The organism is Pseudomonas sp. B21-031 (assembly GCF_024748985.1).
Taxonomy (GTDB): Bacteria; Pseudomonadota; Gammaproteobacteria; order Pseudomonadales; family Pseudomonadaceae; genus Aquipseudomonas; species Aquipseudomonas kermanshahensis.
In genome coordinates, this window is record NZ_CP087181.1 from 4,807,801 (window position 1) to 4,864,718 (window position 56,918).

The following is a 56,918-nucleotide window of genomic DNA, read 5'->3' on the forward strand; positions in this document are numbered from 1 at the left end:
CGCCTGGACGAGCCAGAGATGAAAGACATCCCTACCGCCAAGGAGCAGGGCTACGACATCGTCTGGCCGGTAGTACGCGGCTTCTACCTGGGGCCTAAGGTGAGCGACGAGGACTACGCCTGGTGGAAGGCCTCGTTCGACAAGATGCTGGCCTCGGAAGACTTCGCCAAGCTGCGCGACCAGCGCGAGCTGTTCCCGTTTGCCATGACCGGCGAAGAGCTGGACGGCTATGTGAAGAAACAGGTGGCTGACTACAAGGCACTGGCCAGGGAATTCGGCCTGATTCAGTAACTCGCCGACTACCTGAACAGATCCCTGTGGGAGCGGGCTTGCCCCGCGAAGCTGGCACCTCGGTGCATGGCGCCGGCTTTGCCGGTGTTCGCGGGGCAAGCCCGCTCCCACAGAGTCCGCGTCCAACGAGGATTCCCCGATGATCCTGCAACGCCTCTTCGCCCTGGTCCTGCTGGCGGTGTGCGCCGCCCTGGCCGTGATGGCCTGGCCGTACCAGGCTGCATTTTCCTACGAACCGGTTGGCCCACGGGCCTATCCGCTGCTGATGCTCGGCCTGATGGGCCTGGGCCTGCTTTACCTGGCCATCCGCCCAACGCCCATCGTGCGCAAGGATGACGAGCCAGAACTGGACCGCGAAACCCTGATCAAAATCGCCGCCTGCGTCGGCCTGCTGATCGTCTTCGCTGCCACCTTCGAACCGCTGGGCTTCATCCTCAGCGCCATCCTGGTCGGCCTGCCCATGGCCCGGCTGTACGGCGGCCGCTGGTTGCACAGCGCCATCGTCGTGGTCGGCATGAGCCTGTTTCTCTACTGGCTGTTCGACCGCGTGATGGACGTGCCCCTGCCCCTTGGCCTGCTGAGCGTACTGGAGAACTGACACATGGATACCTTGAGCTACCTGGGCCAGGGCTTCGGCGTCGCCCTGAGCCCGTACAACCTGGTCACCGCCCTCAGCGGCACCCTGATCGGCACCGTGGTCGGCCTGTTGCCGGGCCTGGGCCCGATCAACGGCGTGGCCTTGCTGATCCCTATCGCCTTTGCCCTGGGCCTGCCGCCTGAGTCGGCGCTGATCCTGCTGGCCGCGGTGTACCTGGGCTGCGAATACGGCGGGCGCATCAGTTCGATCCTGCTGAACATCCCGGGCGAAGCGTCGACCGTGATGACCACCCTCGATGGCTACCCGATGGCCCGCCAGGGCCTGGCAGGCGTTGCCTTGTCGCTGTCGGCCTGGAGTTCGTTCATCGGCGCCTTCATCGCCACCTGCGGCATGGTGCTGTTCGCCCCGCTGCTGGCGAAATGGGCGATCGCCTTCGGCCCGGCGGAATACTTCGTGCTGATGGTGTTCGCCATTGTCGCCTTGGGCGGGATGGCCGGCGACAAACCGTTGAAGACCTTCATCGCTGCGCTGATCGGCCTGTTCCTGTCGGCAGTCGGCATCGACGCCAACAGCGGCGTCTACCGCTTCACCGGTGACAGCGTGCACCTGGCCGACGGCATCCAGTTCGTGGTGCTGGTGCTGGGGCTGTTCTCGATCAGCGAAATCCTCCTGCTGCTGGAAAAGACCCACCATGGCCACCAGGCTGTCAAGGCCACTGGGCGCATGCTGTTCAACATCAAGGAAGCGGCTTCGGTGTTCGCAGTGAACATCCGCTGCGGCCTGCTCGGCTTCATCATGGGCGTGCTGCCAGGTGCCGGCGCGACCCTGGCCAGCGCCGTGGCCTACATGACCGAGAAGCGTATCGCTGGCGAAAGCGGCAAGTTCGGCAAGGGCGATGCCCGTGGCCTGGCCGCGCCAGAAACCGCCATCGGCGCTTCCTGCTGCGGCGCCTTGGTCCCGATGCTGACCCTCGGCGTGCCAGGTTCGGGCACCACCGCGGTGATGATCGGCGCACTGACCCTGTACAACATCACCCCCGGCCCGCTGTTGTTCGAACAGCAGCCAGACATCGTTTGGGGCCTGATCGCCTCGTTGTTCATCGCCAACATCATGCTGGTGATCCTCAACATTCCGATGATCCGCATCTTCACCCGCATCCTCGCTGTGCCGAACTGGGCGCTGGTGCCGGTGATCGCGATCATCACCGGGATCGGCGTGTATGCCGTGCACGCCACCACCTTCGACCTGTTCCTGATGGTCGGCATCGGCATCATGGGCTACATCCTGCGCAAGCTGGACTTCCCGCTGTCGCCGATCCTGCTCGGCTTCATCCTCGGCGGGCTGATGGAGCAGAACCTGCGCCGTGCGCTGTCGATCTCCAACGGTGAGCTGGGCATCCTCTGGTCCAGCCCAATCAGCATGGGCGTGTGGGTCCTGGTGGTGTGCATGCTGTGCCTGCCGCTGCTGCGTATCTGGCGCAAGCGCAGCCTGCAGCGCCGGGCCATGGCTGATGCCTGATCGGTCGTTGCCCCTGTATTGGGCTACCGGGCTGGTCGGCCTTGCTGGCGGGTATCTCGCCAGCAAGGTCGGCTGGCCTTTGCCCTGGATGGTCGGCGCGTTGTTGGCGATCATCCTGGTGCGCTGCCTGACCCCCTGGCAGCTGTCGGAAATCCCCAATGGGCGCAAATGCGGGCAATGCATCATCGGCCTGGGCATCGGCCTGCACTTCACCCCCGCCGTGATCGAACAGGTGGGCAGCCACTTTCTGCTGATCTTCTTTGGCGCGCTGTTCACTACCCTGTCCAGCGTGATCAGTGTGTGGTTGCTGCGACGTACCGGCGAAGACCGCGCAACCGCCTTCTTCGCCAGCATGCCGGGCGGTTCGGGTGAGATGGTCAACCTGGGCGCGCGCAACGGCGCGGTGCTCAGCCAGGTGGCAGCGGCGCAAAGCCTGCGTGTGTTGGCAGTGGTGCTGTGCGTGCCGGCGCTGTTCAAGTTCTTGATGGGTGACGGCGTACCGCTAAATCATGCCGGCAGTGTGAGCTGGGGCTGGCTAGCGTTGATCGCCCCGCTGGGTATAGCCGCGGGCTTCATCTGGCAACGGTTGCGCCAGCCCAACCCTTGGCTGTTCGGGCCGCTGCTGGTGGCGGCGACGGTTAGCCTGGCGGGCAACCTGCAGATCGGCCTGCCTGATGGCGCTAGTCAAATCGGCCAGTGGCTTATTGGCAGCGGCCTGGCCTGCCATTTCAACCGCGCGTTTTTCCGCCGCGCACCTTCGTTTCTGGGCCGTACGTTGCTGGCCACGGCGCTGTGCATGTTGATTGCCGGCAGCGCAGCGTGGGGGTTGAGCGTGATGACTGCGCTAGACCTGCGTTCGCTGACCCTGGGGATGATGCCCGGCGGGATTGCGGAGATGAGCCTGACGGCGGAGACCCTGCAGCTGTCGGTACCGCTGGTAACGGCCTTGCAGGTAATGCGCTTATTGTTCGTGCTGTTTCTGGCGGAGCCGCTGTTCCGGCTCTGGAACGCAGAGAAAGCCTGAAATAACGCGTCGCCTGCCTCGCGGGCAAGCCCACAAGTATTGCACCGCTCCTGTAGGAGCGGGCTTGCCCGCGAAACAGGCGACGCGGTGTTTCATACCATCAAAGCGGCGGCAAGGCCCAGTTGATCGGTGCCAACCCACGCTGTTCGAGGAAGCTGTTGGCGCGGCTGAAGTGCCCGCAGCCGAGGAAGCCCCGATACGCCGACAAGGGCGACGGATGCACCGACTTCAGCACCAGGTGCTTGGTGCCATCGATCAGCTTCTGCTTGCCCTGGGCATGCGCGCCCCACAGCAGGAACACCACGTTCGGGCACTGCTCGCTGACCACCTGGATGACCCGGTCGGTAAAGAACTCCCAGCCCTTCTTGGCATGTGAAGCCGCATTGGCGCGCTCAACGGTCATGGTCGTGTTGAGCAGCAGCACGCCTTGCTCGGCCCAGCTCTGCAGGTAGCCGTGGCTGGCGATTGGAATGTTCAGGTCGCGCTGCAGCTCTTTGTAGATATTGACCAGCGACGGCGGCGTGGCGATGCCCGGCTGCACCGAGAAGCACAGGCCATGGGCCTGGCCTGGGCCGTGATACGGGTCCTGGCCGAGGATCACCACCTTGACCTGCTGCAACGGCGTCGAGTTAAGGGCATTGAAGATCAGCGGGCCCGGTGGGTAGATCTCTTTGCCGGCCGCGTGCTCCTGGCGCAGGAATTCGCGCAGCTGATGCATGTAGGGCTGGTCGAATTCGTCGCGCAATGCGGCTTTCCAGCTGGGTTCGAGTTTGATGCGATCGTCGTCAGTCATGGGGCCATCCGTAAACAATGGCGCGACACTAGGTAAGCCTCCTCCGCTTGTCAAACGATCCGACCGACGACCGGCGTGATCCCGCAGGCAGGCCATACTTGTGCGATGACCTGCGAGAGGTAGTCCATGTCTATTCATTGCGAGGTACTCACCGGTGCCGATGGCGCCTGCATCGGCATCGCCACCCTGGATACACCCAAGGCGCTCAATGCGCTGAACCTGAGAATGATCGAAGTGCTCGGCGAGCAGTTGCACGCCTGGGCCCGCGACCCTGGCGTGGTCTGCGTGCTGCTGCGAGGCAATGGCGCCAAGGCGTTCTGTGCCGGGGGCGACGTGAGGGCGCTGGCCCAGGCTTGCCGCGATCACCCGGGCAGCGTGCCGCCGCTGGCCGCCACCTTCTTCGCTGCCGAGTATCGCCTCGATTACCTGCTGCACACCTACCCCAAGCCGCTGCTGTGCTGGGGGCACGGGCATGTGCTGGGTGGCGGCATGGGGCTGCTGCAGGGCGCCAATGTGCGCATCGTCACGCCCAGCAGCCGGCTGGCGATGCCAGAGATCAGCATCGGCCTCTATCCCGACGTCGGCGCCAGCTGGTTCCTCGCCCGTCTGCCGGGCAAGCTGGGGCTGTTCCTGGGGCTGACCGGTGCCCCGATCAATGCCCGCGATGCCCTCGACCTGGGTCTCGCCGATCGTTTCTTCGGCGAGCACCAGCAGGAGGAGCTGATCGATGAGTTGTTGCAGCTGAACTGGCAGGAGCAAACCGAGTTGCAGCTCAACAGCCTGCTCAAGGCCGAGCAGCATCGTGCCTGCGAGGAGCTACCCGAGGCGCAATGGCTGCCCCGCCGCCAAGTGATCGATGAGCTGCTGGATGTCGCCGACCCCGCCGGCGCGTGGCATGCGCTGCAAGGCCTGAAATATCACAACGACCCTGTGCTGGCCGAAGCGGGTGAACGCCTGCATGAGGGGTGCCCGTTGACCGCGCACTTGGTGTGGGAACAGATCCGCCGGGCCCGGCACCTGTCATTGGCGCAGGTATTCCAGATGGAGTTCGGCATGAGCCTGAATTGCTGCCGTCATCCGGAATTCAGCGAAGGGGTGCGCGCGCGCCTGCTGGACAAAGACAATCAGCCGCGCTGGCACTGGCCGGATGTGGCGCAGGTGCCAGCGGCGGTGGTCGAGGCGCATTTTACGAAGGTCTGGGAGGGGCGCCACCCGCTGGCGGATTTGGATTGATTATCTGCAACCGGGCCGCTGCGCACCCCAATCGCCGGCAAGCCGGCTCCCACAGGTGCGGCGCTAGCCTTGGAGGCTATACAATACGGGTGGGAGTCGGCTTGCCGGCGATTGGGCCGCACAGCGGCCCCAATTCATCACCGCTGCCAGTTGCGGCCCTGCCCCCGGCCGCCATCTGGCCTGCGGTCACGGTCCCCTCGCCCATTGGAATGCCAACGATCATTCTGATACCGCTGGCTGCCATCGCGATAGTCATGGCGGTCACGGTCACGCCCATAGTCATAGCGCTGGCGATTGCCGTAGTCATACCGCGGGTTGCCATGCCACTGGTTCATGCCTGGCTGCGGGTGGGGCCTGTATTGCGGCACCGGCGCCGGGCGGTAATAACGAGGTGCGGGCTGGTAGTAGTAGCGCGGCTGCGGCGTTACATAGTAGCGGTCGTATCGGTAATACCCCGGCGACACATAACGGTCGGTGGAGTAGTAATCCGATCGGTAGTAGCCCCCGCCGCCGTAGTAAGGGGCGCAGGCAGACGTCATCAGACCCAGTAGGGCGATCAACAGCATTCGATAGGACATGGCGGCCTCCTGGACCGCTGGAGTGCCCGAACAGCGGCGCTGGCGAGCGTCGATGCAAAACGCGTTCATCGACACTGAATAAGACCGCCATCCCGAGGTGCAGTGCCATTTTTGCAATAATTTGAAACAGGTGCGATAACCCTGAAAAACTTGCAGTCATTTGCCGGTCATCTCACTAGAATGACCGCCTTGGCACACATCACGGGAAGATCATGCCTGCACGTTCCGCTCTGTTTTCGCAGCGTTCGCTGATCGTCACCCTGCTGATGCTGCTGGCCAGCGGCTTTCTCGCCACTTCCCTGCTCAGCTACTTCGCCTCACGCAGTGCCATTCGCGATGGCATCGTCAATACCGAATTGCCGCTGACCTCCGACACGGTCTATTCGGAAATCCAGAAAGACCTGATCCGCCCTGTGCTGATCGCCTCGATGATGGCCCAGGACACCTTCTTGCGGGACTGGGTACTGTCCGGGGAGCAGGACACCCAGCGCATCACCCGCTACCTGGGCGAGATCATGGGCAAGCAGGACATCTTCACCTCGTTCTTCGTCTCCGACCGCAGCCTCACCTACTACCAGGCCAAGGGCGTACTCAAGCAGATCAAGCCCGGCAGCTGGCGCGATGCCTGGTACTTTCGCCTGCGCGACCTCAAGGCACCCTATGAGATCAACGTCGACCTGGACATGGCCAACCAGGACAGCCTGACGGTGTTCATCAACTACCAGGTGCTGGACTACCAACACCGCTTCATCGGCGCGGCCGGGGTGGGCTTGAGTGTGTCGTCGGTGGTCAAGCTGATCGACGAGTACCAGCGCCGCTACCAACGCTCGGTGCTGTTCACCGATGCCAAGGGCAAGGTCCTGCTGACCGGCTCCGAAGGTGGCCCCCACGGCTTGCGCGTTGGCCAGCCGCTTAGCGACAACCCCGAGCTGAGCGACCTGCTGGCACAGCAACCGGTACCTGGCGAAGGCAGCCACGAATACCGCGACAGCGACAACCACAGCCACTTTCTCAACGTGCGGCACCTGCCCGAGCTGGACTGGTACCTGCTGGTCGACAAGCGCGAAACCGGTACCCTGGACCGCATCCGCCACTCGCTGTACCTGAACCTGGCGATCTGCGCGATGATCACCCTGGTGGTGCTGTTACTGGTGCATGCGATGGTCAAGCGTCACCAGGCCAGCACCGAGGCGCTGGCTACCCTCGACAGCCTCACCGGCCTGCCCAACCGGCGCAGCTTCGACCTGCTGGCCGCCCAGGCGCTGCATGAGGCCCAGCGCGACAGCGGCCCGCTGGTGGCGCTGCTGATCGACCTTGACCACTTCAAGGTGCTCAACGACACCCATGGCCACCTGGCCGGCGACGAAGTGCTGCGCCAGTTCGCCAATGTGCTGCAGGGTAGCCTGCGCCAGTCGGATATACTCTGCCGCTGGGGCGGTGAGGAATTCATCGTGTTGCTGCGAGAGGCAGAAGGCCGGCAAGCGGTCGAAGTGGCGGAAAAAATCCGCCGCCGCACCGAACAGCTGACCTTCAGCTACGACGACCGACCGTTGCGCCTGACCACCAGCATCGGCCTGAGCAGCCTGCAACCGGGCGATACCTTGCATGCCCTGCTGACCCGCGCCGACCGTGCGCTCTATTGTGCCAAGCAGGCCGGCCGCAACCGCGTCTGCAGTGAAGTTTCCGGACCTGACCATGAATGACAGCCAGCACTGCCCCGCCTGTGGCGCCCTGAACCAGTGCAGCCTGGCCGACCCTCGCAGCGCCACGCAGGCCTGTTGGTGCTACAGCGTGACCATCGACCCCGCCGTGCTCCAGGCCCTGCCTGCCGAGCTGCGTGACAAGGCCTGCCTGTGCCCGCGCTGCGCAGTGGTTGAAGCGCAACTGCAGGCAGCGCCGCCCGGCACAAAGCGCTAGACTGCGCGGCCTTCGACTTCAGCCCTGTTCGCCATGCGCCTCGACCGTTTTCTTGCCAATTTGCCCTGCTACAACCGCCAGCACGTTCGCCTGCTGCTGGTGCAGCGTCGCGTGCGGGTCGATGGCCAAGTGGCGGCCGACCCGTTGACGGAGGTGCGTGAGTTCAGCCGCGTCGAGGTGGATGAGCAACTAGTGCAAGCCGGGCGACCGGCGCGCTACCTGATGCTCAACAAGCCGACCGGGTGCGTCAGCGCCACCCAGGACCCACAACACCGCACGGTACTCGAGTTGCTGCCCGCGGAACTACGCGACGACCTGCACATTGCCGGGCGCCTGGACTTCAACACCACCGGCCTGCTGATCCTGACCAACGACGGCCAATGGTCGCGTCGCCTGACCCAGCCAACGACCAAACTGCCGAAGCATTACCTGGTAGAGACCGAGGACGAGATTGGCGAGCATTATGCTGCCAAGTTCCACGAAGGCCTGTATTTCGCCTTCGAAAACCTTACCACCCTGCCCGCCCAACTCGACATCCTTGGCCCCCGCCAGGCCCGGTTGGCAATCGTCGAGGGGCGGTACCACCAGGTCAAACGCATGTTCGGCCACTTCGACAACAAGGTGGTGGGGCTGCACCGCGAAAGCATGGGCGCGATTCGCCTGGATCCGGCGTTGGCACCGGGGGCATTCAGGGCGTTGACGACCGAGGAAATCGCCTCGGTCTAGGTTGTTTGCACTGGCCTCTTCGCGGGCTTGCCCGCGAAGAGGCCAGAAAAGGCAACACGGGCAGTGTCACACGACCGCCCGGCGGCCCAAGTCACATTTTCCCCCGAACGGCACTTGCAGGATCCCCAGCCCACTGCTTGAATCCAAATCGTCAGTCTGCATGTGACTCATGAGTCACGCCCGCAGTCGAAGACACCTTTTTGCCGGCCACCCAACGCCTAGATGCCTTGGGGCACGGCAAATTGCCCGCCAAAAACAATACCGTCGACATGTGTGCCAAGGATCGACACAGGGCCCCCGGTTACTCTTCAAGGCAAATGCCTACCTGTCATAAAGAACGTGCACCCTAGGTGACGCGAATACCCTTTTTGCGCCAGGAGTCGATGACATGAGGCCAGAAATCGCTGTACTTGATATCCAAGGTCAGTATCGGGTTTACACGGAGTTCCATCGCGCGGATGCAGCCGAGAAGACGATCATTTTGATCAACGGTTCGCTGGCCACCACGGCCTCGTTCGCCCAGACAGTGCGGAACCTGCACCCACAATTCAACGTCGTGCTGTTCGACCAGCCGTACGCCGGCAAATCCAAACCGCACAACCGCCAGGAACGGCTGATCACCAAGGAGACCGAGGCGCATATCCTCCTTGAGCTGATCGAGCACTTCCAGGCCGATCACGTGATGTCGTTTTCGTGGGGCGGTGCGAGCACGCTGCTGGCGCTGGCGCACCAGCCGCGGCGAGTGAAGAAGGCTGTGGTCAGCTCGTTCTCGCCGGTGATCAACGAACCGATGCGCGACTACCTGGACCGTGGCTGCCAGTACCTGGCCGCCTGTGATCGCTACCAGGTCGGCAACCTGGTCAACGACACCATCGGCAAGCACCTGCCGTCGCTGTTCAAGCGCTTCAACTATCGCCACGTGAGCAGCCTGGACAGCCACGAGTACGCGCAGATGCACTTCCACATCAACGAAGTGCTGCAGCATGACTTGGAACGGGCATTGAGCGGTGCGCGCAACATCGACATCCCGGTGCTGTTCATCAACGGCGACCGCGATGAGTACACCACGGCTGAAGATGCGCGCGAGTTCGGTCGCCATGTGGGCAAGAGCCACTTCAGCGTGATTCGCGATGCTGGGCACTTCCTCGACATGGAGACCAAGGCGGCCTGCGAAGATACCCGCAGCGCGCTGCTCGGCTTCCTCAAGCCGACCGTGCGTGAGCCACGTCAACGCTACCAGCACGTACAGGGGCAGCATGCACTGGCCATCTGAGCGCCTCGGCGTCCTGTAGCCCATTACCCGCAGGCTATGGGTCGCCGACAAGCTTTTTTATAACCCTTTTTATAACTAGGGCTTCTAATTCGATGAGGGTTCTGGTAAAAAGTCGAACGCAGACGCGGGTATAGTTTAGTGGCAAAACGAAAGCTTCCCAAGCTTTAGTTGAGGGTTCGATTCCCTCTACCCGCTCCACCTCGCATTTCCGCATGGCGTTCCAGCAACGTCATCGCTGTCAAAAGGAGCCTCGGCTCCTTTTTTCGTTTCTGCCTATTCGTTTTCATGCCCCTTTGTTGATCTGGCCCATGGCCACCTCCCGGCCACTGCGCTTGAATGCGTGGCCGGCGAATCCGCTTGCAAGCGAAACGGCTTGAAGCGCATATGCTTGATGGATTCGTGAAACATTTCGAAAGGACCGCGCATGTTTCTGTCCCGCTGGCTACCTGGCCTCGCCAACCTGTTGCACTACCGCCGTGAGTGGTTTCATGCCGACCTGCAGGCTGGGCTTTCGGTGGCGGCTATCCAGATCCCCATCGCCATCGCTTACGCACAAATCGTCGGCCTGCCGCCGCAATATGGCCTGTATGCCTGCGTGCTGCCGATGATGGTGTATGCGCTGATCGGCAGCTCGCGTCAGCTGATGGTCGGCCCGGACGCCGCCACCTGCGCGATGATCGCCGGGGCCGTGGCACCGCTGGCGCTGGGCGACCCGCAGCGTATTGCCGAGCTGTCGGTAATTGTCACCGTGCTGGTGGGCGTGATGCTGATCGGGGCGGGGCTGGCCAGGGCCGGGTTCATCGCCAGCTTCTTCTCACGGCCGATCCTGATCGGCTACCTCAATGGTATTGGTCTGAGCCTGATCGCCGGGCAGTTGTCCAAGGTGGTCGGGTTCAAGATCGAGGGCGACGGGTTCATCCTCAGCTTGGTCAACTTCCTCCAGCGCCTGGGCGAGATTCATGGGGTGACCCTGGCCATCGGCCTGTCCGCGCTGGCGCTGCTGATCTGGCTCCCGCAGCGCTACCCACGGCTACCGGCGGCGCTGGTGGCGGTGGCCCTGTTCACGGTTGTGGTAGGCCTGTTCGGCCTGGACCGCTTCGGTGTCGCCATCCTCGGCCCGGTACCGGCCGGCATGCCGCAACTGGCTTGGCCGCAAAGCAACCTGGCAGAAATGAAAAGCCTGCTGCGCGACGCTCTGGGTATCGCCACCGTCAGTTTCTGCAGCGCCATGCTCACAGCGCGCAGTTTTGCTGCACGCCATGGCTACGCCATCAACGCCAACCATGAGTTCGTGGCGCTCGGGGTGAGCAACCTGGCGGCCGGGATGTCCCAAGGCTTTGCCATCAGTGGCGCCGACTCGCGTACCGCAGTCAACGACATGGTCGGCGGCAAGAGCCAGCTGGTCGGCATCATCGCTGCGCTGGTGATCGCCCTGATCCTGCTGTTCTTCACCGCCCCCATGGCCTGGATCCCCCAGGCGGCGCTGGGGGCCGTGTTGCTGATGGCGGGATGGGGGCTGATCGACATCAAGTCGCTGAAGAGCATCAGGCGCCTCAGCCGCTTCGAGTTCTGGCTCTGCCTGCTGACCACGGTCGGGGTGCTGGGCCTGGGCGTGCTGCCGGGTATCGTGTTTGCCGTGACCCTGGCGATCCTGCGCCTGCTGTACAGCATCTACCAGCCCACCGACGCAGTGCTGGGCTGGCTGCCGGGCACCGAGGGCCAAGTCGACATCCGCAAGTTCAAGGACGCCCGCACCGTGCCGGGGTTGGTGGTGTATCGCTTCGACGACGCGATCCTGTTCTTCAACGCCGACTACTTCAAGATGCGCCTGCTGGAAGCCGTGCAGAGCCAGGCCCAGCCCAAGGTCGTGCTGTTCGATGCCGAAGCGGTGACCAGCATCGACGTCAGCGGCATTGCGGCGCTGCGCGAAGTCCGCGACACCCTGGCCGCCCAAGGCATCTTCTTCGCCATCGCCCGCGCCCGCGGCACCTTCCTGCGCATGCTGGTGCGCTCAGGGATGGCACGGGAGATGGAGGACAAACTGCTGTTCGGCTCGGTACGCGCCGGGATCCGCGCCTATCGGGTGTGGCGGAACAGGAGTCGCCACGTGTCAACGCCGGAGTAAAACGCGTCAAAGTGCTTACGCTGAATCCAGGCCAATCACCCTCTACTGTAGGAGCAGCCTTGTGCTGCGAAGAGGCCAGTGACAACACATACTCTACGCTGTTAGCGCTGGCCTCTTCGCAGCACAAGGCTGCTCCTACAGGGATGCAGGGCATCAACGGTATTCAGCGCATGCCTGGGAACTGGCCTCACCCGGCCTGCCGATCAGGCTCACCAGGCCACACGGCAGTGACCCGCGCCATTGCAGGTAATCATGCCCCGCGGGGTACTCCACCGCTTCCACCGCATAGCCCTTGGCACGCAACACATCGCGCAGGTGGCGGTTGGTATCCAGAATCGTCGGCCCTTCAAACAGCCCCGATTGCAGGTAGAAACGTAGCGGCTTGGGGGTTGCCCGGACGTACTCACGGGTCAGCCAGCCCGGCTCTTCACCGTCCTTGGCCCACCAGTACGACCCCGACAGGCTCAGCACATTGCCGAACAGCTCAGGGTGCATCAGGCCCAGGTAGGACGCGGCCAGCCCCCCGTAGCTGGAGCCGGCGATTACCGTGCTGGCCGCGGGTGCACTCAGGCCTTGTTGTCGCGCCCACGGCATTAGTTGTTCGGCCATGAAACGTGCAAACCGTGGGTTGGGTGGCAGTTCCTGCTGGCGGCTGAGGTCGCTGGGGTTGGCGATGATGATGGCTGCCGTAGGCGGGATCAGGCCATCGGCGATCAGGTTGTCGAGAAGGGTCGGCGTAGGCACTTGGCGGGTATAGGCGTGGGCGTCGAACAGCACCAGCAAGGCCTGGCCTGCAGCACCCGGGCGCCAGCCAGCCGGTCGGTACAGGTAGACATCGCGCGTATTGCCGAGCACGTCGCTGGCCAGGCGCTTGCGTTCGAGCGTGCCACGGGCGATACCCGGCCGTTCGGCTACCCAGGGTTGCGGGGGCGCATCCGGTAATTCCAGGCGTGAACGCGAGAGCCAGGCATCACCGCTGCTGTCGGCGAAGGTGGCAGGGTTGAGCGGGTCGCGGCGCGTGGTGGCAAGAATCACCCGGCGGTCATCCGACAGTGGCACATCAGGCGCCAATTGGTAGCTGAGCCGGGTGCTGGCCGGGACCTCGAAACTGGCGAACCAGACATCGCTGGTGCCAAGCCGTTGCAGCGCTTGGTGACGGCCCGAAGGCGCGCCGAACATCCGCACATTGTGCTGGGCGCCGCGCCACAGAAACGTCACCAGGCGCTGCTGTGGCTGGCCCGGTAGCCGCTCGACCAGCGGCGTGCCCTGGGCCTTTCGCGCGTTCCAGAACGCCTCGGTATCACCGCCCTGGGCAAGCTGCCCGGCCAACTCGGCCAGGGCCGGGCTGGCCAGCCGTGGTGGGCTTCGCTGCTGCTCGGCACGCGCCAGCACCTGCTCCAGGCGCAGGCTGAAAGGGGCGCCTGGGCGCCCGTCCAGTGGCTCTGCACGCAAGCCGTATGCCCCCGGGCTGTCGGCGACAAAGATGAACGCGCGCGGCTGGTCCTGGCCGTCGATCAACAAGCGCAAGGGCCTGCCCTGCGGGTCCAGCAGGCGCAGGCTGACGTCGCCGTCGACCCGGCCGCGCACCAGGTCGCCCGCCTTGAGCACAACGTGCCAGACCGTACTGCCTGCGGACATGGCCTGGCCGTTGACAGCCTGGCCGGGCTGCAGCGTGGCTTCGCTTGCAGCCTGCGCCGCGGCGCTGGTCAACGCCAGCAGCAAGGCGCAACGGATGAGAGAGTTGCGGTTCATGCGCACCTCAGAAGTCGACGCTGGCGGACAGCTTCAAGGTGCGCGGTTCGCTGACGGTGGCATACCCCGGGTTGAACACCCCTGCCCAGTAGGCGCGATTTTCGACGTTCTCCAGGCTGGCGCGCAGGGTCACGTCCTTGTTCAGCACGCGGGTGGCGTAGCGCGCGCCTAGGTCGTAGCGCGTCCATTGTGGGATCTTCAGCGTGTTCTCGTCGTCCAGGTACTGCGAGCTGCTGTGAATGCCCAGTGCCGTCAGGGTCAGGCCATCGACCCAGGGCAGGTCCCACTCGGCGCCGAGGTTGGCCGACCAGGCCGGTACGCCGCGGGCGGTGTTGCCATCCAGGGTGCCGTTGGCCGTCTTGCTCAGTTCGGCCCGGGTGTAGGTCACCCCGCCCAGCAGGCGTACGCCAGGGGCGGCTTCACCGAACATGTTCCATTCCACGCCACGGTTACGCTGCTCGCCATCATCGGTGTACCAGAAGGTGTCGCCGCGGGTGTTCTTGACCATGCTGGGTTTCTCGATCTGGAACACCGCCAGGGTATGACTGAACGTGCCCAGGTCCCACTTCACGCCCGCTTCCATCTGCTTGGCCACGTACGGCGCAAATTGCTCGTCCTTGTTCAGCGCCCCCACCTCGGTCACCGTGCCACCTTGGGTCAGGCCTTCGATGTAGTTGGCGTACAGCGACACCGGCGCATCCCAGGGCTTGACCACGATGCCAAAGGCCGGGGTCAGTTTGCGTTCGTCATAGGCGCTAGGCTTGCTCATCTTCTGCCGAACCCGCTGGGCACGCGCACCCAGGGTCAGCAACACACGCTCGTCGAAGAAACCGAGGGTGTCGGCCAGGGCGAAGCTGGACAAGGTATTGTCGCCGGTCTTGTCGTTCGAGCCGTGATCACCGGCAATCACCCCTTTGACCGGGCGATAGAGGTTGGTGTCGTAGGTGGCGCCGGTGACCGTGGGCGCTCGGCCGATGTCCTGGTGCAGCAGCGACGTCGTCAACACCAGCTGGTGGGTGACCGGCCCCGTCATGAAGTTGCCACGCAGGCCGGCCTCGCTGGACAGGCTGTGGGTGTAGCCGGCCTGGTTGTAAGTCTGCCCCTTGGCGCTGCCATCGGCCGCCTGCACCCGGATGCGGGTGCCGTTCAGGAAGCCGTCGTAGTACGTGCGCGCCCCACCCACACTGGCAAAAGCCGTCCAGTCGTCGTTGAGCTGGTACTCGCCGCGCAGCACCACTGCCTTGCTGACTTGTTTGGCATAAATGCCTTCCAGCACGTTGGTGTCGGGCTTGGGCGCCTTGGTCACGTAGCCCAGCTCGCTGAAGCCCGCCATCATCGGGCTGCCGTTGTCGAGTTTCTCATGGGTCTCGTAGGCATCCAGTTCGAGCTTGAAGTCGTCACCTCGGTAATCCAGCGCCAAGGCGGCCAGCGTGCGGTCCTTGGACTGTTCGTCGACGCCCATGTCGCCACTGCCATACACCCCATTGAAGCGGACACCAAAGCGCCCATCCGCAAAGCGTCGGGCCACGTCGATGTGCTGGGCAAAGTAGCCGTCGGAAACGTAGCTTGTGGTCAGCCGGGTCAGTGGAGCATCGCCGGCACGCTTGGGTACCAAGTTGACATTGCCGCCCACCCCGCCATTAGGCGCCATGCCGCTGAGCAATGCGCTTGGGCCTTTGAGCACTTCGACCCGTTCGAGGAATTCGGTCGGCACATGGCCATCTGGCGCCAGGCCGTACAGGCCATTTACCGCCAGCTCCGAGGACTCCAGGCCATAGCCACGGATCATGAAATTCTCGTAGGCATGGCCTTCGCCCGTGCTGAAGCGGATCGAAGGGTCATTGCGCAACACGGCGCCAACCGTGCCGCTCTGCTGGTCGGCGATGGTCTTGGCAGTGTAGGCGGTGATGTTGAACGGCGTGTCCATGATGTCGCGATTGCCTAGCATGCCAAGCCGTGCACCGCGCGCCACCTGGCCGCCGCTGTAGGCCTCAGGCAGTTCGCTGTTGAAACCGGCGGCGTTGACGTTGGTGGCGCCGAGGGTCAAGGCGCCGTCCTCAGCGGTGCTGCGCAGGGTCACCACACCGTTGTGCTCCTCGGCCACCAGGTCGGTGCCGATCAGCAACTGCTGCAAGGCTTGCAGCACGCTGAAGCGCCCGTGCAGGGCTGGCGCAGTGCGGCCCGCGAGTACCCGGCTGTCGGCGGCAATGGCCACACCGGACTGGCGGGCAAGTGCGTGCACCGTGGTTTCCAGCGATTGGCTCGGAAAATCCAGGGCCAGTGGCTGGCTGTCAGCCAGGGCCATGCCCGGCGACAACAGGCTGCCCAAGGCACAGGCCAGGGCCAGGTGGCGCAGGGGCACGGATAAACGGGTGGAGGCGAACGACATGAAGGGTCCTTGCTCTTGGAGGGGTTCACCGTTGATGACGCCGCTCCAGCGGCTTACCCCTCAAAACTTTTTTCAGCGCGCCAACAGTTCCACCCTGCCCTGCCGTTCGCTCAGGCGCACCGGCAGAATGCGTGGCAACGCTTCCAACAGTTTCTGCGGCTGATCGATCGGGAAGCTACCGGTCAGCTTCAGTTCCGCGACTTCCGGCGCCAGCAGCACGGGCTGCGGCAGATAGGCATTGAGCTCGCCGATCACTTCGCGCAGCGACTGGTCGGTGTAAGACCACCAACCGCGTTGCCAATGGTCGACGTCCGGGCCGAGTTGCCCCTGGGCATGCAGGTTGCTCAGGTGCCCCTGACCATCGATGCAGACACGCTCGCCAGCGCCAAGGGTACGTTCGCCACCGTGCAGGTCACGTACCTGAACCCGGCCGCGGGCCACCGCCACGAACACCCGGTCACCCCGGTCGCTGACCGTGAAGGCCGTGCCCACCACCTGCACACTGCCCACACGGGTGCTGATATGGAAGGGCCGCCAGCGCTCATGGGCGACGTCGAAGAAGGCATTGCCGTGCAGCAGCATCACCTGGCGCTGACCATGGTCGAAGCGGATACGCAGGTTGCTCTCGGCCGCCACCAGCAGTTGGCTGCCATCGGGCAAGGCCAGGCTGCGGGGCTGTTCGCCGTGCGCGGTCTGCAGGTCTTGCTGGAAGGCGCCGGTGCGCTGCCACATCCAGCCCAGCCAGCCACCTGCCGCCAGCAGTACCGCCAACGCGCCGCCCTGGCGCAACAGGCGCCGACGGCTCGGATCATGCGGCTGCGGCTGCAGGGCGCCGCGCAATTGCGGCGCCAGGCGATGCACCAGTTGCCAGCGCTGCTCGGCCTCAAGCCAGGCGCGCTCATGTTCGTCGCTCTTCCGCCGCCAGCGCAGCGCCTGGCCGCTGGCTTCGCGCACGCGCGTGGGGTCGTCGCCATGCATCGCCGCGAGGTAGACCAAGGCCTGTTGCACCTTGCGTGCGGCAACCGGGTCAGCCATGGCGGCTGGCCAGGCGCAGTTCGGAGAGGTCGAACACAGCACGGGCGATGTGCAATTCCACCGACTTGGCCGACAGCGCCAGCGCCTCACACACCTCGCGATGGCTCTGGCCATACAGCCGCACCCGCACGAACACTTCGCGGCGTAGGCGCGGCATGCGCTCAATCAGTGCAATCAGTTGCTGCAGCTGCTCGCGCGCGATCAGGATGTCCTCGACGCTAGGGCTCAAGCCGTCGACGCGCACCAGCCAATCCTCCAGCGCCGCCAACTCGGTGCTGCGCCGCCGGTACTGATCGATGCACAAGTTACGCGCCGCCTGGAACAACAACGCGCGCGCATTGAGCACCGGCGCATGCAGCGCGTGGGCATAGGCCTGGGCAAAGCTGGACTGAGCGATGTCTGCGGCGTCGTCGGGGTTGCGCAGGCGCCCGCTGAGGTAGCGACGCAGGTCACTGTAGTTGGCCAGCAGATCATCGACGACCGCCTGCAAGGCCGGCGCAGGGCCGCTCCAGGGTGTGGAAAAGGATGTCATTGAAGGTGAGTGTCGCTAATAGGAATCCGTATCATTCTCACACATGACTTCTTGTCCTCGCCAGCCTCAATCACCTAGCGCTTGAATGACATGCTACAGTCGCCCGGTTTTCCGCTCCGCCCTACGGACCCCGTATGCCCGCACTTGACGCTTACCTCACCCCCTGGCCAGAACTCGACCAACGCCACCCTTGCGACGCCCTGCTGCTGGGCAACGGCGCCAGCCGTGCACTGTGGAAGCCGTTTGGCTATTTCTCGCTGTTCGAGGAAGCGCAGCGCGCGGGCCGCAAAAAAGGCCTGGCGATCAGCGACCAAGCCTTGTTCAAGTCACTCGCCACCGAATTGTTCGAGCCCGTGCTCAGCGCCCTCAACAGCACGGTGCGGGTCAACGCGGCGCTGGCCATCAACTCCACTGCACCGCTGAACCGCTACTACTCGATCAAGGAAGCGCTGATTCATGCCGTGCGCACAGTGCACCTGCCATGGCCGCTGATGCCAGCCGCCACGCTGGCCATGCTGAACCAAGCCTTGCGCGGCTATCGCAATATCTACACCAGCAATTACGACCTGATCGTGCCTTGGGCCGTGCAGCACGCCCCACAAGGGTTTGCCGAGCTGTTTGATGAGCAAGGCTTTTTCGACGTACGCCGCACCCGCAGTGAAGGCACCCGCGTGCTGCACCTGCATGGCGGCCTGCACCTGCTGAAACTGCCGGACGGCACCACCCGCCAACGCAGCGCAGAGAGCGCCGAATTGCTCGATGGCTTTGCCGTGAACATTCCGGGTGAAGTGCCCTTGTTCATCAATGAAGACCGCAGCGACGAAAAGCTGCGCGCCATTCGTCACTCGGACTACCTCAGCTGGTGCTTGGCGCAATTGGCGCAGGAGAGCCAGGGGCTATGCCTGTTCGGGCAGCATCTGGACAGCAGTGACCAGCACCTGGTCGAGGCGATTCGACAGGCACACCCTCGCCATTTGTCGATTGCCATTCGGCCGTTGGGGGAGGCGTCGGTGATCAATCAGAAGCAGCACTTCATTGATCGGTTCGGGGATTTGCCGGCGACTGCGCTGCACTTTTTCGATGCGAGTACGCACCCGTTGGGGTTGGCTGACTTGGCGATCGAGGTGCCGGCTGCTCGGCGTTGAGTTAGGTATCTGTTCGCCACAACATTTTTGGCGCCTTTGAGGCCGAGCGCCGCCCGCGGCGCTTCGCAGCACAAGGCTGCTCCTACATCTGTTTCGGGCCAGTCACGCCTGTGAAGGCGGCGCGCGAACGCCTTGTTGGTCCGACTCGATATTGAGGCGTGCACGAAGGGGCCGCGCGACCATGCCACAGGAGTAATTGGCCCGAAACAGATGTAGGAGCAGCCTTGTGCTGCGAAGCGCCGCGCGGGCGGCGCTCGGTCTTACAGCCGCTGCAGTACTCACGGCATGCGCACAAAAGCCCACCCCTCAACCCTCAATCAACCCATCCCCCCGCAACAACGTCTCCAGGCAATGCTCCTGCACCCCATAAAACCCCTTGAGTTGCGCAATCTTCTCCAGCAGCGCCGCGTTATCCACCGGCTGTTTGCGCTTCACCGCAAGAATCATCTTGTTCTTGTTGGTGTGTTCCAACGAAATGAACTCGAACACCTTGGTTTCATAACCACAGGCTTCCAGGTACAGCGCTCGCAGGCTGTCGGTGAGCATCTCGGCCTGCTGCCCCAGGTGCAACCCATACTGCAGCATCGGCTGTAACAAGCCTGGGCTGTGAAGTTGCGGGCGGATCTGTTTGTGGCAGCACGGCGAGCACATGATGATCGCGGCGTTGCAGCGGATGCCGGTGTGAATGGCGTAGTCAGTGGCGATGTCGCACGCGTGCAGGGCGATCATTACCTCGATGGCTTCGGGCACCACGCTGCGTACATCGCCGCACTGAAACTCAAGGCCCGGGTGGTCCAGCCGCGAGGCCGCGGCGTTGCACAGGTCGACCATCTCCTGGCGCAGCTCCACGCCGGTCACCTGGGCATCGCGGCCCAACGTGTTACGCAGGTAGTCGTGCATGGCGAAGGTCAGGTAACCCTTGCCCGAGCCAAAGTCGGCTACGCGCAGGGCTTGTTCGGCCGGCAGCGGCGCGCTGGCCAGGGCGTGCTCGAACACCTCGATGAACTTGTTGATCTGCTTCCACTTGCGCGACATCGACGGGATCAGCGCACCTTGCGCATCGGTTACGCCCAGGTCACGCAAAAAGGGCCGTGACAGCTCCAGGTAACGCTTTTTCTCCCGGTCATGGCTACTGCTCGCAGCCGCATCACGCGGCGCCTGGGCGCCGTGGCGCTGGAGCATGGGCTTGCCTTTCTTGCTGAAGGTCAGCTGTACCTCGCCGTCCGCATCGAACAGGTGGGCATTGCGAAAGCTCTCAGGCAGCAGCTCGGCAACCAACACTTCGGCCTGCTCCAGTGGCAGGTTACGGGTGATGTCACGGGTCTGATGGCGATACACCAGCGACAGGCAGGGCTGGCCCTTGACCTGCAGTGGCTTGGCGATGATCCGCTGCAGGGTCTGGTCGGCACCCACATGGCGCGCCAGCACCAATTTGACCAAGGTATTGCCGTGCAGGGCAGCGCTCAGCAGCTCAAGGAACTGGGCGCGCGCATCTGGCGCAGTGGAAGCGGAAGGACTGGCGGACATGAAAAACGGTGCCTCGAGTTGCGGGGAGCGCGTTGCGCAATGCCACGCATTCTACAGGTGTGAGGCTGGCCCCCCAATCCATACGCCTGCTTTTGTCAGTCCAGAATCACCAAACGGTTGGGCAGTTCGTTGCGGGCATGGGTGGGCGGCACGTGCTCGCTGAGCAACTCGCCGCAAGCATCGATGCAATCGACAAAGCCCTGCAAGGTCCGGCCCTGACGCACCTGCTCGGCAAAGCGCCCTACGATGGCCGCGCGGGCGCTGGCATCGAGGTATTGCTCGACCCCTCGGTCGACCAGGATTTCCACGTGCCGCTCCGCTTCGCTGACGAAAATCAGCACCCCCGTGGCACCGTGGGTGCGCTGCAGGTTCTGCTCGCGAAACTGCTGGCGGGCCAGGCTCGACGCCCGCCAGCGGCGCCAGGCACGCGGGATCAGCCAGCCGGCCAGGCGCGGGTGGCGCAGCAGCAGGCACAAGCCGATGAACAGCACGACGTTGGCCACCAGCAGGCCACGGATACCGGGCCAGCCCAGCAGCATCTGCAGCAAGCCCGGCACGGCCAGCGCCAGCACCGCGGCCCAGAACAGTGGCAGGTAGGCGTAATCGTCGGCACGGCGGGCCAGCACCGTTACCAGTTCGGCATCGGTGCGCCGTTCGGCACGGGCAATGGCTTCGGCGATCTGACGTTGATCGTATTCGTTGAGGGGGGTCATGCCAGCGGTCTCTCGATCGTTCTTATTGTTGTTGTCCAGGCATTCAGGGTGCCATCGGCCGCCGACATATTCAGGCATAATCCGCCGCTGGAAGAATCGCCCCCGAACTGTACAACAATAGCCGCCTGAAAACTTCGGCCGCGCGCGTATCACGGTGGATACGGCAGAGGCCCCACAACGGAATTGATGATGAAACTGTCTTTGCTGGGCCTGGCCATGGGCCTTGTCAGTCAGGCGGCCCTCGCCGCCCCTACCGCTCCGCCCCTGCAGGACAAGCAGGCGTTCATCGATCACCTGATCAGCCAGATGACCGAGGCCGAAAAAATCGGCCAACTGCGCCTGATCAGCATCGGCCCGGAGATGACCCACGAGCAAATCCGCGAAGAAATCGCCGCAGGCCGCATAGGTGGCACCTTCAACTCGCGCACCGCGCCCGAGAACCGGCCGATGCAGGACGCCGCCATGCGCAGCCGCCTGAAGATTCCGATGTTCTTCGCCTACGACACCATTCACGGCGAGCGCACCATTTTCCCGATCGGCCTGGGCATGGCCGCGACCTGGGACATGGACGCGATTGCCAAGGTCGGCCGCACTGCCGCCATCGAGGCCGCTGCCGACGCCCTGGACATGACCTTCGCGCCGATGGTCGACATCGCCCGTGACCCGCGCTGGGGCCGCACCAGTGAAGGCTTTGGTGAAGACACCTACCTGACCTCGCGAATCGGCCAGGTGATGGTCCGCTCGTTCCAGGGCAGCAGCCCGGCCAACCCCGACAGCATCATGGCCATCGTCAAGCACTTTGCCCTATATGGCGCGGTGGAAGGCGGCCGCGACTACAACACGGTCGATATGAGCTTGACGAAAATGTACAACGACTACCTGCCGCCCTACCGCGCCGCGCTCGATGCCGGTGCTGGCGGGGTCATGGTGGCGTTGAACTCGATCAACGGCGTGCCGGCCACCTCCAACACCTGGTTGATGAACGACCTGCTGCGCAAGGAGTGGGGCTTCAAAGGTGTGACCATCAGTGACCACGGCGCCATCCAGGAACTGATCCGCCACGGGGTTGCCCGTGATGGCCGTGAAGCGGCCAAACTGGCGATCAAGGCCGGTATCGACATGAGCATGAACGACACCCTGTACGGCGAAGAGCTGCCCGGGCTGCTCAAGGACGGTGAAGTAACCCAGGGCGAACTGGACCAGGCGGTGCGCGAAGTGCTTGGCGCCAAGTACGACATGGGCCTGTTCAAAGACCCGTACGTGCGGATCGGCAAAGCCGAAACTGACCTCAAGGACTACTACGGCAACGACCGCCTGCACCGCGACGCCGCGCGTGACGTGGCCCGCCGCAGCCTGGTCCTGCTGGAAAACCGCAACCAGACCCTGCCACTGAAGAAGGCCGGCACCATTGCCCTGGTCGGCCCATTGGCCGATGCGCCGATCGACATGATGGGCAGCTGGGCGGCCGACGGCAAACCGGTGCATTCGGTGACCGTCCGCGAAGGCCTGCGCCGCGCCGTAGAAGGCAAGGCCAAGCTGGTCTACGCCAAGGGTTCCAACGTCACCGGCGACAAGGCGATGTTCGACTACCTGAACTTCCTCAACTTCGACGCCCCGGAAATCGTCAACGACCTGCGCCCTGCCGCGGTATTGATCGATGAAGCGGTCAAGGCCGCGCAGCAGTCCGACGTGGTGGTCGCGGTGGTCGGCGAGTCGCGTGGCATGTCTCACGAGTCGTCGAGCCGTACCACCCTGGAAATTCCGGCCAGCCAGCGCGAACTGATCAAGGCCCTGAAAGCCACCGGCAAGCCGCTGGTACTGGTGCTGATGAATGGCCGCCCGCTGTCGATTGCCTGGGAACGCGAGCAGGCCGACGCCCTGCTGGAAACCTGGTTCAGCGGCACCGAAGGCGGCAATGCCATCGCTGACGTGCTGTTCGGCGACTACAACCCGTCCGGCAAACTGGCCATCACGTTCCCGCGTTCAGTCGGGCAGATTCCGATGTACTACAACCACACGCGCATTGGCCGGCCGTTCACACCCGGCAAGCCCGGCAACTACACCTCGCAGTACTTCGAAGAGCCCAACGGGCCGCTGTATCCGTTTGGTTATGGCTTGAGCTACAGCAGCTTCGAATTGTCGGGCCTGGCCCTGTCGAGCAAGGACCTCAAGCGTGGCGCTACGCTGGAGGCCAAGGTCACGGTGAAGAACACCGGCAAGCGTGACGGCGAGACCGTGGTGCAACTGTATCTGCAGGATGTCTCGGCCTCCATGAGCCGCCCGGTCAAAGAGCTGAAGAATTTCCAGAAACTGATGCTCAAGGCTGGCGAGTCGCGAACCTTGACCTTCAGCATCAGTGAGGAAGACCTGAAGTTCTACAATGGCCAACTGCAGCGGGTTGCCGAGCCTGGGGAGTTCAATGTCCAGGTAGGGCTGGACTCCGAGGCGGTGCAGCAGAAAAGTTTCGAGTTGTTGTAAGCGGTTGAACGCCGGTACTGGCCCTATCGCCAGCAAGCCGGCTCCCACAGGGGCACTGCAATACCTGTGGGAGCTGGCTTGCCAGCGATAGGGCCGGCACTGAATTCCTCATCTTTCGGATCCGCCCCATGCCGTTTTCCTTTCGCGCCCTGCGTCTGGGGCTGATCGTCCTGTTCATCCTGCTTGGCACCGCGCTCAGCGCCGGCTGGGCCATGCACCAGGCCAAGCGCCAGGCCATGGCAGACGACGCCCAGCGCGCCAGCCAGCAACTGGGCCTGTACGCCAACGCTCTGCATACCCTGATCGAACGCTACCGCGCCCTGCCCGCCGTGCTGGCGCTCGACCCGGAGCTGATCGCAGCCCTGCGCGGCCCGGTCAGCGAGCCGGTACAAGACGCCCTGAACCGCAAGCTTGAACGCATCAACGGTGCCGCCAACTCGTCTACCCTCGAACTGCTCGACCGCACCGGGCTGGCCATCGCGGCCAGTAACTGGCGGCTGCCGAGCAGCTACGTGGGCTCCAATTACGGCTTTCGCCCCTATTTCAAACAGACCCGCAGCCAGGGCAGCGGCCGCTTCTACGCGGTGGGTGTGACCAGTGGCGTGCCAGGCTACTTCCTGGCCAGCGCAGTGAATGATGAGCATGGCCGCTTCCTCGGTGCCATGGTGGTCAAGCTCGAATTCCCCGAGCTGGAACGTGAATGGCGCCAGGGCAACGATATCCTGCTGGTCAGCGATGCGCGTGGCATCACCTTCATCGCCAACCAGGACGGCTGGCGCTACCGCGAGCTGCAGCCGCTGAGCGGCGCTGACCGTGCAGAACTGGCTGAGACCCGCCAGTACGACAAACAGCCCCTGGTGCCCCTGCAGCATCAGGTACTGACCCGTTTTGCCGACAATAGCCACCTGGCCCGCGTGCAAGGCCCGGAGGGCGTCGCCGAATACCTGTGGGAACGCCTGCCGCTGCAAGGTGAAGACTGGACCTTGCACCTGTTGCGCAAACCGCAGGTCGCCGCCGACGGCCGAAACGCCGCCCTTGGCGCTGCGGCCGTGTGGCTGAGCCTGGTCTTCGCGGCGCTGTTCGTCAGCCAGCGCCTGCGCCTGGCACGCTTGCGCCAGCGCAGCCGCGAAGCACTCAAGCGCCAGGTCGAAGAACGCACCCGTGAACTGCGCACCGCGCAGGAAGGCCTGGTGCAATCGGCCAAGCTGGCTGCACTCGGGCAGATGTCGGCGGCCATGGCCCACGAGATCAACCAGCCACTGACCACCCAGCGCATGCAGCTGGAAACCCTGCGCCTGCTGCTCGACCATGGCCGCTACGACGAAGCGCGCAAGGCCCTTGAACCCCTGGAACAGATGCTCACGCGCATGGCCGCGCTTACCAGCCACCTGAAGACCTTTGCCCGCAACAGCCCGGTCGGGCTGCGCGAGCGCCTGGACCTGGCCGGCGTGGTCGACCAGGCCCTGCACCTGCTGGATACCCGTATTCGCAGCGAGGGCGTCGAGGTCGCGCTGTACCTGGCACGCCCGGCCTGGGTGCGCGGGGACGCCATCCGCCTGGAGCAAGTGCTGATCAACCTGCTGCGCAATGCCCTCGACGCCATGGCCGACAAACGCTACAAACGCCTGGAAATTCGCATCGAGCTGGATCACGACCAGTGGCGCCTGAGCGTGCTCGATTCGGGGGGCGGTATTGCCGAAGAACACTTGGCCAAGGTCTTCGACCCCTTCTTCACCACCAAACCCGTGGGCGAAGGGCTCGGCCTTGGCCTGGCCATTTCCTACGGCATCGTCCACGAGGCCGGCGGCCAACTGCAGGCCGAAAACCTGCCGGGCGGCGCCCGCCTGAGCCTCACCCTGCCCCGCGACCTGGAGCCTGTATGTTGAATTCAGTGATCGTCGTCGATGATGAAGCCAGTATCCGCACGGCGGTCGAGCAATGGCTGAGCCTGTCCGGCTTCAGCGTGCAACTGTTCGCCCGCGCTGAGGATTGCCTGGCGCAATTGCCACAGCACTTTGCTGGCGTGATCATCAGCGATGTGCGCATGCCGGGCATGGATGGCCTGCAATTGCTCGAGCGCCTGCAGGCAGAGGACCCCGACCTGCCGGTAATCCTGCTGACTGGCCATGGCGATGTGCCGATGGCGGTGGACGCCATGCGCAAGGGGGCCTACGACTTCCTCGAAAAACCCTTCACCCCGCAGCACCTGCTGGGCAGCCTGCGTCGCGCCCTGGAAAAGCGCCAACTGGTGCTGGAGAACCGCCGGCTGCACGAGCAGGCCGACCTCAAGTCACGCCTCGAAAACACCCTGCTGGGCATGTCCCAGGGCCTGCAACAGCTGCGCCGGCAGGTGCTGGAGCTGGCCGGCCTGCCGGTCAATGTGCTGATCCGCGGCGAAACCGGCAGTGGCAAGGAGCGCGTGGCCCGCTGCCTGCACGACTTCGGCCCGCGTGCGGGCAAACCCTTCGTGGCCCTCAACTGTGCGGCAATCCCTGAGTCACTGTTTGAGGCCGAGCTGTTCGGCCATGAGAGCGGCGCCTTCACCGGCGCCCAGGGCAAGCGGATCGGCAAGCTTGAGTATGCCAACGGGGGCACGGTGTTTCTTGACGAGATCGAGAGCATGCCCCTCGCCCAGCAGGCAAAACTGCTGCGGGTGATCCAGGAACAGAAGCTCGAACGCTTGGGCGCCAACCAGAGCATCAGCGTCGACCTGCGCATCATCGCCGCGACCAAACCGGACCTGCTGGAAGAAGCCCGCGCCGGGCGCTTTCGCGAAGACCTCGCCTATCGCTTGAACGTTGCCGAGCTGCGCTTGGCCCCCTTGCGAGAGCGACGTGAGGACATTCCCTTGCTGTTCGAGCACTTTGCCCGTGCTGGCGCTGAAAAACTGGGCAGAACAGCGCCGCCGCTTAGCGGCAGCCAGTTGGCGCAGCTGCTTTCCCACGACTGGCCGGGCAACGTGCGCGAGTTGGCCAACGCGGCGGAGCGGCATGCGCTGGGGCTGGGTTCGCCGAACATAGAAGTGGCACCGGCCGGGCAGTCGCTGGGCGAGCAGATGGAGGCGTTTGAAGCGCAGTGCTTGCGGGCGGCGTTGCGTCAGAGCAAAGGGGAGATCAAGGGGGTGATGGAAGCTTTGCAACTGCCGCGGCGTACGCTGAACGAGAAAATGCAGCGGCACGGGTTGGTGCGGGAAGACTTCCTGTAATAGGCGAATTTCTGCTTACCGCCAGCGCTATATGAGCGGAAATCCGCTCATCCATGACCCCAACGCTTTACCTTCTAGGGGCTGACTTGCAGCCTTTCGCGGGCAAGCCTGCTCCAACCAAGCCCGCATGCGCAGTGGGCTTGGTGCAGGCGGGCTTGCCTGCGAACGGGGTGCAGCGCCCTCAAATGAATCACCTCGCACCCATTTGGCACACCTTCTGCAATCACCGTGGCAAGCAGCGCTCCGGCGCGCTCCACAAAAACAACGAGAAGGTATCCCTGATGGATAACGCCACCTCCCTGCCAACCGGGGCGGCCGTCGCGCCGGCCGCAGAAAAAACCACCGCCAGCCGCCTGAAGTCGATCTTCAGCGGTTCCATCGGCAACATGGTCGAATGGTACGACTGGTACGTCTACGCCGCATTCTCGCTGTACTTCGCCAAAGCCTTCTTCCCCGCTGGCGACACCACCGCACAACTGCTCAACACCGCCGCGATCTTCGCCGTGGGCTTCCTCATGCGCCCGATCGGTGGCTGGCTGATGGGCCTGTATGCCGACCGCAAAGGCCGCAAGGCCGCGCTGATGGCCTCGGTCCTGCTGATGTGCGGGGGCTCGCTGCTCATCGCCCTGACGCCCGGCTATGAAACCATCGGTGTTGCCGCGCCGATCCTGCTGGTCTTCGCACGCTTGCTGCAGGGCCTGTCGGTGGGCGGTGAATACGGCACCTCGGCCACCTACCTCAGCGAGATGGCCAGCAAGGAACGCCGTGGGTTCTTCTCCAGCTTCCAGTACGTGACCCTGATTTCTGGCCAGCTTATCGCCCTGGCGGTGCTGATCATCCTGCAACAGACGCTCACCACTGAGCAGCTGTATGCCTGGGGCTGGCGTGTTCCCTTCGTGATCGGCGCGCTGTGCGCGGTGGTTGCGCTGTACCTGCGTCGCGGCATGGAAGAGACCGCCTCCTTCACCAAGAAGGAAAAGTCCAAAGAAAGCCTGATGCGCACCCTGATGCGTCATCCCAAAGAGCTGATGACCGTGGTCGGCCTGACCATGGGCGGCACCCTGGCCTTCTACACCTACACCACCTACATGCAAAAGTACCTGGTCAACACCGTGGGCATGAGCATCAGCGACTCGACCACCATCTCGGCCGCCACGCTGTTCCTGTTCATGTGCCTGCAGCCGGTGATCGGCGGCCTGTCCGACAAGATCGGCCGGCGCCCGATTCTGATCGCCTTCGGTGTACTCGGTACGCTGTTCACTGTGCCGATCCTCAGCACCTTGCACACCGTGCAAACCTGGTGGGGCGCGTTCTTCCTGATCATGGCGGCGCTGATCATCGTCAGTGGCTACACCTCGATCAACGCGGTGGTCAAAGCCGAACTGTTCCCGACTGAAATCCGCGCCCTGGGCGTTGGCCTGCCATACGCCCTGACCGTGTCGATCTTCGGCGGCACCGCCGAATACGTCGCCCTGTGGTTCAAGAGCAATGGCATGGAAACCGGCTTCTACTGGTACGTCACCGGCTGCATCGCCTGCTCGCTGCTGGTATACGCGACCATGAAAGACACCAAGCATCATTCGCGCATCACCACCGACTGATACTGATCCGGCAGATATGAAAAAGGGGCGCTCCGTTGCACGGGGCGCCCCTTTTTTTGGGGGTGCTTGTCGCTGGATCTTATGCGCCTTTGAGATCGAGCGCCGCCCGCGCGGCGCTTCGCAGCACAAGGCTGCTCCTACAGCTGTTTCGGGCCAATGAGCCCTGATACATAGGCGGCGCGGCCCTTGGGCGGCCACCTCGATATTGTGCGGAACAAACAAGGCGGTCGCGCGCGCAGGTACAGGCGTAACTGGCCCGAAACAGATGTAGGAGCAGCCTTGTGCTGCGAAGCGCCGCGCGGGCGGCGCTCGATTTGCGCACCACCTCAAAACCCAAGACAAGCACTTGGCAGCGTTCACCCTATCTCTCAGCAAGCAAATCGCGGTGGCATGAGCCGATTAGCGGCCCTATTCGGCTCACATGATGAGCCGAATAGCAGTATTATTCGGCTCACTGAGAAGTTGGAGCGATCATGAACAGCCCACTATGGATATGGCAGCAACCCGACTGGCCCCATTTCCAGTGGCAAAGCGACGCGCTTGCCCCATTGCTACGCAGTTGCGTCGAGATGCAAGGACGCCTGCTGGGCAAGATCGGCTCCATCGATGCGATCAGCGAGTGCGAGAACATCCTCGACACACTGCTGCAGAACATTGTCACGTCGTCGGCGATCGAGGGTGAACAGCTGAACGTGGGTTCGGTGCGCTCGTCCCTCGCTCGACGGCTGGGCATCCATGAGCAAGGCGCGACTACTGCGCGGAGCGAAGGGCTGGCTGAATTGATGCTGGATGCGACACGCGGGTACGACCAACCGCTGACCTTGCAGCGCCTGTTCACCTGGCATCACTGGTTGTTCCCAGCGGCGGAAGAAGGCCTGAGCAAAGCAGTTCTGGTGGGCCAACTGCGTGACGAGACAACCATGCAGGTGATCTCCGGTCGCCTCGACAAGCCCACGGTGCACTTTCAGGTACCGCCCCGTGATGCCCTTGAAGAGCAGGTTGCAGCTTTTCTCGATTGGTTTGCCAGCAGCCGCCATGCCACTCACCTGGACCCCCTGCTACGCGCAGGTGTCGCCCATTTCTGGTTCGTCACCTTGCACCCGTTCGACGATGGCAATGGCCGCCTGACCCGCGCCATCACCGACTTGGCGCTGGCCCAGGCCGAGCAGCAGGCAATCCGCTTCTACGCCATGTCTGCCAGCATCCTGGAAGACCGGGCTGGCTACTACCAGATACTGGAGAACAGCCAGAAGGACGGCCTCGACATTACCCGGTGGCTGACCTGGTTCCTTGAAACCCTGCTGCGCAGCCTCGAGCAGGCGTTGCTGAACATCGACCGGATACTCACCAAAGCCAGGTTCTGGCATGTGCATCGGGCGCACGGCCTTTTACCCGAACAGGTCAAGGTGCTCAACCGGCTGCTCGACGGGGGCCCACGCGGCTTCGAAGAAGGCATCAATGCCGCGCAGTACCAGGCCGTTGCGAAAGTCTCCAAGGCCACTGCAACCCGCCACCTCACCGACCTGCTCGACAAGGCGTGCCTGGCCCGTCTGCCGGGCGGGGGCCGCAGTACCCGTTATCGCATCAATACTCAGGACATCTCCAGCACCTGACGCGGCTCACGCCGCTGGTAATAGGTTGCCATCAGCACCAGTACCAGCAGCACACCGGCGAGTACTGCCGATGAGCCGACCGTGCCGAAGTCCAGCCCACCCTTCTCGTGTGGCTTGGTCAGGACGTCGCCCAGGGTGGCGCCGAATGGGCGAGTCAGGACGAACGCGACCCAGAACAGCACAACGCCAGGGATGCGCGTCCAGTAACGCGCCACGACCACCATCGCGATGGCGCTGCCCACCAGCAACGCACCACCGGCGAAGCCAAGCCCCGAATCATCCGCCAGGTAATCGCCCAAGGCGGTGCCCAACGTGTTCGAGAACAGAATCGCCACCCAATAGAACAACTCGCCCGCGCGGTTCTTGATACGGGTGACGTCCAAGGGGTTACCACTCAGGCGCCACACCAGGAAGGTCAGCAGCAAGATGCCGATCAGAATCGACGAGCCCGCGGCGTAGCCCAAGCCAAGTGTGCGGTCCATGAAGTCGGACATGGTGGTGCCGGCCGTACTGGTGGAAAGAATCACCAGCCAATAGAGCATCGGGTGGTAGCGCCGTGAGTAGAGCTGGCCGAGCAGGGTCAGCAGAAACACGCTGATCAACATCAGCGAGCTCAGCGCGTAGCCGATATTCAGGGTCATCGACAGCAAATCGCCCGCCGTCTCGCCCAGGGTCGTTGCGCAGATCTTCATGACCCAGAAGGCCAAGGTGATTTGCGGGAGTTTATTCATTGTTTGCCGCTCCGGTTTTAAGTGCGGCGATGGTGCTGAGCAAAGCCTGAAAAATCGGTTTATGGCGTATGAAAAAAGCGTTCATTAACGCTCGCAGGCTTATTTTCGTTCTTAACGCCGCATTAATTCGACATCGTCATCCTGCAATGGCTGGCGAAACGCTGATCCATACCCTGCAACGTTCCCCTCAGCCCACTCGAGGGCTCATCGCTGACGCGGCCAAACACATCGATTAAATCGATAACTAGACGCTATTTTTTGCGCTTTTTTATCAATTTTATCGGCGTAGGATTAAACCCATAGAAACAAACAACCTCTCGCCCCCCCCTGGAGCAACGACCATGAAAAACAAACTGATCCTCACCCTGGCCCTCTCGGTAATCGCCACTGGCGCCTTCGCCGAAGACGGCTTCGACCGCACCAGCGCCCACACCTTCGCAGCGGTGCAGAGCCAATCCGCCGCGTACGCTGAAGACGGTTTCGACCGCACAGGCGGCCAACGCTTCGCTGAAGATGGTTACGACCGCACCGGCGCCCAGCGCTTCGCCGAAGACGGCTACGACCGCACTGGCGCTCAACGTTTTGCCGAAGATGGCTTTGACCGCACCGGCGGCCAGCGTTTTGCAGAAGACGGCTTCGACCGTACCAACGCCCACCGCATCAGCTAACCCCTGATGCGTGCAACCAGCCCGGCTTCGGCCGGGCTTGATCATTTCCAGCCGGGCAAAGGCTTGGCACACTAGCGCCTCGTCCCCCAAGAGGTAGGGCCAGCAAGCCCAGCACCGATGTACTACTACGAACCCGCCAAAGGCCACGGCCTGCCCCACGACCCCTTTAACGCCATCGTCGGCCCCCGCCCAATCGGCTGGATCTCGTCCCACGACCGCGAAGGCCGCCTGAACCTGGCGCCCTACAGCTTCTTCAACGCCTTCAACTACATCCCACCGATCATCGGTTTCTGCAGCGTCGGGCGCAAAGACAGCCTGAACAACATCGAGCAGACCGGCGAGTTTGTCTGGAACCTGGCGACCCGGCCATTGGCCGAGGCGATGAACCAGAGCTGCGCGGCGGTAGCGGCAGACGTCAATGAGTTCGAACTGAGCGGTTTGACAGCAGCGCCATCGCGCGTCGTCAAGGTGCCACGGGTGGGCGAAACCCCGGTGGCGTTCGAGTGCAAGGTGAGCCAGATTGTCCAGCTGAAACGGGCAGACCAGGAGTCGGTGCCCAGCTGGCTGATCCTCGGCGAAGTGGTGGCGGTGCACATTGCCGAGCCTCTGCTGAAAAACGGTATCTACGACACCGCCGCCGCCGAACCGATCCTGCGTGGCGGCGGCCCGGCGGACTATTTCGAACTGGGCAACCTGTTCAAGATGGCCAGGCCACAAGTGGGCAACTGATCACCAGATCAGCTCGCCCTCTTCAGTGACGCCCTGCAGGCGTTCCAGCTCGGCGCAGGCGGCCTCATCGGCCGCCACGGCGCCCTTGAACACCTGGCCGTCCAGTACCTTGTGAAAGCGCGGCGCCCCGCCCATGCCCAGCGCCTTCACCGCGATGGCGGCGTTGTAGCCACCACCTTCCACCGGGACCATCGCCGAAACGGCTTCGAACTGCGGGAATTCTCTACGTGCCATGCTGCGCTCTGGGTAGTTGATCGAAGGCGACATTTTAACCTGTGCCCATCAGCAATCAATCGAAGGTATGCAGGTCCAGGCTGCTGACCACTTGCGCCTGCACCAGCTCACCGAATACCTCCAGGGTTGGCGAAGCGAAGTAGCCGCTCATCGCCTGCTGATCACGCCAACTGCCGCTGAGCAGCCAAAGGTCGGCGTCGGCCTGCGAGCGCTGGACCGTGAAGCTCAGGCACCCCGGTGTACGCAATGAGGGTTCGAGCAGATCGCGCAGGCGCGCGCCCAGCTCCGCCGAACGACCGCTGCTGGCACGGATGAAAGCCAAGTGGGTGACCGGTTGTCGTAGGGTCATTGCACGATCTCCTTGAGCAGGCGGACGAAAAACCAGGCTGCCAAGGTTAGAGGCTGGCACGCGCGACGCGTTAGGCTATTACTGCCGGGCGATTGCCTGATCCTGCACCGCGGCAGGATCAGGCAATCGCCGTGCAGCTTTCGACTAGCGCCCGCCATTGCCCAAACCTATGCTGCGTCAGTCAGTAGAGGAAGCCACCATGACCACCCCCACGTCCATCGAACCGACCCTGGAAGTGCAACGCCAGGAGCTGGCCGAGCTGATCCGCCGGCATGCCGGCGACCCACCCGGCAGCGCGTCGGCCATCGACGACCTGTACCTGGTCAGCTATCGGGAGAGTGTCCGCTCGGTGCCCACCTTGGCGCAGCCGGCCTTGTGCGTCCTTGCCCATGGCAGCAAGAGCCTGTTTCTGGGTGACGAACAGTACGTCTACGACCCGCTGCACTACATGGTGGTGTCGGTGACCTTGCCACTGAGCGGCGTGAAGCTCGATGCCAGCCCAGAAAACCCAAGCCTGGGCCTGCGGCTGGACTTGGACCCGGCGGAGATCAGCCAGCTGATTGCCGAAAGCGGGCCGATGTTGGTGCCCAGCCTGCCTTCCGGCCGTGGTTTGTATGTCGAGAAGACCGATGCAGCGTTGCTGGATGCGCTGCTGCGCTTGATCCGCCTGCTGGATTCGCCACGGGACATTGCCATGCTGGCGCCGCTGATCCGCCGCGAAATCCTTTACCGCCTGCTGCGTGGGCCGCAGGGTTATCGGCTGTATGAAATCGCCTTGGCCAACAGCCAGACCCATCGGGTATGCCAGGCCATCACCTGGCTCAACCAGAACTTCCAGCAGCCGTTGCGCATCGAAGACCTGGCCCGTGAGGTCAACCTCAGCACCTCGACCTTGCACCATCGGTTCAAGGCCGTGACGTCGATGAGCCCGCTGCAGTACCAGAAGCAATTGCGCCTGCAGGAGGCCCGGCGGCTGATGCTCAATGACGGGCTTGAGGCAGCGGTGGCGGGCTATCGCGTGGGGTACGAAAGCCCTTCGCAATTCAGCCGCGAGTACAGCCGGCTGTATGGCGCACCCCCGATCCGCGATGTGGCGCGGTTGCGCGCCACAGCGGGGTAAGGGTTACCGGCAGTTTCAGTTAACCTGCGACTGCCGCCTGCCACTGATTCTGATCCACCTGAATCAACGTCGGCCCTTTGCGCTCCACCGCACGCCCCAGTGCCGCCTGCAGCTGCGCGACATCACTCACATGCTCCGCGTCAGCGCCCAACGCCCGGGCCACGCCGATGAAGTCGGGGGTATGAATATCCACCCCGACCGGCTCGATGGCGCGGTTGACCATGTACTTCTTGATTTCCTCGTAACCCTGGTTGTTCCACAGCAGCACGATCAGCGGCACTTGCGCCTCGACTGCACTGGCCAGCTCCGGCAGGGTGAACTGCATGCCACCATCGCCAATCAGGCAAACCGACGGCGCGCGCTCGGCAATTTGCGCGGCGCTGCCCAGCCAGGCGCCCATCGCCGCCGGCAGTGCATAACCCAAGGTGCCGTAGCCGGTCGAGGCATTGAACCAGCGGCGAGGCTCATCCATGTCCAGCGTGAGGTTGCCGGAGTACACCGGCTGGGTCGAGTCCCCGACCAGAATGGCATTGGGCAGTGTCTGGAGGATACTGGTCAGCAGGCGGGTCTGGCTCAGGGTCGGCTGGTCCCAGCCGTCCGCCAGCGATTGGCGCAGCTGCGTGACGCGTGCTGCACCCCAGGTACTTTCACGCGCCGGCAGCGGCTGCTGTTGCAAGGCAACGCACAGTGCTTCGGCGGCCAGGTCGGCGTCAGCGACCAGCGCCAGCTCAGGCAGATAGTTGCGCACCGTCTGGTCCGGGTCGATGTCGATCCGCAGCAAGCTGCCCGGGATCTCGAAGCCGCCCTTGAAGGTCACGTCATAGTCGGTTTCGGCCAGCTCGGTACCGATGGCCAACACCACATCCGCTTCGGCCACCAGCGCACGGGTAGCCGGCAGCGACTGAGTCGAGCCGATTTGCAAAGGATGATTGGAAGCCAGCAAGCCCTTGGCGTTGATGGTCAAGGCCACCGGTGCCTGAAGCTGCTCTGCCAGGCGTGCCAGCGAAGCGCCAGCGTTCAATGCGCCGCCGCCGGCCAGGATCAACGGGCGCTTCGCCTGGGCCAGACGCTCGGCCATCTGCGCCACGGCCTGCGGCGCGGCACCTGCCCGGCTGCTGCGGACCGGGCGGGCCGGCAGCAGGTGATCGGCCGGCTCGACCAGTACATCCAGCGGAATCTCGATATGCACCGGGCGCGGTCGAGCACCGTCGAACACGGCGAAGGCCCGGGCCAGTACCTGGGGCAGGTCGTCTGCGCTCATCAGGGTTTGGGAGAAGGCTGCCACACCCGACACCAGTGCAGATTGGTTGGGCAGTTCGTGCAGCTTGCCGCGGCCGCCGCCCAGCTGATCGCGCGATTGCACGCTGGAAATCACCAGCATCGGGATCGAATCGGCATAGGCCTGGCCCATGGCGGTGGTGATATTGGTCATCCCCGGGCCGGTGATGATGAAGCACACACCGGGTTTGCCGCGCGTGCGTGCGTAGCCGTCGGCCATGAAGCCGGCACCTTGCTCGTGGCGCGGGGTGATATGACGAATGGAGGACGTTGCCAAGCCGCGATAGAGCTCAACGGTATGCACGCCTGGAATGCCGAAGACATGGTCCACACCATAGCCTTCAAGGAGTTTGACCAGTACTTCGCCGCAGGTTGCCATGTGTGTTTACCTTGAGTCTTGTTGAAATCTACGCTTATTGGACCCAAGGCAGCGCTATCGCCACAATGCAAAAAAACACATACTAGCCATGTCTTCAAATCATGGCTCAGTGCAATGAAACGCCTTCCTCCCCTGCCCGCCTTGCACACCTTCCTGGTGACCGCCCAGCACTGCAATTTCACCCGTGCGGGGCAGCAGTTGCACATCACCCAAGGTGCCGTGAGCCGGCAGATCGCCGCGCTTGAAGCGCACCTCGGTTACGCCCTGTTCCAGCGCCAGGCCCGTGGCCTGAGCCTGACGCGTGAAGGCCAGGACTGGCTGCCCCGGGTGCAACAGGTGTTTGCCCTGATCGAACAAGGCGTGCGGGAAGTCGGCGGGCATAGCGCCACATTGCAACTCAAGGCGCCAACCTGCGTGATGCGCTGGCTGCTGCCGCGCCTGATGGAATGGCAGGCGCTGCGCCCGGATGTGCCAGTAGAGCTGACCACCACGGTGCAGCATGGGGTGGATTTTGCTCGCGAAGGCTTTGATGCAGCGGTGGTGTATGGCAGCGCGCCGAACCTGGGCTTGCAGGTGCGCAAGCTGTTCGACGAGCAACTGACGCCAGTGTGCGCCCCTTCGCTGCTGCAAGGCCCGTTGCCGTTGGCCAACATCGACGACCTGATGCGCCATATGCTCCTGCACCCCTCGCGTGATGAGCATGACTGGCGTTTATGGCTGCAGGCGGCCGGTGCCACGGTCGATGTACAGGGGCCAAAGCAGCATTTCGAAACGCTGGACATGGCGATGGCCATGGCATCCCAAGGCACCGGGGTGGCCATCGGCGATTGGTCGCTGATCGGCGATGACCTGCGCAGCAAACGGCTGTGCATGCCGTTTGCCCTGAAGGTGACGACCGGCAAAGGCTACTACCTGGTCAGCCAGGCCAGGCACCAGCCAGCCGGGCTGGTCGAGTTGCTGGACTGGCTGCAGGCAGTGGCTCAATAACCGACGGTAAACCGCGCCCGCGAATGTGCCGGCTTCTCCAGCTCATCGAGCATGGCAATCGCGTAGTCGGCAAAGGTGATCCAGCTCTTGCCATCGGCACCGATCAGCAGATGATCCTTGCCCAGCGTGTAGTGCCCGCTGCGTTCACCTTCGACGAACTCCGCCGATGGCGACAGGAAGGTCCAATCCAGGTTCGGCTCTTGGCGCAGTACCTCAAGAAAACGCACGCCCGCGCTCGCTTCGGCCTTGTAGGCCTCGGGGAAGTCCGGGCTGTCGATCACCCGGTGCCCCGAAGGCAACAGCAGGCTACCCGCCCCGCCCACCACCAGCAGGCGCTTGACCCCGGCACGCTTGACCGGCTCGATGATCGCGTGCGCTTCGATCGTCGAGAAATGCGCAGCACTCAACACCGCGTCCACACCGGAGACAGCCGCTTGCAGCGCCGCGCTGTCCTTGGCATCGAGTGCCTTGACGGTCACCCCCTCACGCCCCTGCAACCGCGACGGGTCGCGGGCAATGGCCACCACGCTGTGGCCACGGCGCAGGGCTTCTTCCAGCAACTGGCTGCCGGCACGGCCGGTGGCGCCAATGATTGCGATCTTGCTCATGGGAAACACTCCATCAGTTGAACGGAATTACCACTTCATCTCGCCCTTGGCGACCTTGGCGCCGAGCTCCAGCGAGCTCTCGTCGGCCAGGTCCGGGTAGCGTTTTTTCATCGCAGCCACCAACGCAGCGGCGTCTTTTGCCTTGGCGGTTTCGGCATCGAATGCCTGAATGTAGTCCGCCGTGAAGCGCACGGCGGCGAGCGAACGGCTGTTTTGGCCGAGGTAATGGCCGGGGACCACGGTGCGCGGTGCCAGCTGCTCGATCCGCTTGAGCGTGCCCAGCCAATCGGCATGCGACTTGGCCGACTGGGTATCGGCCATCCACACATGGATGTGTTCCGAAACCACCACCCCACCGACCACCGCCTTGATCGACGGAATCCAGACAAAGCTGCGATCAGGTTGCGGGCCGTCCAGGCCAACCACGTCGAGCGCCTGGCCCTCCAGGGTCAGGCGATGGCCTTCGAGCACCTCAGGCACGACCAGACGAGCCGGTTTGTCCGCGCCCATTTGCGGGCCCCAGTAGGCGAGCTTCGCGTCCATGGTCTGGCGAATATGCGCGACGGTAGCCGCTGAGGCGACGACCTTGGCCTGTGGGAAAGCCTGGGTCAGTGTGTCGAGGCCGAAGTAGTAGTCCGGGTCGCCATGGCTGATGTAGATCGTCGTCAGCCGCTTGCCACCGGCGCGCAGACGCTCGACCACCTGTTCGGCCTGGGCCTTGCCGAACTGAGCATCGACCAGCACGGCGTCCTTTTCGCCACTGACAATCACCGAACTGACCGGGAAAATCGCTTCGTGGCCAGGGTTGTAGACGTCCAACTGCAAAGGTTCGGCAGCCAGCGCCTGGCCGGTCAGCGCAACACAGGCCAGCATCAGGCCACGCAAGGGAGTGAATAGCGACATCGCAACGGTCCGTCTTGAAGAAGAATGCTCACCAGCTTAGTTGCCCGATCCATGCCAAAAAATGCGATGCTCAAACATAGTTTGTTTCTAAAATCGGGCAAATCATGGACCGTCTTAACGCGATGCGCGTTTTTGTCACCGTCATCGACCTGGGCAGCCAATCGGCGGCAGCGGACCACCTGCAACTGTCCAGGCCAGTGGTTTCACGCTACCTGGCAGAACTGGAGGATTGGGTTGGTGCGCGGCTGATGCAGCGCACCACGCGCAAGTTGAGCCTGACCGCCGCCGGCCAGGAAACACTGCCACGCTGCCGCCAACTGCTGGAACTCGCCGGTGACCTGCAGGTGGCCGTGCGCCAACCGGACGACGCCCCCCGCGGCGCGCTGCGCATCAGCGTCAGTACGTCATTCGGGCAGGCTCAACTGGTGGATGCCGTGGCCGCGTATGTACGGCGCTACCCCGGGGTGAAGGTCGAGCTGCAGATGCTCGATCGCACGGTCAACCTGGTGGACGAGCGCATCGACCTGGCCATCCGCACCAGTAACGACCTGGACCCGAACCTGATCGCCCGGCGTCTGACCGTGTGCCGTTCGGTGGTGTGCGCGGCACCGGCCTACCTGCGTGAGCATGGCACGCCGCAGCGGATCGAGGAATTAAGCGGGCACAACTGCCTGACCCATGCTTACTTCGGCCATCACCTCTGGCATTTCGAGGTACAGGGCCAAGCCGTTGCCGTCCCGGTCGAGGGCAACATCAGTGCGAATGAAGCGATGACCCTGCAAAAGGCGGCACTGGCCGGTGCGGGCATCGCCATGTTGCCGACCTACCAGGCTGCCGCCGCCCTGCGCACGGGCGAACTGGTGCGCCTGCTGCCCGAAGCACGGCCACGCGAACTCAACCTGAATGCGGTCTATACCTCGCGCAAGCACATGCCGGCGACCTTGCGCAGCATGCTGGATTTTCTCGCGCAGCGGTTCAAGGCCGAGCCGGAATGGGATCAGGACCTGGTGTAACCCCACAGCGCCGGGGATTGGCTACGCTTAGAGGTATCACCTGGCGTTGTAACAGGAGGTGAGCACCATGGGCATCAAAACAAGAAGGTTCGCGCTGGTCATGGCACTGTTTGCCATTGCCGGGCTGTACGGGTCGGCCTGCTGGCGGGTCGAGCTGCTACGCAACCAACCCAGCTCGGCCGCCCATTGTCAGCACGAACACTGCGTGCCACAAAGCGCAACCTTGAGCGCCGTGCGTTGAGCTGACGGCGCCCTGCCAGTCACTCCTCGACGCTCATGTACTCCTTGGCCCAGCGGATGTAATCCTCGGGTTGGGTGTAGGTGTGCGAGAGTTCGGTGGCGCTGAGGTTCTCGGACTTGTTCTGCTGGCCGCGCTGCAGGCGCAGGCAGTCATAAGTGGCCTTTATGGCAGCGAAATACGCGGCGTGGCCATCGACCACGATGCGCACGCCCAGGCGCGCCAGGCGCTCGTCATCGCGCAGGTTGGGGTTGGCGTAGGTCACCAGCATCAAGGGCACGGTCAAGTGCTCGGCGATTTGCTCGAGCTGCTCGAAATCCTTCACCCCCACCATGCAGATACCGTCGGCCCCGGCCTTCTGGTAGCTCTGGGTACGCACGATGATTTCTTCGGTGGTCAGTACACCGGCGTTGGTGCGGGCGATGATCGACAGCGACGAATCGACCCGTGCTTCAAGCGCAGCGCGAATCTTGCCGACGCCTTCCTCAACCGGAATCAAGTCGGTGGACTTGCGCCCGAACTGGGCCGGCAGCAGGGTATCTTCGATGGTCAGCGCCGCCACACCGGCACGCTCCAGCTCAATGACCGTGCGCATGACATTCAGCGCGTTACCGTAGCCGTGGTCGGCATCGGCGAGCACCGGCAGTTGCGCCACACGGCCAATGCGCGTGGCCTGCTCGACGAACTCGCTCAAGGTGATCAGGGCAAAATCCGGCGCAGCCAGTACCTGCAGCGAAGCCACCGAACCGCCAAGAATGCCGACTTCAAAGCCCAGGTCGGCGGCAATGCGCGCCGACATCGGGTCGAACACCGACGCGGTGTGGTAGCAGGAACCTGAAGCGAGCAGCTCGCGGAAGGCAAAACGCAAATCTTGGTGGGAAGCCCTGGGCATGATCACTCCGCAATAACGTGAAATTGAACGGTTGCTACCGACCCCTGAATCGGGTCTACCTGACCTGTTCCAACCGTCGCCATCTGGGCGGTCATGCTCGACATGCAGGCAGAGGAATAAAAGGTGTGGGATACAGCGGCACGAAAACCCTGCGGCAAATAGCTGCACCAAGCTGGTGCAGGCCACGGATTACAGCCCCTGCGGTCTAGCCACGATATCACGCAGCCATGCCTCACTGGATGAATGCGCCAATGCCGATCTTGCATAGGGGATGCAGATAGTACATAGGAAGCTACCTAAGTCAGGTTACAATTCATCGGCCTCAAGCCCATTGCCAAGGTAACCCCGTGACTGCCGCCCTGCCCCCGACCGTGCTGCGCAACGTGCTCACCGCCCTGATGCTGGCCATCTTCCTCGGTGCGCTGGACCAGACCATCGTCGCCGTCTCGCTGCCGGCCATCTCGGCCCAGTTCAACGATGTCGGCCTGCTCGCCTGGGTGATCTCTGGCTACATGGTGGCGATGACCGTGGCAGTGCCGATCTACGGCAAGCTGGGCGACCTGTATGGCCGGCGGCGGATGATCCTGACCGGCATCTCGCTGTTCACCCTGGCGTCGATTGCCTGCGCCCTGGCCCAGGACATGCAGCAACTGGTGCTGGCGCGCGTGCTGCAGGGGGTTGGCGCGGGCGGAATGGTGTCGGTCAGCCAGGCGATCATCGGGGACTTCGTGCCGCCCCGCGAACGCGGGCGTTACCAGGGCTACTTCAGCAGTATGTACGCCGTGGCCAGCGTCGCCGGGCCGGTGCTCGGTGGCTGGCTGACCGAGTACCTGTCGTGGCGCTGGGTGTTCTGGATCAACCTGCCGTTGGGGCTGGTCGCGTTGTGGGCGATCCACCGGGCGCTCGGCGACATGCCGGTAAAGCGTCGCGAGGCCCAGGTGGACTACCTGGGCGCGGTGCTACTGATTCTTGGCCTGGGCAGCCTGCTGCTGGGCATTACCCTGGTCGGCCAAGGGCACGCCTGGACAGCGCCGCCGGTGCTGGCGCTGTTCGCCTGCGCGGTGCTTGGCCTGATGCTGTTCATTGCCCACGAGCGGCGCTGCCAGGAGCCCCTGCTACCCCTCGGCCTGTTCGGCAACCGCGTCGCGGTGCTGTGCTGGGGCGTGATCTTTTTCGCCAGTTTCCAGTCGATTTCCCTGACCATGCTGATGCCCTTGCGCTACCAAGGCATCACCGGGGCAGGCGCCGATAGCGCGGCATTGCACTTGCTGCCACTGGCGATGGGCCTGCCGATGGGGGCCTTTACCGGGGGCCGCATGACCAGCCTCACCGGGCGCTACAAGCCGCAAATTCTCGCCGGTGCACTGTTGATGCCGGTGGCCATCTTCGCCATGGCGATCACACCGCCGCAGTCGGCCCTGCTCAGTGCCGTGTTCATGCTGCTGACCGGCATTGCCTGCGGGCTGCAGTTTCCGACTTCGCTGGTGGGCACGCAGAGCGCCGTGGACATCAAGGACATCGGCGTGGCTACCAGTACCACCAACCTGTTCCGCTCACTCGGGGGAGCCATGGGTGTGGCGTGCATGTCCAGCCTACTGCTGGCGTTGCTGCACCAAGGGGGGTTCGCGTTGCTGGGCAATCCATTGCTGGGGAGCCTGAAGGCTGGCGAGGCAGACCCGCAGACCCAAGCGCGGTTGCTGGAGACGTTCAGGCATTTGCTGATGGGCAGTGGCGTGATCGCACTGCTGGGGCTGGTGGTGGCGTTGGCGTTGCCGGACCGGCAATTGCGTGGGCGTTGAGCCTGCTGGGGGCGCTTGTCGCTGGATCTTCTGCACCCTTGAGATCGAGCGCCGCCCGCGCGGCGCTTCGCAGCACAAGGCTGCTCCTACATTTGTTTCGGGCCAATCAATCCTGAGACACAGGCGCGCGGCCCTTTGGCGCCTAGCTCAATATCGTGTGGAACAAACAAGGCGGTCGCGCGCGCTGGGACAGGCGTTACTGGCCCGAAACAGATGTAGGAGCAGCCTTGTGCTGCGAAGCGCCGCGCGGGCGGCGCTCGATTTGCGCCCCCCCTCAAAATCCAAGACAAGCGCCTGGCAACTACACGTTCCCACCATCACGTGAAGAACCTTTTAATCCCCCGTTAATACAATGAGGAAACACTCCCTCACAATCCTTAACAAAGAGTCATTTGCGCAGAGCCGGGCTCAAGCGCAGCATATCCAGCCCAGTGTCGACCCATTTTTCGACGTCACGCAGCAGATCGAAACTGTCTGGCAGCAGTAACCAGCGCCCGATCAGGCCATCGACATAGGCAAACATGGCCACCGCCGCGCGCTCGGCATCCAGCTCGGCAGGCAACTGGCCCCGGCGCACTGCATTGGCAAGCGCCAGGGTAATGCCCTTGTGGCAATCCAGCACCGTGCTCTGGCGCTGCTGGCGAATTTCACACATGTCATCGGTGAACTCGCACTTGTGATGCAGAATCTCATTGATACGCCGGGTTCGGGCATCGAGCACCAGCTCGTTGAACACCTGCAACAGCAGCTTGCGCATGCAACCAAGCGGGTCCAGCTCATCCTCGCTTTCGCTCGCACGCGCAAGGTGGTCATGGGTTTCGTGCAGGCTGTCGAGCAACGCCTGCACCAGTTCAGCTTTGTTATTGAAGTGCCAGTAGATCGCACCTCGGGTCACGCCCGCCAATTCGGCGATGTCAGCCAAGGTGGTTCGCGCAACCCCGCGCTTGTAGAAGGCCTTTTCCGCCGCCTCGATAATCTGGGCGCGGGTTTCCTGGGCTTCTTCTTTGGTTCTACGGACCATGGCAGTACAACCTCATCTGGGCCCGAGCGCGCGGCGCACACGGGGAAACCGCCGGGGTCGCCTCTGCAGGGCGCCTCCCGGATGGGCTAATCAAGGGCTGCGGCAGTAGCCAAGTACTACCCAGCGGTATTTACAAACAACCATGAATGTAAGTATATTCCTTAGCAAGCTATTTATCCACCCGATAGCATTTTTCTGACCAGACTCTTCCATTACTCTTGAGCGTCTCCTGCTCCAGCGCCCCGAGGATCCTCATGCAATTCAAGCCAGCCGTTACCGCTCTGGTTTCCGCCGTCGCCCTGGCAACACTGCTCAGTGGCTGCAAGAAAGAAGAAGCAGCGCCTGCCGCGCAGGCTCCTCAGGTCGGCGTCGTGACCCTCCAACCACAAGCCTTCACCCTGACCTCGGAATTGCCGGGGCGTACCACGTCCTATCGCGTCGCCGAAGTGCGCCCACAGGTCAATGGCATCATCCTCAAGCGCCTCTTCAAAGAAGGCAGCGACGTCAAGGAAGGCCAGCAGCTCTACCAGATCGACCCTGCCGTCTATGAAGCCAACCTGGCCAATGCCCAGGCCAACCTGCAGGCGACCCGCTCGCTGGCCGAGCGGTACAAGCAGCTGATCGATGAACAAGCCGTCTCCAAGCAGGAATACGACGACGCCAATGCCAAACGATTGCAGGCCGAGGCAGCACTGAAGAGCGCCCAGATCGACCTGCGCTACACCAAGGTCCTGGCACCGATCAGCGGCCGCATCGGCCGTTCCACGTTCACCGAGGGTGCACTGGTGAGCAATGGCCAGACCAACGCCATGGCGACCATCCAGCAACTCGACCCGGTCTACGTCGACGTCACCCAGTCCACCGCCGAGCTGCTCAAGCTGCGCCGTGACCTGGAAAGCGGCCAGCTGCAAAAGGCCGGTGACAACGCCGCCTCGGTGCAACTGGTGCTCGAAGACGGCAGCCTGTTCAAGCAGCAGGGTCGCCTGGAGTTCTCCGAAGTCGCGGTCGACGAGACCACCGGCTCGGTGACCCTGCGCGCGATCTTCCCGAACCCCGACCACACCCTGCTGCCTGGCATGTTCGTGCATGCCCGCCTACGCGCCGGGGTCAACGCCAACGCCATCCTGGCGCCACAGCAGGGCGTGACCCGCGATCTCAAAGGCGCGCCGACCGCACTGGTGGTCAACCAGGAAAACAAGGTCGAACTGCGCCAGCTCAAGGCCAGCCGCACCCTGGGCAGCGACTGGCTGATCGAGGAAGGCTTGAACCCAGGCGACCGCCTGATCACCGAAGGCCTGCAATACGTGCGCCCCGGCGTCGAGGTCAAGGTCAGCGAAGCCACCAACGTCAACAAGCCGGCCAGCCCTGATCAGGCCAACGCGGCGAAAGCAGACGCCAAAGCGGAGTAAACCATGTCGAAGTTCTTTATCGATCGCCCGATCTTCGCCTGGGTGATCGCCTTGGTGATCATGCTGGTCGGGGCACTGTCGATCCTGAAGTTGCCGATCAACCAGTACCCGAGCATCGCGCCGCCGGCCATCGCCATCGCCGTGACCTACCCGGGCGCCTCGGCGCAGACGGTGCAGGACACCGTGGTGCAGGTCATCGAGCAGCAGCTCAACGGTATCGACAACCTGCGTTATGTGTCTTCGGAAAGTAACTCCGACGGCAGCATGACCATCACCGCTACCTTCGAGCAAGGCACCAACGCCGACACCGCGCAGGTTCAGGTTCAGAACAAGCTGAACCTGGCTACGCCGCTGTTGCCGCAAGAAGTGCAGCAACAAGGTATCCGCGTCACCAAGGCGGTTAAAAACTTCCTGCTGGTGATCGGCCTGGTGTCCGAAGACGGCAGCATGACCAAGGACGACTTGGCCAACTACATCGTCTCGAACATGCAGGACCCGATTTCGCGGACTGCTGGTGTGGGTGACTTCCAGGTGTTCGGTGCACAGTACGCCATGCGTATCTGGCTCGATCCGGCCAAGCTGAACAAGTTCCAGCTGACCCCGGTCGACGTCAAGACTGCAGTTGCCGCGCAGAACGTGCAGGTGTCCTCCGGCCAACTCGGCGGCCTGCCGGCCTTGCCGGGTACCCAGCTTAACGCCACCATCATCGGCAAGACCCGCCTGCAAACCGCCGAGCAGTTCGAGAAGATTCTGCTCAAGGTCAACAGCGACGGTTCCCAGGTACGCCTGGGCGATGTCGCCGACGTAGGCCTGGGTGGCGAGAACTACGCCGTCAGCGCCCAGTTCAACGGCAAGCCGGCGTCGGGCCTGGCGGTCAAGCTAGCCACCGGTGCCAACGCCCTGGACACCGCCAAGGCCCTGCGCCAGACCATCAGCGACCTCGAGCCGTTCTTCCCGCCTGGCGTGAAGGCCGTGTTCCCGTATGACACCACGCCGGTGGTCACCGAATCGATCAGCGGGGTAATCCACACCCTGATCGAAGCTGTGGTCCTGGTGTTCCTGGTGATGTACCTGTTCCTGCAGAACTTCCGCGCCACCATCATCACTACCATGACCGTACCGGTGGTGTTGCTGGGTACTTTCGGCATCCTTGCCGCCGCGGGCTTCAGCATCAACACCCTGACCATGTTCGCCATGGTCCTGGCCATCGGCTTGCTGGTGGACGACGCCATCGTCGTGGTGGAAAACGTCGAGCGGGTGATGTCCGAAGAGGGGCTGCCGCCCAAGGAGGCGACTAAACGCTCCATGGAGCAGATCCAGGGTGCTCTGGTGGGTATCGCCCTGGTGCTGTCGGCGGTACTGCTGCCAATGGCCTTCTTCGGCGGCTCCACCGGTGTGATCTACCGGCAGTTCTCCATCACCATCGTCTCGGCCATGGGCCTGTCGGTGCTGGTGGCGCTGATCTTCACCCCGGCACTGTGCGCCACCATGCTCAAGCCGCTGAAAAAAGGCGAGCACCATGTGGCCAAAGGTGGGTTCTTCGGCTGGTTCAACCGCAACTTCGACCGCAGCGTAAACGGCTACGAGCGCAGCGTCGGCACCATCCTGCGCAACAAGGTGCCGTTCCTGCTGGCCTACGCGCTGATCGTGGTCGGCATGATCTGGCTGTTCGCACGCATCCCGACGGCGTTCCTGCCTGAAGAAGACCAAGGCGTACTGTTTGCCCAGGTGCAGACCCCGGCAGGCTCCAGTGCCGAGCGCACCCAGGCGGTGGTCGACCAGATGCGTGAGTACCTGCTGAAGGAAGAGTCTGACACCGTGGCCTCGGTATTTACCGTCAACGGTTTCAACTTCGCCGGCCGCGGTCAAAGCTCGGGCATGGCCTTCATCATGCTCAAACCGTGGGGTGAGCGTTCCAAGGAGAACAGCGTGTTCGCCCTGGCCCAGCGTGCCCAGCAGCACTTCTTCACCTTCCGCGATGCGATGGTGTTCGCCTTCGCCCCGCCTGCCGTACTCGAACTGGGTAACGCCACCGGCTTCGACGTGTTCCTTCAGGACCGCGGCGGTGTCGGCCATGCCAAACTCATGGAAGCACGCAATCAGTTCCTGGCAAAAGCCGCGCAGAGCAAGGTACTCAGTGCCGTGCGCCCGAACGGCCTGAACGATGAGCCGCAGTACCAGCTGACCATCGATGACGAACGTGCCAGCGCCTTGGGCGTGACCATTGCCGACATCAACAACACCCTGTCGATTGCCCTGGGTGCCAGCTACGTCAACGACTTCATCGACCGTGGCCGGGTCAAGAAGGTCTACATCCAAGGCGAACCGAACGCCCGGATGAGCCCTGAAGACCTGCAGAAGTGGTACGTGCGCAACGGCAAAGGCGAGATGGTGCCGTTCTCCTCCTTCGCCAAAGGTGAATGGACCTACGGTTCGCCGAAGCTGTCCCGCTACAACGGCGTCGAGGCGATGGAAATCCTCGGTGCGCCAGCGCCTGGCTACAGTACCGGTGAAGCCATGGCCGAAGTCGAGCGTATCGCCGGCGAACTGCCAAGCGGTATCGGCTTCTCATGGACCGGCATGTCCTACGAGGAAAAACTCTCCGGCTCACAGATGCCGGCACTGTTCGCCCTCTCGGTCCTGTTCGTGTTCCTGTGCCTGGCAGCGCTGTACGAAAGCTGGTCGATCCCGATCGCCGTCGTGCTGGTCGTACCGCTGGGGATCATCGGTGCACTGATCGCCACTAGCCTGCGCGGGTTGTCCAACGACGTGTACTTCCTGGTCGGCCTGTTGACCACCATCGGCCTGGCGGCGAAGAACGCGATCCTGATCGTCGAGTTCGCCAAAGAACTGCACGAGCAGGGCCGCAGCCTGTACGACGCCGCGATCGAGGCGTGCCGTATGCGCCTGCGCCCGATCATCATGACCTCGCTGGCGTTCATCCTTGGCGTGGTACCGTTGACCATCGCCAGCGGTGCGGGCGCCGGCAGCCAGCACGCCATCGGCACCGGCGTGATCGGCGGCATGATCAGCGCCACCGTGTTGGCAATCTTCTGGGTACCGCTATTCTTCGTCGCAGTGTCGTCGCTGTTCGGCAGCAAACAGCCGGAAAAAGACGTCACCCCTGAAACTCCACGTTATGAGGCTGGGCAATGACCAAGTCTTTGTTGTCCCTGGCGGTAACCGCTTTGATTCTTAGCGGCTGCTCGCTGATCCCTGACTACCAGACCCCGGAAGCGCCGGTGGCAGCGCAGTGGCCGCAAGGCCCTGCGTACTCGCCGACCGAAGCGGCAGACGTTGCCGCCGCCGAACAGGGCTGGCGCCAGTTCTTCCACGACCCGGCCCTGCAGCAGCTGATCCAGACCTCGCTGGTCAACAACCGCGACCTGCGTGTCGCGGCGTTGAACATCGACGCCTACCGTGCGCAGTACCGCATCCAGCGGGCCGACCTGTTCCCGGCGGTTTCGGCCACCGGCAGCGGCAGCCGCCAGCGGGTACCGGCAGACATGTCGCAAACTGGCCAAGCCGATATCACCAGCCAGTACTCTGCCACGCTCGGCGTCAGCGCCTATGAGCTGGACCTGTTCGGCCGGGTGCGCAGCCTGAGCGAGCAGGCCCTGGAAACCTACCTGTCCAGCGAGCAGGCGCGACGCTCCACGCAGATCGCCCTGGTGGCCAGCGTGGCCAACGCCTACTACACCTGGCAGGCCGACCAAGCGCTGTTCAAGCTGACCGAAGAGACGCTGAAGACTTACCAGGAAAGCTACAACCTGACCCGTCGCAGCAATGAAGTCGGGGTGGCCTCTGCCCTCGACCTCAGCCAGGCACGCACCGCCGTGGAAGGCGCGCGGGTCAAGTACTCGCAGTACCAACGCCTGGTGGCACAGGACCTCAACAGCCTGACCGTGCTGCTGGGTACCGGCGTACCGGCCGACCTGCCTACGCCACTGGAGCTCAATGCCGACCAGTTGGCCGAAGTACCGGCCGGCCTGCCGTCGGACATCCTCCAGCGTCGCCCAGACATCCAGGAAGCCGAGCACCTGCTCAAGGCCGCCAACGCCAACATCGGCGCGGCCCGCGCAGCGTTCTTCCCGAGCATCAGCCTGACCGCCAATGCCGGCACCCTGAGCCCGGACATGGGCGGCCTGTTCAAGGGGGGGTCGGGTACCTGGCTGTTCCAGCCGCAGATCAACCTGCCGATCTTCAACGCCGGCAGCCTGAAGGCCAGCCTGGACTACTCGAAGATCCAGAAGGACATCAACGTCGCCAAGTACGAAAAAACCATCCAGACCGCCTTCCAGGAAGTCTCCGATGGCCTGGCGGCGCGCAAGACCTTCGAAGAGCAGTTGCAGGCACAACGTGACCTGGTGCAGGCCAACCAGGATTACTACCGCCTGGCGGAGCGTCGCTACCGTATCGGTATCGACAGCAACCTGACCTTCCTCGACGCCCAACGCAACCTGTTCAGCGCCCAGCAGGCACTGATCGGTGATCGCCTGTCGCAGCTGACCAGCGAGGTCAACCTGTACAAGGCGCTCGGCGGTGGCTGGTACGAGAAGACCGGTCAGGCCAATCAGCAAGCTTCGGTGGAAACACCGAAAGGGTGAATGATCCGGTAACAGCATCAAGCCCACCTTCGCGGTGGGCTTTTTGTTTTCGGTTGCCAGCGCCGGCCCTTTCGCGGGCTTGCCCGCGAAGAGGCCAGTACATAAAAACAATTAACCAACTGGAACATTCCGTTCGATTATCGCCCCATACCGTCTGCGACGAATTGCCTCGCCCCTTCCCTACCCCGCACCATCCGCTCACGCAACGTTGCCCACGTTCATCAAAAGACCCGTGCTTGCAGGCCGCATCCTGCAATGCAACGGCTCGCCAATAAAAACAAGAGATCCACGACAGATGAGCATTTCGTACCCCGCACGCCAGCTGCTGCCAGGCCTGTTGGCCATGTCCTGCACCCTCCCCGTGTTTGCCGCCGACGGTGGTTTCATCGAGGACGGCAAGGCCACCCTCAACCTGCGCAACTTCTACATCAACCGCAATTTCGTCGACCCGGCTCACCCGCAGGCCAAGGCCGAAGAATGGACCCAAAGCTTCATCCTCGACGCCCGCTCCGGCTTTACCCAGGGCACCGTCGGTTTCGGCATGGACGTACTGGGCCTGTACTCGGTCAAGCTCGATGGCGGTAAAGGCACCACCAACACCCACCTGCTGCCGGTGCACGACGATGGCCGCCCCGCCGATGATTTCGGCCGCCTGGGCGTGGCCTTGAAAGCCAAGCTCTCGCAGACCGAATTGAAGGTCGGCGAATGGATGCCGGTGCTGCCGATCCTGCGCTCCGACGATGGTCGCTCGCTGCCACAAACCTTCCGCGGCGGCCAGCTGACCTCCAAGGAAATCGACGGCCTGACTCTGTACGCCGGCCAGTTCCGCGCCAACAGCCCGCGCAACGACGCCAGCATGGAAGACATGTCGCTCAATGGCCGCGGTGCTTTCACATCCGACCGCTTCAACTTCGGCGGCGGTGAATACACCTTCAACGACAAGCGCACGACGATTGCCCTGTGGGATGCCCAGCTCAAGGACATCTACCGCCAGCAGTACCTCAACCTGGTCCACAGCCAGCCACTGGGCGACTGGACCCTGGGCGCCAACCTCGGTTATTTCACCGGCAAGGAAGACGGTGCCGAGCGCGCCGGCGACCTGGACAACCGCACCGCCTCGGCGCTGCTCTCGGCTCGCTACCAGGGCCATACCTTCTACGTCGGCCTGCAAAAGGTCAGCGGCGATGACGCCTGGATGCGCGTCAACGGCACCAGCGGCGGTACCTTGGCCAACGACAGCTACAACTCAAGCTTCGACAACGCCAAGGAACGCTCCTGGCAGGTGCGCCATGACTTCAACTTCGCCACAGTCGGGGTACCGGGGCTGACCTTGATGAACCGCTACATCAAGGGTGACAACGTGACTGCAGGTGGCGTTGACGACGGCAAGGAGTGGGCGCGGGAAACGGAACTGGCTTATGTGGTGCAGTCGGGCAGCTTCAAGGACCTTTCATTGAAGTGGCGCAACTCGACCATGCGCCGGGACTTCAGCACCAACGCGTTTGATGAGAACCGTTTGATCGTGAGCTACCCGTTGAATCTGCTGTAATTTCACAGGCCTCTTCGCGGGTAAACCCGCTCCCACAGGTCCGCGCCGGTTTTAAGAACTACGCGGACCCTGTGGGAGCGGGTTTACCCGCGAAGAGGCCGAATGACTTGACGCATAAATAACTTTATCGCATAACAACCTAAACAAACCTTCGTTGACGACATAAGCTGTAACAGCTTAAATCGAGCCCTGATCCCCGCCCCAGAGCCGCGACATGGACCTCCGTCAACTGCGCTACTTCATCGCCCTCAACGAATACCGCAGTTTTGTCCGCGCCGCTGAAGCCATGGGCATCACCCAACCTGCATTCAGCCGCGCCATCCAGGGCCTGGAGCAGACCTTCGGCTGCGCCCTGGTAGACCGCGCCAGCAAGGCACTGCCACCCACTCCCGAAGGCTTGGTGGTGCTGCAGCACGCACGGCGCCTCGTGCAAGGTGCCGCGCAGTTGAGCAACGAAGTGCTGCAGATGACCAAGCTCGACGCTGGCGAGTTGCACTTCGGCAGCGGCCCAGCCCTGGCTGTTCGCCTGGTCCCCGATGCCTTGCGCCACTTCATCGACAGCCACCCGGGTATTCGTACCTCGCTGCTGGTGGACAATGCCGAGCGCCTCGGCCAGGCACTGCGCCGTGAGCAGATTGAATTTTTCGTCGACGACATCCGCCCGTTCGAGGCTGACCCCAACTTCCATACCGAACCGCTTACGCCACGCCCCGGCCTGTTCTTTTGCCGCCCCGGCCACCCGTTGCTGGCCAAGGACAGCTTGTCGACCAACGACCTGTTCACCTTCCCGCTGGCCAGCGCCCTGCTCGCGCCCGGTGTGCGCAAGCGCCTGGCCAACCTGAGCGGGCGCAGCGACTTCACCCCGCACCTGCAGACCGAGCACTTGGCGGTGCTGCGCAGTGTCGTGCAGGCCAGTAATGCAATCGGTACCGCCAGCGAAGAAGCCGTTGCCGAAGACCTGGCGGCCGGCCGCCTGGTGCGCCTGCACTGGCGCAACCTGCCGCCCGCACTGGAGGTGCTCAGCGTACGCTGCGGCGTGGTCAGCCGCAGCGGCTACCGATTGTCACCGGCGGCGCGGGCGATGATCGAGACGCTGGTGGGGCTGGATGCGCCCCTGCGGAGTGCTGCCATTCGCTGAAGTGATGATGCTGGTGGGCTGCAGACTATCCTGAGCAATATAGGTTGCCTTTGCTGGCCTCTTCGCGGGCACAGGCAGTAAAACCCGATCAGGCAAACCAGGGAGGCACAACAATGAAAAACCTCGAAGAGCACCTGAGCCAGTACGCCAATTACCACCGCGACCCGCGCAACATCGCTACCCATTTCGTCGGTATTCCACTGATCGTGCTGGCCGTGACCATCCTGCTGTCGCGCCCAGGCTGGGACATTGCAGGCATCTGGCTGTCACCTGCCCTGCTGGCGGCCGCCGCCTCGGTGTGGTTCTACCTGCGCCTGGACCTGCGCTTCGGGCTGGTCATGGGCCTGCTGCTGGGGCTGTGCCTGTGGGTTGGCCAGGTACTGGCGGTGCAAAGCACCGGGCTGTGGCTGGGGGCTGGGCTGGGGGCATTTGTGCTGGGCTGGATCATCCAGTTCGTCGGCCACTACTACGAGGGCCGCAAGCCGGCGTTCGTCGACGACATCAGCGGGCTGATCATCGGGCCGCTGTTCGTGGTGGCCGAAGCTGCATTCATGCTGGGGTTGTACCCGGCGCTGAAGCGGGCCGTGGAAGCCAACGCCGGGCCGGTCGCCATCAGGAAGAAAAACGCGGCGGTGTGACAACAGTTGCCGCCACTGGCCCCATCGACGGCAAGCCGGCGATAGGGCCAGTGAAAACAGCGAAGGTCACGGCTGGCGCGACTCGACCCCCAGCTCATCCCACACCGACTCCGCCAGGTGGAAGGTGGCATTGGCCGCCGGAATGCCGCAATAGATCGCGCTCTGCATCAGCACTTCCTTGATCTCGTCACGGGTCACGCCGTTGTTGGCAGCGGCGCGCAGGTGCAGCTTGAGCTCGTCGTTGCGGTTCATGCCGATCAGCATGGCGATGGTGATCAGGCTGCGGGTATGGCGCGGCAGGCCGGGGCGGGTCCAGATATCACCCCAGGCATGGCGAGTGATCATTTCCTGGAACTCGCCATTGAAATCGTTGAGCTTCTCCAGGCTGCGGTCCACGTGGGCATCGCCCAGCACCGCGCGGCGCACTTGCATGCCCGCGTCGTAGCGTTGTTTCTCATCCATGGCGTTGTCCTCAGTGGGCCAGCAGGAAGTCGAGTACACGGCGGCTGAAGCGCTCGCCAATCTCGACGTTGGACAGGTGCGCCGCCGGGAAGTCGACATACTCGGCACCCTTGATAGCCGCCTGCATGAAGCGGCCATGTTCCGGCGTGGTCACCACGTCTTCAGTACCGGCAACGATCAGCGTCGGCACTTGGATACGCTGAACCTGCTCGCGGTAGTCGGCATCGCGTACCGCAGCGCAGTTGGCCGCATAGCCCTCAGGCTGGGTTTGCGCGAGCATCTGGCAGATACGCTGGGCCTGCTCGGGCTGCGCCTGGGCGAAGGCCGGGGTGAACCAGCGCGCGATGGACGCGTCGCGCAGCGCGACCATGGCCTGTTGGCCGCCTTTGAGCACGGTGTCGATACGCGGGTTCCAGACCTCATCGCTGCCAATCTTGGCGGCGGTGTTGCACAGGGTGAGGCTGGCCAGGCGTTCGCCGGCGTTGATGCCCAGCCACTGGCCGATCAGGCCGCCCATCGACAGGCCGACAAAGTGCGCCTTGTTGATGTCCAGGGCGTCGAGCAAGGCCACGACGTCGCGGCCCAGTTGCTCGATGCTGTAAGGGCCGGCGGTCACCAGCGAGTCGCCGTGGCCGCGGGTGTCATAGCGCAGCACACGGAAGTGCTCGCTCCACACGGGGATCTGCGTGTCCCACATGCCCAGGTCGGTGCCGAGGGAGTTGGACAAGACCAGCACCGGAGCATCGGCCGGGCCATCGATTTGATAGTTCAGTACGCCATCGGCCAGTTGCAAATGCGCCACAGCAGTCTCCTTCAGGCAGTGAAACGTTGATGTTCGGCCACGGCGCGCGCCACCCAGACGCGAGCTTGGCCAAGGTAATGGGCAGGGTCGAGCAAGCGATCGAGTTCTTCTGCCGACAATTCGGCACTGACCTGCGGCTCGTCACCCAGCACAGCACGCAGGTGGCGCTGTTCGGCGACGGCGCGCTGGCAGCACTGCTCGAGCAAATGATGAGCACGGTCACGGCCCAGGCGCTGGGCCAGGACGATGCTGACCGCCTCGGCCAGCACCAGCCCCTGGGTCAGGTCGAGGTTGCGGCGCATACGTTCGGCATCGACCTGCATGCCTTCGGCAATCACCTGGGCCTGGCGCAGGGCGCCGGAAACCAGGCAGCAGATATCCGGCAGGGTTTCCCACTCGGCATGCCACAGGCCAAGGCTGCGTTCATGTTCTTGAGGCATGGCGGCAAACAAGGTCGACAACAGGCCCGGCACGCGGGTAGCGGCACCGATCAGCACGGCGGCACCCACTGGGTTGCGTTTGTGCGGCATGGTCGACGAACCACCTTTACCTGGCGCGGAAGGCTCGAACACCTCGCCCGCCTCGGTCTGCATCAGCAGGCTGACATCGCGGCCAAACTTGCCGAGGCTACCGGCAATCAGGCCCAGCACCGAAGCGAACTCCACCAGCCGGTCGCGTTGGGTGTGCCAGGGTTGCTCGGGCAAGTGCAGCTTGAGCTGCTCGGCCAGGCCCTCGGCCACTGGCATGGCTTTGCTGCCCAACGCAGCCAGGCTGCCGGACGCACCACCGAACTGCAGGCACAGCAGACGCGGGCGCAGCTCCTGAAGCCGCTGGCGATGACGGGTCAGCGCGCCCAGCACACCGGCCAGCTTCATGCCCAAGGTGACCGGCGTGGCGTGTTGCAGCCAGGTACGCCCCACCATCGGGGTGTCTGCATGTTGCAAGGCCTGGCGCGACAGCGTTTCGGACAGCTGGGTGAGGTCTGCCTCGATCAGGTCGAGGGCATCGCGCAGTTGCAGCACCAGCCCGGTATCCATGGCGTCCTGGCTGGTGGCACCCAAGTGCACATAGCGCTCGGCCTCAGGCACGCCGCTGGCGATCACCTTGCCCAGCGCCTTCACCAACGGGATCGCCGAGTTGCCGGCACTGGCGATGGCATCGGCCAGGGCGCCAGCGTCGTAACGCTCAGCCTTGCAGGCCGCCTCGATGGCCGCCACCGCACTGTGCGGCACCAGCCCAGCAGCCGCTTCGGCGCGGGCCAAGGCGGCTTCGAAATCGAGCATGCCCTGCAGGCGGCCACGGTCGGAGAAAATCTCGCGCATGGCCGGCGCGGTGAAGTAGGCATCGAACAGCTGGTTGTCCGCACGGTACGTCATTGCAGGTCCTTAATCGTCATGGTGCAGGTACGCCGCCTGCTTCGGCAGGCGCAGGCTGAACAAGAAGGCCACCGCCATCATGGCCGTCACGTACCAGTAGAAGGTGTTTTCCATGCCCAGGGTCTTCAGGCCCAAGGCCACGTATTCAGCAGACCCGCCGAACATGGCATTGGCCACCGCATACGCAAGGCCCACACCCAGTGCGCGCACCTGCGGCGGGAACATCTCCGCTTTTACCAGGCCGCTGATCGAGGTGTAGAAACTGACGATACACAAGGCCAGGCTGATCAGCACGAACGCCAGGAACGGGCTGGTCACGGTCTTCAGCGCCATCAACAGGGGCACGGTGAACAGCGTGCCCAAGGCGCCGAACAGCAGCATCGAGTTACGCCGGCCGATACGGTCGGACAGCATGCCGAAGAACGGCTGCAGGATCATGAACAGGAACAGCGCCCCCGTCATCACATAGCTGGCGCTCTTGGCGTTCATCCCGGCCGTGTTGACCAGGTACTTCTGCATGTAGGTGGTGAAGGTATAAAAAATCAGCGAACCACCGGCGGTGTACCCCAGCACGGTGATGAACGCCGCGGCGTGATTGCGGAACAAGCCGCTGATTGAGCCGGCGTCTTTGTCATTGCGGGTTTCGGCGTTGCTGGTTTCGTGCAGCGAGCGACGCAGCATCAGCGAGATCAGCGCGGCCACGGCGCCGACCACGAACGGAATACGCCAGCCCCAGGCACGCAGTTCGTCTTCGGTCAGCAACTGCTGCAGGATGACCACCACCAGCACCGCCAGCAACTGGCCGCCGATCAGGGTCACGTATTGGAACGAGGCGAAGAAACCGCGCTGGCCGCGCAGTGCCACTTCACTCATGTAGGTCGCCGTGGTGCCGTACTCGCCACCTACCGACAGGCCTTGGATCAAGCGGGCGAGCAACAGCAGCGCCGGCGCCCAGGTACCAATGCTGCCGTAGGTCGGCAGGCAGGCAATCATCAAGGACCCGGCGCACATCATCAGCACCGAGATCATCAGGGAATTCTTGCGGCCATGGCGGTCGGCCAGGCGGCCAAAGATCCAGCCACCAATGGGGCGCATCAGGAAGCCCGCTGCGAACACACCCGCGGTGTTGAGCAACTGCACAGTGGGGTCGTCGGAGGGGAAGAAGGCCGGGGCGAAGTAGATCGCGCAGAAGGCGTAGACGTAGAAGTCGAACCATTCCACCAGGTTGCCTGAAGAGGCACCGACGATCGCGAAGATACGCTTGCTGCGTTCTTCGCCGGTGTAATAGGTTGAGGTCATGAGGTTTTACTCCTGGAGGGTCCTAGGTAAGTCTAGACATACCTAGTAACACACTCGTTCCGCTGCGCGGCTGGCCATTAGCCTTGTGTCTCATAGATCCGGCCTCTTCGCGGGTAAACCCGCTCCCACAGAGGATTGCGTGGATCCCTGTGGGAGCGGGTTTACCCGCGAAGAGGCCGAGCCTGATCAAACCCGCTCGATGGCCAACGCCAAACCTTGGCCTACCCCTACACACATGGTCGCCAGGCCTTTACGCCCGCCGCTCTTCTCCAACTGATGCAACGCCGTCAACACCAGGCGCGCGCCACTCATGCCCAACGGGTGGCCCAGGGCAATCGCGCCACCATTGGGGTTCACCTGCGGTGCATCATCGGCCACACCCAGCTCACGCAGCACGGCCAGGCCTTGGCTGGCGAACGCTTCGTTCAGCTCGATCACGTCGAAGTCGCTCATCGCCACACCCAGGCGCTCGGTCAGCTTGCGCACCGCTGGCACCGGGCCAATGCCCATGACCCGAGGAGCAACGCCGCCGCTGGCCATGCCCAGTACCCGGGCACGTGGGGTCAGGCCGTGTTTTTTCACCGCTTCTGCCGAGGCCAGGATCAGTGCCGCAGCGCCGTCGT

50 protein-coding genes and 1 tRNA gene (2 of these 51 only partly in view) are annotated in these 56,918 nt (G+C 63.4%); 30 read left to right on the forward strand and 21 right to left on the reverse strand.

Annotation, left to right across the window (positions count from 1 at the left end; all coding sequences use genetic code 11):
• The 4 genes from LOY53_RS21420 to LOY53_RS21435 form a co-directional block, all read left to right on the forward strand.
• Positions 1 to 291: the 3' end of a tripartite tricarboxylate transporter substrate binding protein gene (locus LOY53_RS21420; protein ID WP_027594135.1), read on the forward strand. The gene continues 690 nt to the left of window position 1, outside the view; only the last 291 of its 981 coding nucleotides appear in the window; the start codon falls outside the window, past its left edge; it ends in the stop codon at positions 289 to 291.
• 139 nt (positions 292 to 430) lie between these two features.
• Positions 431 to 889, forward strand: a complete 459-nt coding sequence (locus LOY53_RS21425; protein WP_027594134.1) for a tripartite tricarboxylate transporter TctB family protein — start codon at positions 431 to 433, stop codon at positions 887 to 889.
• Between the two features lie 3 nt (positions 890 to 892).
• Complete coding sequence (locus tag LOY53_RS21430; RefSeq protein ID WP_252825674.1) at positions 893 to 2,407, forward strand: tripartite tricarboxylate transporter permease; 1,515 nt, start codon at positions 893 to 895, stop codon at positions 2,405 to 2,407.
• Positions 2,400 to 3,431, forward strand: a complete 1,032-nt coding sequence (locus LOY53_RS21435) for an AbrB family transcriptional regulator (RefSeq protein ID WP_258703271.1) — start codon at positions 2,400 to 2,402, stop codon at positions 3,429 to 3,431. Before LOY53_RS21430 ends, LOY53_RS21435 begins: the two co-directional genes overlap by 8 nt.
• A gap of 100 nt (positions 3,432 to 3,531) precedes the next feature.
• Here the strand turns inward: LOY53_RS21435 and ung are convergent, their stop codons facing one another.
• Positions 3,532 to 4,224 (reverse strand): uracil-DNA glycosylase, encoded by a 693-nt coding sequence (gene ung, locus LOY53_RS21440; protein WP_027594131.1) that lies wholly within the window; start codon positions 4,222 to 4,224, stop codon positions 3,532 to 3,534.
• A 126-nt stretch (positions 4,225 to 4,350) separates the two neighbouring features.
• On the opposite strand from ung, the gene LOY53_RS21445 reads away from it, so the two are divergent.
• A complete protein-coding gene (locus LOY53_RS21445; protein ID WP_252825676.1) occupies positions 4,351 to 5,457 on the forward strand; it encodes an enoyl-CoA hydratase/isomerase family protein in 1,107 nt (368 codons plus the stop codon).
• 137 nt (positions 5,458 to 5,594) lie between these two features.
• On the opposite strand, the gene LOY53_RS21450 is transcribed toward LOY53_RS21445, so the two are convergent.
• Positions 5,595 to 6,035: a hypothetical protein gene (locus tag LOY53_RS21450; RefSeq protein ID WP_252825678.1), complete on the reverse strand. Its 441-nt coding sequence runs from the start codon at positions 6,033 to 6,035 to the stop codon at positions 5,595 to 5,597.
• A gap of 212 nt (positions 6,036 to 6,247) precedes the next feature.
• On the opposite strand from LOY53_RS21450, the gene LOY53_RS21455 reads away from it, so the two are divergent.
• From LOY53_RS21455 to LOY53_RS21480, 6 genes are all read left to right on the forward strand, one after another.
• Positions 6,248 to 7,738 carry a sensor domain-containing diguanylate cyclase gene (locus LOY53_RS21455; RefSeq protein ID WP_252825680.1) on the forward strand — a complete coding sequence of 497 codons (1,491 nt, stop codon included), beginning with the start codon at positions 6,248 to 6,250 and terminating at the stop codon, positions 7,736 to 7,738.
• Positions 7,731 to 7,952, forward strand: coding sequence for a cysteine-rich CWC family protein (locus tag LOY53_RS21460; protein ID WP_252825682.1), 222 nt, complete (start codon positions 7,731 to 7,733; stop codon positions 7,950 to 7,952). Before LOY53_RS21455 ends, LOY53_RS21460 begins: the two co-directional genes overlap by 8 nt.
• A 33-nt stretch (positions 7,953 to 7,985) precedes the next feature.
• Positions 7,986 to 8,678 (forward strand): pseudouridine synthase, encoded by a 693-nt coding sequence (locus LOY53_RS21465; RefSeq protein ID WP_252825684.1) that lies wholly within the window; start codon positions 7,986 to 7,988, stop codon positions 8,676 to 8,678.
• 388 nt (positions 8,679 to 9,066) lie between these two features.
• Positions 9,067 to 9,951, forward strand: coding sequence for an alpha/beta fold hydrolase (locus LOY53_RS21470; RefSeq protein WP_099430304.1), 885 nt, complete (start codon positions 9,067 to 9,069; stop codon positions 9,949 to 9,951).
• A gap of 124 nt (positions 9,952 to 10,075) precedes the next feature.
• A tRNA-Gly gene (locus tag LOY53_RS21475) sits at positions 10,076 to 10,149 on the forward strand.
• 226 nt (positions 10,150 to 10,375) lie between these two features.
• Positions 10,376 to 12,076, forward strand: a complete 1,701-nt coding sequence (locus LOY53_RS21480) for a SulP family inorganic anion transporter (RefSeq protein WP_027594124.1) — start codon at positions 10,376 to 10,378, stop codon at positions 12,074 to 12,076.
• 153 nt (positions 12,077 to 12,229) lie between these two features.
• Here the strand turns inward: LOY53_RS21480 and LOY53_RS21485 are convergent, their stop codons facing one another.
• The 4 genes from LOY53_RS21485 to LOY53_RS21500 all read right to left on the reverse strand — a co-directional run bounded on the left by LOY53_RS21485 (position 12,230) and on the right by LOY53_RS21500 (position 17,784).
• Positions 12,230 to 13,828 carry an alpha/beta hydrolase-fold protein gene (locus LOY53_RS21485; RefSeq protein WP_258703272.1) on the reverse strand — a complete coding sequence of 533 codons (1,599 nt, stop codon included), beginning with the start codon at positions 13,826 to 13,828 and terminating at the stop codon, positions 12,230 to 12,232.
• 7 nt (positions 13,829 to 13,835) lie between these two features.
• Positions 13,836 to 16,217 (reverse strand): TonB-dependent receptor, encoded by a 2,382-nt coding sequence (locus LOY53_RS21490; RefSeq protein ID WP_252825688.1) that lies wholly within the window; start codon positions 16,215 to 16,217, stop codon positions 13,836 to 13,838.
• Positions 16,218 to 16,289: 72 nt separating this feature from the next.
• Complete coding sequence (locus tag LOY53_RS21495) at positions 16,290 to 17,252, reverse strand: FecR family protein (RefSeq protein WP_252825690.1); 963 nt, start codon at positions 17,250 to 17,252, stop codon at positions 16,290 to 16,292.
• A complete protein-coding gene (locus LOY53_RS21500; RefSeq protein WP_252825692.1) occupies positions 17,245 to 17,784 on the reverse strand; it encodes an RNA polymerase sigma factor in 540 nt (179 codons plus the stop codon). Before LOY53_RS21500 ends, LOY53_RS21495 begins: the two co-directional genes overlap by 8 nt.
• A gap of 134 nt (positions 17,785 to 17,918) precedes the next feature.
• On the opposite strand from LOY53_RS21500, the gene LOY53_RS21505 reads away from it, so the two are divergent.
• Positions 17,919 to 18,929, forward strand: a complete 1,011-nt coding sequence (locus LOY53_RS21505) for a DUF4917 family protein (protein WP_252825694.1) — start codon at positions 17,919 to 17,921, stop codon at positions 18,927 to 18,929.
• A 306-nt stretch (positions 18,930 to 19,235) separates the two neighbouring features.
• On the opposite strand, the gene LOY53_RS21510 is transcribed toward LOY53_RS21505, so the two are convergent.
• Positions 19,236 to 20,456, reverse strand: coding sequence for an SAM-dependent methyltransferase (locus tag LOY53_RS21510; RefSeq protein ID WP_252825696.1), 1,221 nt, complete (start codon positions 20,454 to 20,456; stop codon positions 19,236 to 19,238).
• A gap of 95 nt (positions 20,457 to 20,551) precedes the next feature.
• On the reverse strand, positions 20,552 to 21,169 hold the full coding sequence (locus LOY53_RS21515) for a TPM domain-containing protein (protein WP_252825697.1): 618 nt from the start codon (positions 21,167 to 21,169) through the stop codon (positions 20,552 to 20,554).
• 186 nt (positions 21,170 to 21,355) lie between these two features.
• Between LOY53_RS21515 and bglX the strand changes: the two genes are divergently transcribed.
• From bglX to LOY53_RS21540, 5 genes are all read left to right on the forward strand, one after another.
• The gene (bglX, locus tag LOY53_RS21520) at positions 21,356 to 23,647 is read left to right on the forward strand and encodes a beta-glucosidase BglX (protein ID WP_027594116.1); all 2,292 of its coding nucleotides are present in this window, start codon (positions 21,356 to 21,358) and stop codon (positions 23,645 to 23,647) included.
• Positions 23,648 to 23,775: 128 nt separating this feature from the next.
• On the forward strand, positions 23,776 to 25,533 hold the full coding sequence (locus LOY53_RS21525) for an ATP-binding protein (RefSeq protein ID WP_085273591.1): 1,758 nt from the start codon (positions 23,776 to 23,778) through the stop codon (positions 25,531 to 25,533).
• Positions 25,527 to 26,852, forward strand: a complete 1,326-nt coding sequence (locus LOY53_RS21530; RefSeq protein WP_085273592.1) for a sigma-54 dependent transcriptional regulator — start codon at positions 25,527 to 25,529, stop codon at positions 26,850 to 26,852. Before LOY53_RS21525 ends, LOY53_RS21530 begins: the two co-directional genes overlap by 7 nt.
• A gap of 281 nt (positions 26,853 to 27,133) precedes the next feature.
• Entirely contained in the window at positions 27,134 to 28,453 is a 1,320-nt protein-coding gene (locus LOY53_RS21535) for an MFS transporter (protein WP_085273593.1), read from the forward strand.
• 473 nt (positions 28,454 to 28,926) lie between these two features.
• Entirely contained in the window at positions 28,927 to 30,066 is a 1,140-nt protein-coding gene (locus LOY53_RS21540) for a Fic family protein (RefSeq protein ID WP_258703273.1), read from the forward strand.
• Here LOY53_RS21540 and LOY53_RS21545 read toward each other — a convergent pair.
• A complete protein-coding gene (locus LOY53_RS21545; RefSeq protein ID WP_252825701.1) occupies positions 30,045 to 30,797 on the reverse strand; it encodes a hypothetical protein in 753 nt (250 codons plus the stop codon). The two genes, LOY53_RS21540 and LOY53_RS21545, sit on opposite strands and share 22 nt — an antisense overlap.
• A 341-nt stretch (positions 30,798 to 31,138) precedes the next feature.
• Here LOY53_RS21545 and LOY53_RS21550 point away from each other — a divergent pair, with 341 nt between their 5' ends.
• The gene (locus LOY53_RS21550; RefSeq protein WP_099455190.1) at positions 31,139 to 31,465 is read left to right on the forward strand and encodes a hypothetical protein; all 327 of its coding nucleotides are present in this window, start codon (positions 31,139 to 31,141) and stop codon (positions 31,463 to 31,465) included.
• Positions 31,466 to 31,582: 117 nt separating this feature from the next.
• Complete coding sequence (locus LOY53_RS21555) at positions 31,583 to 32,194, forward strand: flavin reductase family protein (RefSeq protein WP_258703274.1); 612 nt, start codon at positions 31,583 to 31,585, stop codon at positions 32,192 to 32,194.
• Here the strand turns inward: LOY53_RS21555 and LOY53_RS21560 are convergent, their stop codons facing one another.
• Positions 32,195 to 32,428, reverse strand: coding sequence for a hypothetical protein (locus tag LOY53_RS21560; protein WP_099455191.1), 234 nt, complete (start codon positions 32,426 to 32,428; stop codon positions 32,195 to 32,197).
• Positions 32,429 to 32,483: 55 nt separating this feature from the next.
• On the reverse strand, positions 32,484 to 32,777 hold the full coding sequence (locus LOY53_RS21565; RefSeq protein ID WP_027594108.1) for a putative quinol monooxygenase: 294 nt from the start codon (positions 32,775 to 32,777) through the stop codon (positions 32,484 to 32,486).
• A 199-nt stretch (positions 32,778 to 32,976) separates the two neighbouring features.
• On the opposite strand from LOY53_RS21565, the gene LOY53_RS21570 reads away from it, so the two are divergent.
• On the forward strand, positions 32,977 to 33,897 hold the full coding sequence (locus LOY53_RS21570) for an AraC family transcriptional regulator (protein WP_027594107.1): 921 nt from the start codon (positions 32,977 to 32,979) through the stop codon (positions 33,895 to 33,897).
• 19 nt (positions 33,898 to 33,916) lie between these two features.
• Here LOY53_RS21570 and LOY53_RS21575 read toward each other — a convergent pair whose 3' ends face one another.
• The gene (locus LOY53_RS21575; RefSeq protein WP_099455192.1) at positions 33,917 to 35,554 is read right to left on the reverse strand and encodes a 5-guanidino-2-oxopentanoate decarboxylase; all 1,638 of its coding nucleotides are present in this window, start codon (positions 35,552 to 35,554) and stop codon (positions 33,917 to 33,919) included.
• A gap of 114 nt (positions 35,555 to 35,668) precedes the next feature.
• Between LOY53_RS21575 and LOY53_RS21580 the strand changes: the two genes are divergently transcribed.
• Positions 35,669 to 36,541: a LysR substrate-binding domain-containing protein gene (locus tag LOY53_RS21580; RefSeq protein WP_252825704.1), complete on the forward strand. Its 873-nt coding sequence runs from the start codon at positions 35,669 to 35,671 to the stop codon at positions 36,539 to 36,541.
• Here the strand turns inward: LOY53_RS21580 and LOY53_RS21585 are convergent.
• Both LOY53_RS21585 and LOY53_RS21590 read right to left on the reverse strand, forming a co-directional pair.
• Entirely contained in the window at positions 36,535 to 37,149 is a 615-nt protein-coding gene (locus tag LOY53_RS21585; RefSeq protein ID WP_252825705.1) for an NAD(P)-dependent oxidoreductase, read from the reverse strand. The two genes, LOY53_RS21580 and LOY53_RS21585, sit on opposite strands and share 7 nt — an antisense overlap.
• 27 nt (positions 37,150 to 37,176) lie before the next feature.
• Positions 37,177 to 38,052, reverse strand: coding sequence for an MBL fold metallo-hydrolase (locus tag LOY53_RS21590; protein ID WP_252825707.1), 876 nt, complete (start codon positions 38,050 to 38,052; stop codon positions 37,177 to 37,179).
• A gap of 104 nt (positions 38,053 to 38,156) precedes the next feature.
• On the opposite strand from LOY53_RS21590, the gene LOY53_RS21595 reads away from it, so the two are divergent.
• Both LOY53_RS21595 and LOY53_RS21600 read left to right on the forward strand, forming a co-directional pair.
• Positions 38,157 to 39,065, forward strand: coding sequence for a LysR family transcriptional regulator (locus LOY53_RS21595; RefSeq protein WP_099430320.1), 909 nt, complete (start codon positions 38,157 to 38,159; stop codon positions 39,063 to 39,065).
• A 67-nt stretch (positions 39,066 to 39,132) separates the two neighbouring features.
• Positions 39,133 to 39,306 carry a hypothetical protein gene (locus LOY53_RS21600; protein WP_172960383.1) on the forward strand — a complete coding sequence of 58 codons (174 nt, stop codon included), beginning with the start codon at positions 39,133 to 39,135 and terminating at the stop codon, positions 39,304 to 39,306.
• 19 nt (positions 39,307 to 39,325) lie between these two features.
• Here LOY53_RS21600 and LOY53_RS21605 read toward each other — a convergent pair whose 3' ends face one another.
• A complete protein-coding gene (locus tag LOY53_RS21605; RefSeq protein WP_027594101.1) occupies positions 39,326 to 40,195 on the reverse strand; it encodes an oxaloacetate decarboxylase in 870 nt (289 codons plus the stop codon).
• A 347-nt stretch (positions 40,196 to 40,542) separates the two neighbouring features.
• Here LOY53_RS21605 and LOY53_RS21610 point away from each other — a divergent pair, with 347 nt between their 5' ends.
• On the forward strand, positions 40,543 to 41,994 hold the full coding sequence (locus LOY53_RS21610; protein ID WP_258703275.1) for an MDR family MFS transporter: 1,452 nt from the start codon (positions 40,543 to 40,545) through the stop codon (positions 41,992 to 41,994).
• 388 nt (positions 41,995 to 42,382) lie between these two features.
• Here LOY53_RS21610 and ttgR read toward each other — a convergent pair whose 3' ends face one another.
• Entirely contained in the window at positions 42,383 to 43,015 is a 633-nt protein-coding gene (gene ttgR, locus LOY53_RS21615) for an efflux transport transcriptional regulator TtgR (RefSeq protein ID WP_027594099.1), read from the reverse strand.
• Positions 43,016 to 43,269: 254 nt separating this feature from the next.
• On the opposite strand from ttgR, the gene ttgA reads away from it, so the two are divergent.
• From ttgA to LOY53_RS21645, 6 genes are all read left to right on the forward strand, one after another.
• Positions 43,270 to 44,424 (forward strand): toluene efflux RND transporter periplasmic adaptor subunit TtgA, encoded by a 1,155-nt coding sequence (ttgA, locus tag LOY53_RS21620; RefSeq protein WP_027594098.1) that lies wholly within the window; start codon positions 43,270 to 43,272, stop codon positions 44,422 to 44,424.
• Positions 44,425 to 44,427: 3 nt separating this feature from the next.
• Positions 44,428 to 47,580 (forward strand): multidrug efflux RND transporter permease subunit TtgB, encoded by a 3,153-nt coding sequence (gene ttgB, locus LOY53_RS21625; RefSeq protein WP_252825710.1) that lies wholly within the window; start codon positions 44,428 to 44,430, stop codon positions 47,578 to 47,580.
• Positions 47,577 to 49,031 (forward strand): AdeC/AdeK/OprM family multidrug efflux complex outer membrane factor, encoded by a 1,455-nt coding sequence (locus LOY53_RS21630; RefSeq protein ID WP_252825712.1) that lies wholly within the window; start codon positions 47,577 to 47,579, stop codon positions 49,029 to 49,031. The genes ttgB and LOY53_RS21630 overlap by 4 nt, the downstream gene beginning before the upstream one ends.
• Positions 49,032 to 49,326: 295 nt before the next feature.
• A complete protein-coding gene (locus LOY53_RS21635) occupies positions 49,327 to 50,580 on the forward strand; it encodes an OprD family porin (RefSeq protein ID WP_027594095.1) in 1,254 nt (417 codons plus the stop codon).
• 214 nt (positions 50,581 to 50,794) lie between these two features.
• Positions 50,795 to 51,718 (forward strand): LysR family transcriptional regulator, encoded by a 924-nt coding sequence (locus LOY53_RS21640; RefSeq protein WP_252825713.1) that lies wholly within the window; start codon positions 50,795 to 50,797, stop codon positions 51,716 to 51,718.
• A 113-nt stretch (positions 51,719 to 51,831) separates the two neighbouring features.
• The gene (locus LOY53_RS21645; RefSeq protein WP_258703276.1) at positions 51,832 to 52,356 is read left to right on the forward strand and encodes a DUF962 domain-containing protein; all 525 of its coding nucleotides are present in this window, start codon (positions 51,832 to 51,834) and stop codon (positions 52,354 to 52,356) included.
• A gap of 66 nt (positions 52,357 to 52,422) precedes the next feature.
• Here the strand turns inward: LOY53_RS21645 and pcaC are convergent, their stop codons facing one another.
• The 5 genes from pcaC to pcaF all read right to left on the reverse strand — a co-directional run.
• Positions 52,423 to 52,818, reverse strand: a complete 396-nt coding sequence (pcaC, locus tag LOY53_RS21650; RefSeq protein WP_008097270.1) for a 4-carboxymuconolactone decarboxylase — start codon at positions 52,816 to 52,818, stop codon at positions 52,423 to 52,425.
• 10 nt (positions 52,819 to 52,828) lie between these two features.
• A complete protein-coding gene (gene pcaD / locus LOY53_RS21655) occupies positions 52,829 to 53,620 on the reverse strand; it encodes a 3-oxoadipate enol-lactonase (protein ID WP_085273603.1) in 792 nt (263 codons plus the stop codon).
• Positions 53,621 to 53,631: 11 nt separating this feature from the next.
• The gene (locus LOY53_RS21660; protein WP_099455201.1) at positions 53,632 to 54,996 is read right to left on the reverse strand and encodes a 3-carboxy-cis,cis-muconate cycloisomerase; all 1,365 of its coding nucleotides are present in this window, start codon (positions 54,994 to 54,996) and stop codon (positions 53,632 to 53,634) included.
• Positions 54,997 to 55,005: 9 nt separating this feature from the next.
• A complete protein-coding gene (locus LOY53_RS21665) occupies positions 55,006 to 56,295 on the reverse strand; it encodes an MFS family transporter (RefSeq protein WP_027594089.1) in 1,290 nt (429 codons plus the stop codon).
• Between the two features lie 186 nt (positions 56,296 to 56,481).
• Positions 56,482 to 56,918 carry the final stretch of a 3-oxoadipyl-CoA thiolase gene (gene pcaF / locus LOY53_RS21670; protein WP_252825718.1) on the reverse strand. It continues 766 nt past the right edge of the window, so only the last 437 of its 1,203 coding nucleotides appear in the window; its start codon lies off the right edge, out of view; it ends in the stop codon at positions 56,482 to 56,484.

Coding starts and splice junctions, on each gene's coding strand:
- bglX (WP_027594116.1), top strand. CDS start 21,356: ATGATGAAACTGTCTTTGCTGGGCCTGGCCATGGGCCTTGTCAGTCAG.
- LOY53_RS21565 (WP_027594108.1), bottom strand. CDS start 32,777: ATGACCCTACGACAACCGGTCACCCACTTGGCTTTCATCCGTGCCAGC.
- LOY53_RS21490 (WP_252825688.1), bottom strand. CDS start 16,217: ATGTCGTTCGCCTCCACCCGTTTATCCGTGCCCCTGCGCCACCTGGCC.
- LOY53_RS21555 (WP_258703274.1), top strand. CDS start 31,583: ATGTACTACTACGAACCCGCCAAAGGCCACGGCCTGCCCCACGACCCC.
- LOY53_RS21460 (WP_252825682.1), top strand. CDS start 7,731: ATGAATGACAGCCAGCACTGCCCCGCCTGTGGCGCCCTGAACCAGTGC.
- LOY53_RS21580 (WP_252825704.1), top strand. CDS start 35,669: ATGAAACGCCTTCCTCCCCTGCCCGCCTTGCACACCTTCCTGGTGACC.
- pcaC (WP_008097270.1), bottom strand. CDS start 52,818: ATGGATGAGAAACAACGCTACGACGCGGGCATGCAAGTGCGCCGCGCG.
- ttgR (WP_027594099.1), bottom strand. CDS start 43,015: ATGGTCCGTAGAACCAAAGAAGAAGCCCAGGAAACCCGCGCCCAGATT.
- LOY53_RS21640 (WP_252825713.1), top strand. CDS start 50,795: ATGGACCTCCGTCAACTGCGCTACTTCATCGCCCTCAACGAATACCGC.
- LOY53_RS21645 (WP_258703276.1), top strand. CDS start 51,832: ATGAAAAACCTCGAAGAGCACCTGAGCCAGTACGCCAATTACCACCGC.
- LOY53_RS21510 (WP_252825696.1), bottom strand. CDS start 20,456: ATGTCCGCCAGTCCTTCCGCTTCCACTGCGCCAGATGCGCGCGCCCAG.
- LOY53_RS21630 (WP_252825712.1), top strand. CDS start 47,577: ATGACCAAGTCTTTGTTGTCCCTGGCGGTAACCGCTTTGATTCTTAGC.
- LOY53_RS21635 (WP_027594095.1), top strand. CDS start 49,327: ATGAGCATTTCGTACCCCGCACGCCAGCTGCTGCCAGGCCTGTTGGCC.
- LOY53_RS21590 (WP_252825707.1), bottom strand. CDS start 38,052: ATGTCGCTATTCACTCCCTTGCGTGGCCTGATGCTGGCCTGTGTTGCG.
- LOY53_RS21550 (WP_099455190.1), top strand. CDS start 31,139: ATGAAAAACAAACTGATCCTCACCCTGGCCCTCTCGGTAATCGCCACT.
- LOY53_RS21500 (WP_252825692.1), bottom strand. CDS start 17,784: ATGACATCCTTTTCCACACCCTGGAGCGGCCCTGCGCCGGCCTTGCAG.
- LOY53_RS21570 (WP_027594107.1), top strand. CDS start 32,977: ATGACCACCCCCACGTCCATCGAACCGACCCTGGAAGTGCAACGCCAG.
- LOY53_RS21485 (WP_258703272.1), bottom strand. CDS start 13,828: ATGAACCGCAACTCTCTCATCCGTTGCGCCTTGCTGCTGGCGTTGACC.
- ttgA (WP_027594098.1), top strand. CDS start 43,270: ATGCAATTCAAGCCAGCCGTTACCGCTCTGGTTTCCGCCGTCGCCCTG.
- LOY53_RS21600 (WP_172960383.1), top strand. CDS start 39,133: ATGGGCATCAAAACAAGAAGGTTCGCGCTGGTCATGGCACTGTTTGCC.
- LOY53_RS21535 (WP_085273593.1), top strand. CDS start 27,134: ATGGATAACGCCACCTCCCTGCCAACCGGGGCGGCCGTCGCGCCGGCC.
- LOY53_RS21445 (WP_252825676.1), top strand. CDS start 4,351: ATGTCTATTCATTGCGAGGTACTCACCGGTGCCGATGGCGCCTGCATC.
- LOY53_RS21525 (WP_085273591.1), top strand. CDS start 23,776: ATGCCGTTTTCCTTTCGCGCCCTGCGTCTGGGGCTGATCGTCCTGTTC.
- LOY53_RS21605 (WP_027594101.1), bottom strand. CDS start 40,195: ATGCCCAGGGCTTCCCACCAAGATTTGCGTTTTGCCTTCCGCGAGCTG.
- LOY53_RS21665 (WP_027594089.1), bottom strand. CDS start 56,295: ATGACCTCAACCTATTACACCGGCGAAGAACGCAGCAAGCGTATCTTC.
- LOY53_RS21660 (WP_099455201.1), bottom strand. CDS start 54,996: ATGACGTACCGTGCGGACAACCAGCTGTTCGATGCCTACTTCACCGCG.
- LOY53_RS21505 (WP_252825694.1), top strand. CDS start 17,919: ATGCCCGCACTTGACGCTTACCTCACCCCCTGGCCAGAACTCGACCAA.
- LOY53_RS21560 (WP_099455191.1), bottom strand. CDS start 32,428: ATGGCACGTAGAGAATTCCCGCAGTTCGAAGCCGTTTCGGCGATGGTC.
- LOY53_RS21430 (WP_252825674.1), top strand. CDS start 893: ATGGATACCTTGAGCTACCTGGGCCAGGGCTTCGGCGTCGCCCTGAGC.
- LOY53_RS21455 (WP_252825680.1), top strand. CDS start 6,248: ATGCCTGCACGTTCCGCTCTGTTTTCGCAGCGTTCGCTGATCGTCACC.
- LOY53_RS21595 (WP_099430320.1), top strand. CDS start 38,157: ATGGACCGTCTTAACGCGATGCGCGTTTTTGTCACCGTCATCGACCTG.
- LOY53_RS21470 (WP_099430304.1), top strand. CDS start 9,067: ATGAGGCCAGAAATCGCTGTACTTGATATCCAAGGTCAGTATCGGGTT.
- LOY53_RS21425 (WP_027594134.1), top strand. CDS start 431: ATGATCCTGCAACGCCTCTTCGCCCTGGTCCTGCTGGCGGTGTGCGCC.
- ttgB (WP_252825710.1), top strand. CDS start 44,428: ATGTCGAAGTTCTTTATCGATCGCCCGATCTTCGCCTGGGTGATCGCC.
- LOY53_RS21530 (WP_085273592.1), top strand. CDS start 25,527: ATGTTGAATTCAGTGATCGTCGTCGATGATGAAGCCAGTATCCGCACG.
- LOY53_RS21495 (WP_252825690.1), bottom strand. CDS start 17,252: ATGGCTGACCCGGTTGCCGCACGCAAGGTGCAACAGGCCTTGGTCTAC.
- LOY53_RS21515 (WP_252825697.1), bottom strand. CDS start 21,169: ATGACCCCCCTCAACGAATACGATCAACGTCAGATCGCCGAAGCCATT.
- LOY53_RS21585 (WP_252825705.1), bottom strand. CDS start 37,149: ATGAGCAAGATCGCAATCATTGGCGCCACCGGCCGTGCCGGCAGCCAG.
- ung (WP_027594131.1), bottom strand. CDS start 4,224: ATGACTGACGACGATCGCATCAAACTCGAACCCAGCTGGAAAGCCGCA.
- LOY53_RS21450 (WP_252825678.1), bottom strand. CDS start 6,035: ATGTCCTATCGAATGCTGTTGATCGCCCTACTGGGTCTGATGACGTCT.
- LOY53_RS21465 (WP_252825684.1), top strand. CDS start 7,986: ATGCGCCTCGACCGTTTTCTTGCCAATTTGCCCTGCTACAACCGCCAG.
- LOY53_RS21480 (WP_027594124.1), top strand. CDS start 10,376: ATGTTTCTGTCCCGCTGGCTACCTGGCCTCGCCAACCTGTTGCACTAC.
- LOY53_RS21545 (WP_252825701.1), bottom strand. CDS start 30,797: ATGAATAAACTCCCGCAAATCACCTTGGCCTTCTGGGTCATGAAGATC.
- LOY53_RS21435 (WP_258703271.1), top strand. CDS start 2,400: ATGCCTGATCGGTCGTTGCCCCTGTATTGGGCTACCGGGCTGGTCGGC.
- LOY53_RS21540 (WP_258703273.1), top strand. CDS start 28,927: ATGAACAGCCCACTATGGATATGGCAGCAACCCGACTGGCCCCATTTC.
- LOY53_RS21575 (WP_099455192.1), bottom strand. CDS start 35,554: ATGGCAACCTGCGGCGAAGTACTGGTCAAACTCCTTGAAGGCTATGGT.